This window comes from Plantibacter sp. CFBP 13570, assembly GCF_014841395.1.
GTDB classification, from domain to species: domain Bacteria; phylum Actinomycetota; class Actinomycetes; order Actinomycetales; family Microbacteriaceae; genus Plantibacter; species Plantibacter auratus.
The window spans coordinates 1-49,430 of the sequence record NZ_JACYTW010000026.1 but is presented as its reverse complement, the minus strand read 5'-3'; the positions used below and the strand labels follow the sequence as shown (position 1 = coordinate 49,430).

Genomic DNA, 49,430 nt, shown 5'->3' with positions numbered 1-49,430 from the left:
TGGCACGCGTTCGCGCTCCTCCTGGACGGCGCCACGCAGCCGGGCGTCGTCGCCCCGGCGATGGCGGGCGTCGCCGGGTCCACCGCCCGCACCATCACCTGGCCGGACGGCGCGACGACGTCGCTCGACCTGCCCGCGTCGCACTGACGCGCACCGACCTCTCCACCCCGCAGCATCCCCGTCCCACCAGCACCGCCACCAGCACCGCCATCACCACCGACAGCACCACTACTCACCGAGGAGCATCCGCAATGAAGCGACCCATCCTGACCATCTCCGCGATCGCCGCAGCAGCCGGCCTCGCCCTCACCGGCTGCTCAGGTGCCGGCTCCGCCCAGCAGGACGAGGACGGCCCCGTCACGCTCAGCGTCTCGGTCTGGAACTACGACCAGACGCCCGAGTTCAAGGCGCTCTTCGACGCCTTCGAGGCCGAGCACCCCGACATCACGATCGAGCCCGTCGACATCCTCGCCGACGACTACTCCGACAAGGTCACGACGATGCTCGCGGGCGGCGACAAGACCGACGTCCTCACCATGAAGAACGTGACCGATTACGCGCGCTACGCGAACCGTGGCCAGCTCGTCGACGTGGGCGACGTCGTCGACGACATCGGCGCGGACAAGCTCGCCGGGATCGAGCCGTTCGCCCTCGACGACACCTACTACGCGGCGCCGTACCGCCAGGACTTCTGGCTGCTGTACTACAACAAGGCCATCTTCGACGCGGCCGGCATCGAGCACCCCGACAACCTCACCTGGGACGAGTACGCGGACATCGCGGCGAAGCTCACCTCGGGCGACGGCGACTCCAAGGTCTACGGCACGTACAACCACTATTGGCGCTCCGTCGTCCAGTCGATCGCCGCAGCACAGACCGGCGGCGACCTGATCAGCGGCGACTACGGCTTCATGCAAGACCAGTACGACCTCACCCTCGACCTGCAGGACAAGGGCTACGCGCTCGACTACGGCACGGCCAAGACCCAGCAGATCAGCTACCGAACCATGTTCGAGACCGGCAAGGCCGCGATGATGCCGATGGGCACCTGGTACATCGCGGGCATCGCGCAGTCGATCGAGAGCGGCGCGACCGACGTCGACTGGGGTGTCGCGCAGATGCCGCAGCTCAAGGCCGGTGAGGAGACGGTGACGTTCGGTTCGCCGACCGCGTTCGCCGTCAACAAGAACTCCACGCACCAGGCCGCCGCGAAGACCTTCCTCGAGTTCGCCGCGAGTGAGGCCGGCGCGAAGGCCATCGCCGCGATCGGTGTCGTCCCCGCGTACCAGTCCGACGACGTCACCGCGGCGTTCACGGCCCTCCCGACCGACGACCTCTCGGCCAAGGCGTTCCAGGAGCCGAAGGACGTCGTCCTCGAGATGCCCGTGAGCGAGTACTCCTCCGACGTCAGCTCGATCCTCGACGAGGAGCACGACCTCATCATGGTCGGCGAGTCGGACGTCGACGACGCCATCACGAAGATGCAGGACCGCGTCAAGAACGACGTCCTCGTCGACTAGTCGCGATCGCGGGGCCGGCACGCTCGGCCCCGCGATCCCCGCGTCCGCCCGGCGCGTCCCCACCGACCCCGCACCACCGTCCTCGAAAGGCTCGTCATGGCGATCGCAGCCCCACCGCAACGCACCCGCTCCAGCAGTCGCGTCCGCAGGAATGCGCTCGTCGGCTGGAGCTTCATCCTGCCGAACTTCATCGGCTTCGCCCTCCTGACCCTCATCCCGATGTGCGCGGCGTTCGTCATCGCCTTCATGAAGTGGGACTCGTACTCACCGCCCGAGTGGGTCGGGTTCGCGAACTTCGCCCGCATGATGCGTGACGAGTCCTTCTGGATCGCACTCGGCAACACCGCCTATTACGCGGCCGGCCACATCCCGCTCACGATCCTCGCGTCGCTCGGCCTGGCACTGCTCCTCAACCGCAAGCTGCGCGGCCTCGGCTTCTTCCGCACCGCGATGTTCTTCCCGTACATCACCTCGCTCGTCGCCGTCGCCGTCGTGTGGAACATGCTCTTCAACCCCACCGCCGGCCCGATCAACCAGTTCCTCGAGCTCATCGGTGTCGCGGACCCGCCCGGCTGGACGACGAGCTCCGCGTGGGCGATGCCGGCCGTGATCATCACGAGCGTGTGGCGCGACATGGGCTACTACATGGTGCTCTACCTCGCGGGGCTCCAGGCGATCCCGCAGGAGTACTACGAGGCCGCCGAGGTCGACGGTGCGAACGCCTGGCAGCGGTTCTGGAACATCACGATCCCGTCGCTGCGTCCGACGACGTTCTTCGTCCTCATCATGGTGACGATCGCGAGCTTCAAGGTGTTCGACCTCATCGTCGTCATGACGGGAGGCGGCCCAGGCCGGTCCACGCTCGTCCTCTCGCAGCTCATCTACCGCGAGGGCATCACCGAGAACCGCTTCGGATACTCCTCGGCGATCTCGCTCGTGCTGTTCGTCATCGTGCTCGTCTTCACCGTCGTCCAGTTCAAGCTGCAGCAGAGGAAGGAACGCTGATGTCGACCAGTGCCACCACGCGTGCCTCGTCCACGGTCCCGTCGTCGGCGGAGGTCGCGATCGCCGAGGTCACCGACGCCATCACCCCGCCCGTGCTGCCCGGTGCTGGAGGCAAGCGCACCCGGGTGCGCCGCCACGGTCCGATCTCGCCGCTGCGCCGCGTGCTCATCTACATCATGCTTGCGGCACTGACGGCGATCATCTTCGTCCCGTTCTTCTGGATGGTCTCGTCGTCGCTCAAGCAGAACAACGAGGTGTTCTCGATCCCCGTCCAGTGGATCCCCACCGAGTTCGTCTGGCAGAACTACGTCGACATCTGGACCCGCATCCCGATGCTGACCTACCTCAAGAACTCGCTGTTCCTATCGGTCACCATCACGATCCTGCAGGTGCTCACCGGGAGCTTCGCCGCCTACGGCTTCTCGAAGATGCACTTCAAGGGACGTGACGTCCTGTTCGTGGCCTACATCGCGACGATCGCGGTGCCGTGGCAGGCCTACATGATCCCGCAGTACATCATGATGCAGAACGCCGGCCTCGTGAACACGCACCTCTCGATCATCCTGCTGCAGGCGTTCGGCGCCTTCGGGGTGTTCCTCATGCGGCAGTACTACCTGACCATCCCCGACGAACTGAGCGAGGCCGCCCGCATCGACGGCCTCAACGAGTACGCGATCTGGTGGCGGATCATCCTGCCGCTCACCAAGCCGGCGCTCGCGAGTCTCGCGCTGCTGACCTTCGTCTCCACCTGGAACGACTACATGGGTCCGTTCATCTATCTGACGAGCAACGACCTCTGGACCGTGCAGCTCGGTCTGCGCTCCTTCGTCGGGCAGTACGACGCCGAGTACGCGCTCATCATGGCCGGGTCCGTCGTCTCCGTCATCCCTATCGTGCTGATCTTCCTCCTCGGCCAGCGCTACTTCATCCAGGGCATCGCGACGAGCGGGATGAAGGGATGACCGCGGTGACCGAGCGGCGGGCGGACAGCCGTGCCGGCGGCGTGCGCGGACTGCTGCAGCCGCGCCGGGAGACCTTCGAGTCGGTGTTCGGCGTCGTGTACCGATCCCTCATGGTGGGCGTCGGCGTCGGGGTCGGCGCGCTCCCGCTGGCGGCCGCGATCGTCCTCGTCGCCGAGCCGCTCGCGAGCTGGCCGTTCCTGCTGCTGTGCTCGCTCCCGCTCGGCCCCGCCTTCGCCGCCGGTTGCTGGTCGTTCCAGCGGTCGCGCGACGCCGCCGATGCGGGGCCACTGCGGGAGGTCGGGATCGGCCTGCTGCGGACGTGGCGACCGGCGCTCGCCGTGTGGTCGCTCGTGTGCGCGCTCACCTTCGTCGTCGTGATCGACATCGTCGCCGTGTGGGGGACGCCGTTCGCGATGCTGCTCGGGCCGCTGCTCGTCGTCGTGCTGCTGCTCGCGGTCGTCGCAACCTTCGGCGTGTTCGCCGGGCTGGCGGCCGCTCCGGGCCTGCGGTTCCGGGCACAGCTGCTCGGCGGGCTCGTCCGGACCGTCCGTCGGCCAGGCACCTCGCTGCTCTCGCTTGTCCTCCTGGCCGCCTGGGCGGTCATCGTCCTCGCTCAACCGGTGCTCGGGCTCCTCGCCCTCGGCGGTTTCGTCCTCTACGCGGTCTGGAGCAACGCCGCGGCGGCGCTCGCCGACTGACCTCCCGGATTGTCCGACGCTCGGGCCCGTTGAGTGGTTGGATCGACGCATGGGCGAGCACAGAGGTCACGGGCACAGAGGTCAGCGGACACTCACCACCAACGGATGGCACGACTTCTGGGCGAAGGGCGGTATCGGCCGGGCATTCCTGCTGGCCATCGTCTACCTCGCCCTCTACCTCGGGGCCGGCTGGGTCGTCGGGCAGCTCTTCAAATCGCAGATCGGCGAGGACCTCTTCGCGACCCCGCAGAGCGTGTTCTTCGGGCTCATGCTGCCGCTCATCATCGGCTCCGTCCTTCTGGCCGGCTTCGTGCTCTCGGTCGGCTGGTTCCGGGAGCTCTTCGCGAAGCAGCCGATCCGGGGACGCTGGTGGATGTGGGCTGCTCCGATCGTGATCCTCGCCGCGGTCGTCCTGCGGTTGCTCGGCATCGACTACGGGAGCTACGAGGGTTCCGTGGTCGTGGTCGCGATGCTGTCCGGCGTGTTCATCGGGTTCGCCGAGGAGATCCTGACCCGCGGTCTGGTCGTGAAGATGCTGCGCGACGCCGGAAGTTCGGAGTGGATCGTGATGGTGATCTCCTCGCTGGTCTTCGCGCTGCTGCACGCGTCCAACCTCCTGTCGGGTCAACCGGTCACGACCGTGCTCGTGACCGTCGTCTACACCTTCGGATTCGGCGTGTGCATGTACCTGACGCTCCGGGTGACCGGCAACCTCATCTGGCCGATCCTGATCCACGGACTCTACGACCCGACGCTCTTCCTCTCGACCGGTGGGATCGACCACGCGGGAGCGGCCGCCGGTCAGAGCGTGTTCCTGGCGATCGCCGGTCCGGCCAACCTGCTCATCATGCTCGTGGCCGTGATCGGCTTGATCTTCGTCCGTGGGCACGTGCAGGCCCACCCGGCCGACGACGTGCTGCGTCCGTAGCCGGCCGGCCCCTCCAGCGCAGTGGCCGAGTACGCTCGGACGGATGACCACCGCGCGGCAGTACCCGGCGACGATCGCTGCGCCGGTCGAGCACGAACTCGTGATCAAGAAGTCGCGCTTCCTCGGCCTCGCTCACCCGGTCGCGTCGCCGGAGGACGCCGAAGCGGTCATCGCGCGGGTGAAGAAGCAGGCGTGGGACGCACGACACCACTGCGTCGCGATGGTCACCGGGCTGCTCGGCGACCAGGCCCGCTCGTCCGACGACGGTGAACCGTCCGGCACGGCGGGGATGCCGATCCTCGAGGTCATCCGGCGGCGCGAGCTGACCGACGTGGTCGTCGTCGTCACGCGGTATTTCGGCGGCGTCAAGCTCGGGGCGGGCGGGCTCGTCCGTGCGTACTCGTCCGCGGCCTCCGAGACGCTCGACCTCGCCGCGCTCGTGCGCCGTGAGACGCTGACCCGCGCGACCCTCGTCGTCCCGCACGCCGACGCCGGGCGGTACGACAACCTGCTGCGCGATTGGGCCGGTAGCCACGGCGCGACGCTCGGCGATCAGACCTACGGGGCGCAGGCGGAGCTGGAACTGTGGGTCCCGCCGGCGGAGCTGGAGCGGCTCCAGGCGGACGTCGCGTCGGCCTCCAACGGTTCGCTCGCCGTAGCCGTCGGGGAGGAACGCGTCGTCGACGTCCCGGCGCCTCGCTGAGCTGCCCGGATCTGCACGGAGTCGGCCGGATGCCGAGCAGATCCGGGCGACTCAGGGGAACGTGCGGTCCCGATAGGGTCGGACCATGCACACCGACGTGACCCGCATCGACGGGCTTCCCGACCTAGCCTGGACCTCGACCCCCGGAATCGCATCGTTCGACGCCGATGCCGGAGCGCTCACCCTCACCTCCGCCGCCGGCGTCGACTGGAGCAACAGCTCGCTCGGTGGGCCGCGTGAGTTGCGTGCCACGGCGCTCGCCTTCGACGCACCCGACCACTTCACGCTCTCGGCACGGGTCGCGGTCGTGGGCGAGCGCAGTACTTTCGACGCCGGTGCCCTCGCACTCTGGATCGACGACGAGCACTGGGCCAAGCTCTGCTTCGAGCAGTCGCCGCAGGGGCAGGCGATGGTGGTGAGCGTCGTGACGAACACCTGGTCGGACGACGTGAACTCGACGCACGTCACGGCCGACCACGTGTGGATGCGTGTCAGCCGTCTCGGTGAGGCCTGGGCGTTCCACAGCTCGACCGACGGTGTCACGTGGGACTTCGTCCGGGTCTTCCGTCTGCACAGCGACGCCCCGGTGCGCGTCGGGTTCCTCTCGCAGGCGCCGCTCGGTCCGCCCTGCGAGGCGCGGTTCGACGAGATCGCGTTCGGTGCAACACCCCCGACGGACCTCCGCGACGGGAGCTGACCCCCGCTGAGTCGCCTGGAATTGCACGGAAACCGGCGGTACGTGTGCAGTTTTGGGCAATTCAGCGCGAGGGCAGCTTGACGTATCGGAACCTATCTTCCTATAGTGGCTCCATGGCACGCAGACGACCCGGCACGCTCTTCCCGCTCGAGCTCGACATCCTCGACGTCGGCACCGTCTTGCAGTCGACCGAGGGGAGCTTCTACGGGTTCGCCCTCGCCAAGCAGCTCGCCGAAGCCGGGGACGCCGCCCTCACCGCCCACGGCACGCTCTACAAGGCCTTGTCGCGGATGGCCGACGCCGGCCTGATCGAGGCGACCTGGGAGGACCCGGAGGTCGCGGAGGCGGAGGGTCGCCCCCGTCGGCGGCTGTACCGGATCACCGGTGAAGGCGCGACGGCCCGGGATCGGGAGCACGCGAGGATCGCCGGAGAGCAGGCCGCCGCGGCGAGGCCGGCGGGTGCGGCATGGACGCAGGGGGCGATCGCGTGACCGCCATCCGGACGCCGGAGTACCGCACAGCCGCCCACCGGGTCCTGAACTGGTGCGGGTGGTACACCCGCGACCTCTCGCCCGATGTCGCCGGGGAGCGCCGCGACGAGATCGCGTCCGACCTGCACGAGCACGCCGTCTGGGCCCAGGAGGCGGGCGTCACGCCGCAACGGCTCCGGCGTGACATCATGCTGCGGGCCATCCGTGGGATCCCGCACGACCTCTCGTGGCGCTCCGGGCAGTTGCGCGCGGGCCACGGCGTCGATCCGATGCCGCTCGGCATGCGGCGGGCCGGCGACGTCCTCGCAGCCCTCGTGGTCACGGGCGGCGCCCTGGTCACCGGAGCGGCACTGTTCCTCCTCGTCCGCATCCTCCGTGCGCTCGTCATCGGCGACGTCGTCGAGGTGCCGGCGGGCGCGCTCGGTGTGGCGGTCGCCGCGGTCCTGGGCGTCGTGGGGCTCGTGCTGTCGCTGCGGCGACGCAGTCGATGGCTCGGCGCGGGGCTCCTTGCGCCCGCAGCGGTCCTCATCGGCGTGCTCGCGGGCGACATCATGTACCGCGTCAGCGCGACCGGCGTGCTCATCGTGTCCCGTCTGAGTTCGCACGGAGCCGGTGTCGAACCGTGGTGGGTGATGAGTGTGGCGATCGGAGTGGGTGCTGCACTCGGGTTCATCGGAGCCGCCGTGTGGTGGTGGCCGGGGGGCCGTCGAACGGCGGAACGGGACGCAGCGGCGTCGATGCAGGGGGAGACGGTATGAGCGGGAACGAGATCCACGACGGGCCAGAGGCGGCGCAGGAGGTGGCACCCGTCCGCCGGAGTCCCGGAACGCTCCGTCGACGGATCGGGCTCGGCATCGCGATGAGCGGGGTGCTCGCGGTGGCGGCCGGCGGGGTGTTCATCGGGGTGTCGAACGCCCAGGCGGCCGCTGACGACGCGCGATCCCTCGAAGCGGTCGCCGAGGCCGCAGCGTCGCTCGACGAACTCCCGCCCGTCGAACCCGTGGTGCCCGCGGATCCCACTGCCACGCCGGACGCTGGCGAACCCGTCTCGCCGGCGTCCGGCGTCGACTACTCGCAGACGCCGGAGGGTTGGTACGACGCGACCACCGACCCGGCTTCGATCGTGCCCAGCACCGACTCGTACCTCAGTGACGGGATCTGGGAGGCACAGCAGCAGATCATCGCGAAGTGCATGGCTGATCAGGGGTTCTGGTACGCGTGGACGAACGACCGATCGAAGATCCTGGATGCACTCTTCGGCATGGTCATGAGCGAGACGACCGACGCCGCCTTCCTGGCCCGGTGGGGGACGAACCCCGACGATCAACCGTACGACTGGAAGCTCGCCGGCTGCCACGGCTACGCCGTCCACGTCACCGGGATGGACGACGCCCACTGACGCCGTCGATCGACGATGCCGCCGTCGGGAGCCGGTGCTAGCGTCGCCCGCATGAGAATGCTGTTGATCGGTGCGAGTGGACATGTCGGACGAGCGGCGCAGGACGCCCTCGCAGAGCGTCACGAGGTGATCGCGGTGTCGCGCTCGACGACGCCTGCCGTCGACACCACCGACGAGGCGTCGATCGAGGCGCTGTTCGCCGAGGTGGGCGAGGTCGACGCGGTCATCGTCGCCGTCGGATCGGTCCCGTTCAAGCCCGTCGAGGAGTTGACGCGCGACGACTACCGTGCGGCCTTCCTCGGCAAGGTGCTCAGCCAGCTCGACGTCGTGCGCATCGGGACCCCGTTCGTCCGCGACGGTGGCTCCTTCACGCTCACGACGGGCATCCTCGCCCGCGAGCCGATCGCGACGGGTGCTGCGGCCTCGATGGCCAACGGGGCGGTCGAGTCCTTCGTGATCGGTGCCGCCCCGGAACTCCCGCGCGGCATCCGCATCAACGCCGTCAGCCCCACGGTGCTGGCCGAGGCCACCGGCTACCACGACGCGTTCCCGGGCTTCCCTCCGGTCGCGTCCGACGTGGTCGGCCTGGCGTTCGTCCGTGCCGTCGAGGGGGTCGGCACCGGGCGGGTGCTCGCCCTCGACTGAGCCGTCCCGGCACTCCTGAGGGGAGGCATGTCGTCGTCCGGCCGTTCGCCAGGCGACGATCCGCCTCCGCTCAGTCGCGCGTACTCGACAAATTTGCCATATACACAATTGGCGTTGTGTAAATAGAAACTCGAACCATAGAGTTCCGGATGTCTGAACCGGCGCATGACGCACCGGATCCCCTCAACGATGAGTACGGAGGCATCTCGGTGACCACATTCGATCTCGATGGCCTGCTCCGCTTCTGGAGCAGACGCTGGGACGACATCCTCGAGCTCGTCGCCCAGCACCTCGCGGTCGTCGCCCTCTCGCTCATCATCGCGATGCTCGTCGGCATCGGCATCGGGCTCCTCGTCTGGAACAAGCCCGTCCCCCGCTCGGTGACGATCGCTGCGGCCGGCGTCGCCCTCACCATCCCGTCGCTCGCCCTGCTCGCGCTCATCACGCCGATCTTCGGCCTCGGCTGGACCCCCACCGTGATCTCGCTGGTCTTCTACTCGCTCCTCCCGATCGTGCGGAACACCGTCGTCGGTCTGCGCGAGGTGTCCCCGGCGATCATGGAGTCGGCGCGAGGAATGGGGATGAGCCCGACTCGGGTCCTCTTCACGATCCAGTTGCCGATCGCGTGGCCGATCATCCTCACCGGGGTCCGCGTGGCCGCGCAACTCACCATCGGCATCGCCGCGATCGCCGCCTATGTCGCGGGTCCCGGGCTCGGCCAGCTCATCTTCCAGGGATTGTCGTCGCTCGGCTCGAAGAACGCTCTGAACTTCGCGCTCACCGGGACCGTCGGCGTCATCATCCTCGCGCTCGTCGTCGACGGGCTCTTCGTCCTCATCACCCGCTACTCGACCTCGAGGGGGCTTCGTGTCTGAATCAACGGATACCGCCATCACCGCCATCGCCCGCAAGACCGACGGTGCGAGCATCGTGCTCGACCACGTCACGAAGGTCTACGCGGGCCAGGACGCTCCGGCCGTCGAGGAGTTCTCGATGACCGTGGATCCGGGCGAGCTCATCATGTTCGTCGGACCGTCCGGTTGTGGCAAGACCACCACGATGAAGATGGTGAACCGCATCATCGAGCCGACCTCCGGTTCGATCTCGATCGACGGCCGCGATGTGCTCTCGCTCGACCCGAACGAGCTCCGCCGGCACATCGGCTACGTCATCCAGCAGATCGGGCTGTTCCCGCACATGACGATCGCGGAGAACATCGGCGTCGTGCCGAAGCTGCTCGGGTGGACGAAACAGCGGACCGCCGAACGCATCGACGAACTCCTGCAGACCGTCCAACTCGACCCCGGTGTCTTCGCGAACCGCTACCCGAAACAGCTCTCCGGCGGTCAACAGCAGCGGGTCGGCGTCGCCCGGGCGCTCGCCGCAGACCCGCCGGTGATGCTGATGGACGAGCCGTTCGGTGCGACCGACCCGATCACGCGGGAGAAGCTGCAGGCCGAGTTCCTCCGACTCCAGGCGAGCATCGGCAAGTCGATCATCTTCGTGACGCACGACTTCGACGAGGCCATCAAGCTCGGCGACCGCATCGCGGTGCTGAGCGAACGAAGCCACATCGAACAGTTCGACACCCCGGCGAACATCCTCGCGGAGCCGGCCAACGCCTACGTCTCCTCCTTCATCGGCAAGGGCGCCGCGCTCAAGCGGCTCGCGCTCCTGCCCGTGGCGGATGCCGGACTGGGCGCTGCGAGCGGAGCCGGCCCGTTGACCGTGGACATCGGCGACAGCCTCCGCGATGCGCTCGACGCCCTCGTCCTGAACGGCTCGCCCGCGATCGATGTCGTCTCCGACGGCCGGGTCGTCGGCTCGCTCGACATGGAGCGCATCTCGCAAGCCCTCGGGGCCGAGCTGCCCTCGACGAGCGCCGGGGCGTGAGATGAGCATCGAATCCGCCACCATGGCGATCGCGACCGCTCGGCAACAGCCGGTCCGGGAACGCTTCTGGACGCTCAAGCGCTTCACCGTGCCGATCATCGTCGTGGTCGCGCTCGCCGCGCTCCTGATCTGGTTGTCCTCCATCCAGCTCGACTCCATCGAGGAGCGAACGCTCAACTGGACCTACATCACGCTCCGCGTCGGTGAGCACCTCAGCCTCACCGTCGTGGCCTCGGCTCTCGTCGCAGTGCTCGCGATCCCGACGGGCATCCTGCTCAGCCGGACACGCTCACGGGCACTGCGCGGCACCATTCTCGGCATCGCGAACGTGGGGCAGGCGACTCCCGCGGTCGGTGTCGTCATCCTCTTGGCCATCGTCTGGCAGACGGGCTACACCACGGCGCTCGTCGCCCTCGTGATCTATGCATTCCTCCCCGTGCTCCGCAACACCATGATCGGCCTGCAACAGGTCGACGCGAACGTGCGTGAGTCCGCGCGAGGCATGGGGATGACGCCGAACCAGGTCCTGTTGCGCATCGAGCTCCCGCTCGCACAGCCGGTGATCCTCGCGGGTCTCCGCACCTCGCTCGTGTTCTGCGTCGGCGTCGCCACCATCGCGACCTTCATCAACGCCGGCGGGCTCGGCGACATGATCGTCAACGGCCTGAAACTCCAGCGCTTCCCCGTTCTGATCGTCGGCGCCGTCCTCGTCGCCTGCATCGCCCTCCTCATCGACTGGATCGCCGGTCTCGCGGAGGACCTCCTCAAACCCAAGGGCATCTGATCCCGACCAACGCAGCACCCGACACCACAGCACATCCACCCACCAAGGAGCACGCAATGAAGCAACGCACCACCTTCTCGCTGATCGGTCTCGCGGCCATCGGGGCGCTCGCCCTGTCCGCCTGTTCCGGCGGCGGAGCGGCATCGGCCAGCAAGGGCGACGAACTCGACGGTCTGTCCGGCGACATCGGCGCCAAGGACTTCTCCGAGCAGTTCATCCTGGCCCATCTCACGAGCCAGCTGCTCAACGCCCACGGTGCCGACACCGAAGCGAACACCAAGCTCGTCGGTTCGGCGAACGTCCGGTCAGCCCTCGAGAACGACGAGTTCCTCGGGTACTGGGAGTACACCGGCACCTCGTGGATCACGTACAACGGCAACACCGCTCCGGTGCAGGGTGCCGAGGCGCAGTTCGACGCGACCAAGAAGGTCGACGCGGAGAAGGGCATCGCGTGGCTCGACCCCGCGCCGCTCAACAACACGTACGCCTTCGCGATCCGCTCCGACAAGGCCGAAGAGCTCGGCGTGAAGACGCTCAGCGACATCGCGAAGCTGCCGGTCGCCGAGCAGACGTTCTGCATCGAGAGCGAGTTCTCCACGCGCGACGACGGGTGGCCGGGTCTCAAGGCCGCCTACGGTCTCGACGTGCCGGACTCGAACGTCGCACTCCTCGACACCGGCGTCATCTACACGGCCACGCAGAAGGGCGACGACTGCAACTTCGGCGAGGTCTTCCAGACCGACGGCCGGATCAAGGCCCTCGACCTCACGGTGATGGAGGACGACAAGGAGTTCTTCCCCGTCTACCAGGGCGCGTTCACGCTCAAGCAGAAGACGCTCGACGAGTACCCGGAGATCGCCGAGGTCCTCGCGCCGCTGTCCGAGCTCCTCACGACCGAGGAGATGCAGAAGCTCAACGCGCTCGCCGACGTCGACGGTGAGGACCCCGAGGACATCGCCACGGACTGGCTCGAAGAGCAGGGACTCATCTGATGGGCGATGCGGGTCTCCAGATCGGAGAGAGCTTCATCGGCGAGGGTGCGAACGCCGCGCACATCAACACGGTGCTCGGCCACCGCGACGGTCCGGCCGGGACGGCGTGGGCCTCGGCGCTCGCCTCGCCGAGCCAGGGCCACGTCCCCTTCGTGGCGGTGCTGCGGCCGTCGCTCCCGGTGAAGCCGCTCACCCTGTTCGTCACGAAGGCCGCTCCGGCGTCCGACGAGCACGGTCTGCTGATCTGGGGGCCCGCGCAGGCGGGGGTCGCCGCCGGCGTCGCTGACGCGCTGGCCGACGGGGTCATCACCGCCGAGCAGGCCGACAGCCACGTCGTGATCGCGGCCGTGTGGGTGAACCCCTCGGCCGACGACGCCGATGCGGTCTACGAGCACAACCGGACGGCGACCCGCACGGCGCTCGGGAACGGTGTCGACCGCCTCCCCGCCACCGAGGACGTGCTCGCCGCGCGCGACGCACCGACCAACCCGTTCTACACCCCGACGCCGAGAGGCTGAACCGTCCATGCAGATCACCGCCATCCGTCTCACGCGCATGAACCTGCCGCTGGATCCGCCGTTCCGCGCGGCGTGGGACCCGGTCCCGCGGACCGACTTCCCCGCCACGCTCGTGACGGTGGAGACGGACGCCGGGGTGGTCGGCTACGGCTCCGGCGACACGATGGACGGTTTCGAAGCATTCGAGCACCTGTTCATCGGCACCGACCCGCTGCAGATCCTGAACCAGGTGCGGCGGATCGAGACGATCAACTTCCACGGCGGGCGGTACTGGCCGCTCGAGGCGGCGCTCTGGGACATCATCGGCCAGGTGGCGGGCCTGCCGGTGAGCGTCCTGTTCGGGGGTGCTCGGGACCGCCTGCCGACGTACGCGTCGAGTGGCGAGTTGCAGTCGCCGTCCGAGCGTGCCGAGTCCGTCCTCGCCGCGCGGGAGGCGGGGTTCCGGGCCGTCAAGATCCGGATCGCCCGCGATCGACTCGTCGAAGGCGTCGCCACCGTCCGTGCAGCGCGCGAGGCGGTCGGCGACGGGTTCGACCTCATGGTCGACCTCAACCAGATGTGGCGGATGTCCGGCGACATCGAGGCTGCGCTCCCACTCGCGAGGGTGCAGCGCCTTGCCGCCGAACTCGGTGAGTTGGGAGTGCTCTGGCTCGAGGAACCGCTCCCGCAGGCCGATGTCACCGGGGCGCAGCAGGTCAGGGCGCAGACCGGCATGCAGGTGTCGGGTGGCGAGATGGTCCGAAGCCTCGGCGAGATGATGGCCCTCATCGAGGCGGACGCCTACGACATCTACCAGCCGGACGTCGCGCTCGCCGTCGGCATGTACCGCGCACGCCAGGTCGCCGAGTCCGCGAACCTCCGTCACCGCGGCTTCACTCCGCACACCTGGAGCAACGGTCTCGGCCTGCTCGCCAACCTGCACGTGGCCACGGGTGTCGATGCGGGGCCGTACCTCGAGTTCCCCTTCGATCCGCCAGGGTGGACGCCTGAGCGGCGGGACTTCTTCATGAAGCCGCTCATGATCGATCCCGACGGCACCCTCGCCGTTCCCGAGGCCCCGGGGCTCGGCGTCGAGATCGACTGGGACGCCGTCGCCCGATACTCCGTCTGACCACCACACCGTCCGACTCGATCACCTCCTTCCAGAAACGAGAACCATCATGACCTCGCCGTCGCACACCATCGACGTCCCTCCGCCCGACGCGCACCAGCTCACCATCGGGTTCATCGGACTCGGCAACATGGGCTCAGGAATGACCCGCAACCTCCAGGCCGCCGGATTCCCGTTGGTCGTCAACGACATCCGCCGTGAGTCCGCGGACGCGCTCCTCGCCGGCGGCGCGCAGTGGGCGGACACCCCGGCCGCGGTCGCAGCGGCGAGCGACGTCGTCATCACGATGCTGCCGACCCCGCGTCATGTCGACGCCGTCGTGAACGGATCCACGGGCATCCTCGCCGGGATCGCGGACGGCGGGACGTGGATCGACATGTCCACCTCGGTACCCGAGGTCGCGAACCAGGTCCGCGCGACGACGGCACATCGAGCGCTCCACATCCTCGACGCACCGGTCAGTGGCATGTCGGTCGGTGCGGCCAACGGCATGCTGCAGATCTTCGTGGGTGGCGACGCCGCCGACGTCGCCCGGCTCCGCCCGGTGCTGGAGGCGATGGGCGATGCCGAGCGGATCCTCCACGTCGGTGGACACGGTGCCGGGTACGCCGTGAAGCTCATGATCAACCAGCTCTGGTTCTCGCACCTCGTCGCGACGGCCGAGGTCCTGAGCATCGGTGTCAAGGCGGGCGTCGACCTCGGTGTGCTGCGCGAATCACTCATCGCGAGCCCGGCGAACAGCAACTTCATCCAGAGCGACGTCCTGTCCATCCTGGAGCACGGCGACTACGACGAGGGATTCGCGATCGCGCTCGCGTGCAAGGACCTCGGGTTGTCGATCGACCTGGCCCGCTCGGTCGGCGTCCCGGCCGAGGTCTCCGGTCTCGTCGAGCAGATCTACCGCCGCGCTCGGGCGCAGTACGGTGACCTGGCCGGTGAGATGACGCCCGTGAAGCTGTACGAGGACCTGATCGGTGTGGAGCTCCGGCTCGCCGACCGCGGGGAGGCCGTGGCATGAGCGACTCCATGCGTGTGTCGATCGGCGACCTCGCCGATTCCAGTCGGGTCGACGACGAGCGAGCCCTCCTCGCGAGCCTGCCGACCGGCGTGTTCGTCGGCGGCGAGTGGCGGGCGTCATCCGACGGCGCGACGTTCGCGGTCACCGACCCGTCGACGGGCGAGACCCTACTCGACATCGCGGATGCGACCCCGGACGACGGCGAGGCCGCACTCGCCGCAGCGCACGGAGCGCAACGCGAGTGGGCGCGCACGGCACCTCGCGAGCGCGCGGAGATCCTCCGGCGGGCGTTCGATCTCGTCACCGCCCGCGCCGACGACTTCGCCCTGCTCATGACACTCGAGATGGGCAAGCCGCTCGCCGAGGCACGCGGCGAGGTCGCCTACGGTGCCGAGTTCCTCAGGTGGTTCTCCGAGGAGGCTTCGCGCATCTCGGGCCGATACGCCACGGCTCCCGACGGTCGTTCGCGGCTCCTGGTCACGAAACGTCCGGTCGGCCCTAGTCTCTTCATCACCCCGTGGAACTTCCCGCTCGCGATGGCGACGCGCAAGATCGCCCCGGCGATCGCGGCCGGCTGCACGATGGTGTTGAAGCCCGCAGCGCTCACCCCGCTGACCTCGCTGTTGTTCGCGACCGTGCTGGAGGAGGCCGGGCTTCCGGCCGGTGTCCTCAACATCGTCCAGACGACGCGGGCGGGCGCCGTGACCGGGCCACTCATCCGCGACCCTCGACTCAAGAAGCTGTCGTTCACGGGCTCGACCGGGGTCGGGACACGACTCATCGCGGACGCCGCCGAGCAGGTCCTCCGAGTCTCGATGGAACTCGGCGGCAACGCACCGCTCCTCGTCTTCGACGACGCCGACCTCGACCAGGCCGTCGACGGAGCCATGCTCGCGAAGCTCCGCAACGGCGGCGAGGCGTGCACGGCGGCGAACCGCCTGATCGTCCACGAAGCCGTCCTCGACGAGTTCACCGATCGACTGGTGGCGCGCATGCGCACCCACACGATCGCGCGGGGCACCGCCCCGGACTCGAAGATCGGACCGCTCGTGGACGAGGGCACGCGCACGAAGGTGCACGAGCTGGTGGAGGACGCTGTCGCCTCCGGCGCGACGATCGCTCTCGGCGGCCGCGCCGTTCCGGGTTCCGGCTGGTTCTACGAGCCGACCGTGCTGACCGGACTCGCGCCCGATGCACGTATCCTGCACGAGGAGATCTTCGGCCCGGTCGCCCCGATCGTGTCCTTCGCCACCGAGGAGGAGGCGGTCGAGCTCGCCAACGACACCGAGTTCGGCCTGGTCGCCTACGCGTTCACGAAGGATCTCGCGCGGGGTCTCCGGCTCTCAGAGGAACTCGATGTCGGCATGTTCGGACTGAACACGGGGATCGTCTCGAACCCCGCTGCGCCGTTCGGCGGCGTCAAGCAGTCGGGCCTCGGCCGGGAGGGCGGTTTCGAGGGCATCGAAGAGTACCTCGAGACCCGATACGTCGGGATCGCGGATCCGTTCGGTGTCTGAATGCGGTTCCGATCCCGGGTCCCGAACGACGTCCGTTCGATGTCCGCGTCATAGGCTGGCCGGATGACTGACGGTGAGCGGGCACCTCGACGCAATTCCTCCGGCCTCGCCCGGGACGTGGAGATCCTCGAGGTGCTCGGTGGCGTCGAGGCCGACCGTGGGAACGGTCTCGGTGTCATGCGCATCGCCCAGCTGACCGGACGCGACAAGGCGATCATCTCCCGGAGTCTGGCGACCCTGTGCGATGCCGGACTGGTCGACCGCGACGCCGAGACGCGCACGTATCGGCTTGGCAGCCGGGTGTACTCGCTCGCCGCGCGCACCCTTGAGGCGACCCTCGCTGCTGAGGCGCGGATGCACCTCCGTCGGATCGCACGGGCGACTCGGGAGACCACGCACCTCTGCGTCCTGCGCGGCGGCAACGTGCTCACGCTCCAGAGTGAGCTCAGTCCGCACGAGGTCCGCAGCACGGGCTGGGAGGGGATCCTCACCGCTGCGTGGCGCACCCCCTCGGGACGTGTCCTCATCAGCGACTGGGACCGCGGCTCGCTCGCCGCCTGGTACGCCGAGCACGGCCAGGACCAACCGGTGGTCGGCCCACTCGACCCGGCGATGGCCGCCGCCGGATTCCACGTCCTCGAAGCGCCGCCGCTGGAGAAGGCGATGGTGCGTGACTTCGACTCGCTGCTGGAGGAGCTGCAGCGGATCCGGGAGCGCGGGTACGCCACCCTCGACGAGGAGCTCGAACGCGGTGTCGTGGGCGCATCTGCGCCGATCGTCGACTTCTCCGGCCGCATCATCGCGGCGATCAACGTCAGTGCGCCCAAGGAGCGGATCGGCGGACAGCTGGACAAGCTCGGCACGTACGTGGCGCATGCGGCTCAAGAGCTGTCGCAGCATCTCGGAGCGGTGGGTGCGCCGGTGCGACGGCTGCCCTAGCCGCGACGCGGAGCCGGTTCCCGGACATCCGTAGCGGAGTGGACGGCCCTTCGGCGCTCTGCTATCGTTCCAGCTACATCCGAACATCGGCCGGCCCCTCGGGGTCGGCAGTCACTCAGAACTCAGAGAACAGTGGCCCACCGACGCTATCGCGTCAGGGCTCGCTGTTCTCTTTTTTTGTGTCCATGTGCAACCAGAGGCGCCCAGCGTCCCCCACGAAGGAGTGGTCATGAGCAAGGCCCGTCGCCTGACGTCGTTCCTCATCCTGTCGATGACGGGTGGCGTCATCTTCCAGGTGGCGTACATCCGATTCGTCTTCCTGGCCGACACCGCGCACGCGCTCGATCTCACGATCCAGCAGTACGGTGAGATCACCTCGGTCTTCGGTGCCGTCGCCGTCGTCGGGTACTTCTGCGGTGGCTGGTTCGCGGACCGCTTCTCGCCGAAGGTCCTGATCGTCATCGCGCTCGCGGGGACGGGTGTCGTCGACCTCTACCTCGCGACCGTGCCCGGAGCGATCGGCATCCTCGTCGGGCACATCCTCTTCGCGGTGTTCGGGACGGGACTCTACTGGGCCGCGCTGGTGAAGTCGATCAGCCTGCTCGGTTCACCCGCCGAACAGGGGCGGCTCTTCGGGTTCCTGGAAGGTGCGCGTGGACTGACCTCGACGATCATCGGCTTCATCGGCTCGGCGATCGTCGCCTCCGCCATCGTCGCGAGTGACGGTGTCCTCACGATGATCCGCATCTACGGCGTCCTGTGTCTCGTCTTCGCCGTCCTCGTCCTCGTCGCGGTCCGACAGGATCAGCGGGAGCTCGCCGCGGCCGAGCGCCAAGCCGTCTCCTTGCGCGAGCTCGCCGCTGCCGCGCGGAACAAGTACACCTGGCTCATCGGCGGCACCATCATGATGATGTACTGCTTCTACACGCTGCTCGGCTACCTCAGCCCGCTCCTGCAGAACGGCTACGGTGTCGCCGCCGCCTTCATCGGCGTGATCGGGGTCGTCCGCACCTACGTCTTCCAGTTCGTCGCGGGCCCCGTCGGTGGCATCGTCGTCGACCGGGTGACCCACAGTGCTCCGCGGTTCCTCCGTTGGACCTTCATCGTGGCCGGCGCATGTGCGCTCGGGTATCTCGTCCTCCCGCAGAGCCCGGCGCTCGTCTGGGTCGCGGTCGCCCTGATGCTCGTGCTGAGTCTCGCCGTCTTCACCGCTCGTGGCGTCTACTGGGCGACGGTCGGCGAGGTCGAGATCCCCGTCGCTCAGCGCGGTGGTGTCATCGGCTTGGCGTCGGGCATCGCGTACCTGCCGGACGCGTTCCTGCCGGCGGTCGCCGCGTGGTGGATCGGAGACCCGGCGAACGACATCCCCCAGCAGGGCGGCGGCTACTCGGCGATGTTCGTCTTCCTCGCCGTCGCCGCCGCGGCCGGCGCCGTCCTCACCACGCTGACCATGCGGACCCGCGCCCGCGACGTCGAGAACACCCGGCTCGACGAGCCGTCCCTCACCGCTCCCCACCCGACCATCCCCAGCCCCTCACGAAAGGCCTGATCCCATGCAGATCACCGACTTCTCACTCGAGATGTTCTCACTCGCCGGCAAGGTGGCGATCGTCACCGGCGGCAACTCCGGGCTCGGGCAGGCGTTCTCGCTCGCCCTCGCCAAGGCCGGCGCCGACGTCTTCGTGCCCAGCTTCGTCGACGATGACGGGACGACCCGCCGCCTGATCGAGGCCGAAGGTCGCCGGTACGAGTTCCTCGAGATCGACATCACCGCGGACGGCGCACCGCAGCGCATCATCGACACCACCATCGAGCGCCTCGGCGGTCTCGACATCCTCGTGAACTCGGCGGGCATCTGCAAGCTCGCGACGGTCGAGGAGTTCGGCCGTGAGCAGTGGGACCCGATGATCGCCGTCAACCTCACCGCCCCCTTCGAACTCGGCCATGCGGCGTCGAGGCACTTCATCGCACAGCGCTCGGGCAAGATCATCAACATCGCCTCGCTGTTCGCGTTCCTCGGCGGTCAGTGGTCGCCCGCCTACGCGGCGACGAAGCACGGGATCGTCGGTTTCACCAAGGCCTACTGCGACGAGCTCGCGCAGTACAACGTGCAGGTCAACGCGATCGCACCCGGCTACTTCGCCACCGCCATCACCGAGCAGACCCGGGCCGACGCCACGACGAACCAGCGTGTGCTCGACCACATCCCGGCCGGACGCTGGGGTGACGTCGCCGACCTCATGGGTGCGACGGTCTTCCTCGCCTCGCGGGCCTCGGACTACGTCAACGGGCACACCCTCACCGTCGACGGCGGCTACCTCGTCCGGTAATCGGGTCCGTCGCCCAGAACCGCACACCTTCGGAAAGGAACACCCTTCATGATCAATTCACTCGCAACCCTCGACCGCGCCGACATCCTCGCCGGACTCACCGACCTCGTCGGCACCGCCAAGATCAGCACCGACGAGACCGAGCTGCGCGAAGCCAGCGTCGACCGGTTCAAGAAGTACCAGGCCGTCCACGGCATCTACGACGCCCCGACGCCCGTCGCCATCGTCTTCGCCGAGTCGACGGAGGACGTCGCGGCCGTCCTACGATTCGCGAACGACAACCTCGTCAACGTCGTGCCGCGCACCGGCCGTACCGGTACCGAGGGTGGCCTCGAGACGAGCGTCGTCGACACCATCGTGCTCGACGGCTCGCGGATGAACCGCATCCTCTCCGTGGACGAGGAGAACATGCAGGTCACGGTCCAGGCGGGTGTGCAGCTGCAGGTGGTCGAGGACCACCTGCGGGAACGCGGGCTCACCACCGGGCACTCGCCACAGTCGAAGCCGCTCGCACAGTACGGCGGACTCGTCGCGACGCGCTCCATCGGCCAGTTCTCGACGCTGTACGGTGCCATCGAGGACATGGTCCAGGGTGTCGAAGCGGTCTTCCCGGGCGGTGAGGTCCGCCGGATCAAGAGCGTCCCGCGTCGTGCCGCGGGGCCCGACATCCGGCACGTCGTCATCGGCAACGAGGGAGCGCTCTGCTTCATCACCGAGGTCACGGTGAAGGTGTTCAAGTACCAGCCCGAGAACAACGAGTTCCACGGTGCGCTCGTCGACGACATGCGGACCGGTATCGCGATCCTGCGCGAGGTCATCACGAACGGCTTCCACCCCTCCGTGGTCCGTCTCTATTCCCCTGAGGATGCGAACCAGCACTTCGCGCACTTCTCGAAGGGCAAGTGCGTCGTCGTCTTCGTGGCCGAGGGCCCCGCGGGTATCGTCGCGGCGACCAGCGAGGAGATCCGTCGGGTGATCGCGAAGCACGAGCATGAGGCCGTGGCACCGGAGTTGATCGAGGCCTGGTTCGACAACCTGAACTGGGGGCAGGACAAGATCGACGCTGAGAAGCGCGTCATGCTCGAGTCGCAGCACCTCGGTTACACGACCGAGGTGTCGGCGGACTGGTCCGCGGTCGGGGACGTGTACGACGCGGTCATGCGTCGCATCCGGGAGGAGTACCCGCACGCCGGCGACCTCACCATGCTCGGCGGTCACTCCTCGCACAGCTACCAGACCGGTACGAACATGTACTTCGTGTACGACTACCGCATCGACTGCAGTCCTGAGGAGGAGATCGAGAAGTACCACATCCCGCTCAACGCGATCATCGTCGAGGAAGCGCTCCGTCACGGTGGTTCGATGGTGCACCACCATGGCATCGGGAAGTACCGGACCCCGTGGACGGAGCAGGAGCACGGCAGCGCCTACCCGATCCTCGCGGCCTTGAAGACGGCGTTCGACCCCAACGGGATCATGAACAAGGGCACCATCTTCCCCGTCACCGGGGCGATCCAACCGGCTGCCGAGCACGCCGGTTCCGTCGCGACCGCTCCCTGACCCTCGCCCGTCCACAGCTGCACCCACCCGACTGGAATCCACATGTCCCGCTACCTCATCGGCATCGACAACGGCTCGCAATCGTCGAAGGTCACGATCTTCGACGAGCACGGCACCGCGGTGAGCGAGGGCCGGGTGCCACTGGCGCCCAGTGACCTGCCGCGACCCGGGGTGGTCGAACACCCGGGCGACGACGTGTGGGACTCCATCGCGGAGGCCTGCCGGATCGCCATGCGGGGGTTTCCCGGAGACCTGGACGACATCGTCGGGGTGGGGCTGTGCACCATCCGGTTCTGTCGGGCGATGCTGCGGGCCGACGGCAGTCTGGCGCAGCCGATGTTGAGCTGGATGGATGCCCGGGTCGGGCAGCCGTTCGTCGCGGAACACGATGACATCCGGTGGGTGACGACGTCCTCGGGGTATGTCACCCACCGGCTCACGGACAGGTTCCGTGACACCGCGGCCAACTACCAAGGGGTCTGGCCGATCGACACCGCGACCTGGTCGTGGTCGGAGGACGACCGGCGGTACGAGGAGACGGGGATGGCCCGGGAGCTCCTGTTCGAGCTGGTGCAACCCGGCGACGTGCTCGGTACCGTCTCCGCTGCGGCGGCGGAACTGACCGGGCTCCCCGAGGGACTCCCGGTCATCGCCACCGCGAACGACAAAGCGGTCGAGGCCCTCGGCTGCGGATTGTTGGACTCCGGGACGCTCCTGGTCTCGCTCGGCACGTACATCGCCGGCATGTCGGTCGGTGAGCGCGACCTCCCCGCGGGCGACGCGTTCTGGACCAACTTCGGTTCGGCTCCCGGACGCTATCTCTACGAGAGCGGCGGCATCCGGCGGGGGATGTGGACGGTCAGCTGGTTCCGGGACCTGCTCGGACCGGCGACGGCGGCCGCCGCGGCGGCGGCGGGCGACCGGGTCGAGGACGTCCTCAACCGCGAGGCGACCGAGGTGCCGGCGGGTTCGGACGGCCTCCTGACCGTGCTCGACTGGCTCGCCCCCGCGGACGCGAGCTTCCGGAAAGGGTCGATGCTCGGCTTCGACGGGCGGCACGGACGGGCGCACCTCTACCGCTCGATCCTCGAGGGCATCGCGATGACCATGGGCGACCGCGCCCGGGCGATGTCGGAGGAGCTCGGCGTCGCCTTCGACCGGGTGGTGGTCTCCGGCGGTGGGTCGTCGTCGGACCTCATGATGCAGATCATCGCCGACGTCTTCCGACTGCCGACGGTGCGGATGGTCGGGGACAGCGCAGCCGGGCGGGGAGCGGCCGTCTGCGCGGCCGTCGGAACCGGGGTCCACCCGTCGTTCGCCGACGCGGTCGCGGTGATGGTCCGTGAGCGGGACCGCTTCGAGCCACGCGACGACGACGCTGCCGTCTACGAGGCGCTCGGGCCGATCCACCGTTCGATCACCATGCACACCGACGACGTCTACCGGCAGACCGCGGCGATCGTCGGCTGAGCGGCGTCGACGTCGGGTCGTCCGGCGCCGCTCGTCGCGTCACATCGCCCAGACGTCGCGGTTCGACGAGGCGACGGCCACGGCGCCCGCACCGAGCGCGGCCATCACGTCGGCCTTGTCGCACACGAGGCCGCCCGCGATCAGCGGCACCTGGACGTCGTCGCGGAGCCAGGTGATGACTCGAGGCATGCATCCTGGCAGGATCTCGATGGCGTCCGGTCGCGACTGTCCGACGACGCGGGGGAGCTGATGGTAGGAGAACGAGTCGACCAGGAAGAAGCGGTGCACGGCGAGCAGCCCGGCGGCCTTCGCTGCCTTGATGAGGTTGGTCTTCGCCGACAGGACGCCGTCGACCTGTGTCCGTGTCGCGAGCCAGGTGACCACGACGTCGCGAGTGGCGAAGCCGTCCAGGAGGTCGATGTCGACGAGCACGATCTTGCCGGCGGCTTTGCACCGAGCGATGATGACGTCGACGTCGACGACTGAGCCGAACAGCAGGAAGACGACGCGTCGATCCGAGGCGAGGATGGCGTCGAGTGAGGCCGCGTCCTTCGCACTGGCGATCACCGGATCCTCGTGGAGCAGGTCGACCAGTCGGTCGGAGGTCGTCCGAGTCGTCACATCCGTCATACCCCCATTGTCCTCCTCCGTGCTGTGGTGGTGGTGTGCGGGACGGGCCCAGCGCTAGGGTCGGCACATGACCCGCTTCCTGCTGAGCATCGCCGTCAGTCTGCTGTCCTCGGCGATCGGGCTGCTCGTCGCCGACTGGGTCGTGCCCGGCGTCCGTCTGTCGCTCGGCGGCTTCATCATCGCCGTCGTCGTCTTCACGATCGCGCAGGGCGTCCTCGGGCCGTTCATCCTCCGCCTCGCGCGGCGCTACGCCTCGGCGATCCTCGGCGGCATCGGACTCGTGACGACGCTCGTGTCGCTCTTCGTCGCGTCGATCCTCCCCGGCGGCCTCCACATCCGCGGTGTCCTGGCCTGGGTGCTCGCGCCGCTGGTGGTGTGGCTGGTCACGGCGCTCGGGAGCTGGATCCTCGGCTGGGCGCTCATCACGCGACGGTTCGGCGACCGGGACCGCGACCGGGGTCGTACGAACTCGAAGCGGTAGGCGGCGACGGAGCCCGGAGGGGATCAGCGGCTGTCGGCCAACGCGGCTGCCAGCTCGACGCGGCTCCCGACACCGAGCTTCCGCAGGACATTCGCGATGTGGAACTTGACGGTGTTCTCGCTGATGGTGAGCGTCTCGGCGATCGCCCGGTTCCGTGCTCCACCGGCGGCCAGCTCGGCCACGCTCCACTCGCGCTCGGTCAACGCGGCGGCCGAGCCGGAGCGGGTCTGCGTCGCGGGCGGCGGGTCGAGCGGCAGCGTCACGTGCAGCTCCGAGCCCCACCCGGGCGTCGCCTGGACATCGAGACGGCCGCGGAGTGCCGCGACGCGAGCGCCGAGCTGCTGCACGCTCGGGGTGTCGACGGTCAACTCGCCGGGGCCGTCGTCGCGGATGCCGATGAGCAGGTTGCTGCCGTCGCAGTCCCACTGCACCCGGACCCGCCCGACCGAGGACTGCTCGACGAGCGCGAGGACCGTGCCGCGGACGATCGCCCGTCCCGCATGCGCCACCTCGCCGGGCAGGGCCCGACCGTCGACGGGCGGCTCGATGAACTGGACCTCGGGGCCGCCGAAGCGGGCCAGCGGGCGGAGGTCCTCGCGGAGTCTGGCGAAGGCGCGCGCGACCGGTTCCTCGGCCAGCTGGCGGTCACGGTCGGACACCGCCCGCAGCTCGACCATCGCGGATGAGGCGATCTCGGTCACCGCCGCTCGGGCGTCCTCGGCCGACGTCTGACGCGACCGGGTGACCGCGAGGATCGACTCCAGCGTCGTCGCATGGGCGTCGGTGAGCTCCGCGATCGCGCCGGCCCGCTCGCTCGACGCCGCCCGCGAGTCACGGAGGTAGTCGGGGGCTGCCGTCGCGACCTGCTGTCGGATACCGGCCGCGACGACCTCCCAGAGGGCGCCGACGAGGCGGTCGTCGATCGGTCCCTGCGGGTCGGTCAGGACGAGGAGGGCGCCGGTGTCGGCCAGCCAGGCCGCGATCGGACGTTCCGCTCCTGCGATCACCGCTGACGTCGGCCGGTCGGCGTGTGGTCCGGCATCAGCGGTCACCGTGGTGACCGGGCCGCGCGGGGTGCGCTGCCGGACGGCGTCGAGCTCGGCGATCGTGACGCCCTCGACGATCGCGGGGTCGCCGGCCTTCTTCCGGGGGCGGCCGGTGCAGTCCTCGGTGAAGATCACGAGAGCGGAATGGGCGACGACGGGCTCGAGGACCTCTCGGAACGCACCGGCGATGCGCAACAGCGAGCTGGATGCGACGGAGGCCAGGCCGTCGAGCAGCTCGACCGGGTAGGTGACAGTGCGTTCGGTCATGTCCGCACCCTATCCCATCGGTCCGCACCCACCCGTTCGGGTAGGTGAAACCGTTCGGGCGAGCAGCGGTGCACCTACCCGATCACGCCCAGGATGGAGGGATGTCGAACCCCACGGCCTCCGTCCCTCCATCCACGTCGACGACGCCTGCGACCTCGACGGTCCAGGGGGCGCTCACCGCGATCGACGCCGAGCTGCATCGCACCGTGTCGAGCCTGCTGGAGGCCGATCCGGCTCCCTTCGCCGGCGCACTCGACCACCTGCGAACGGCGGACCGCGTGTTCGTGTCCGGTGCCGGTCGTTCCGGTCTCGCGCTCCGGATGACCGCGATGCGACTCATGCACCTCGGGCTCACCGTGCACGTCGTCGGCGAGACGACGACGCCCGCCATCACCTCGGGTGACGTCCTGCTCGTCGCCAGCGGCTCCGGTACGACGACGGGTGTGGTGCGTGCCGCGGATACGGCCGTCTCCGTCGGGGCCCAGGTGATCGCCATCACGACCGACCCCGGATCCCCGCTCGCCGAGCTGGCCGCCGAGACGATCGTCGTCCCCGCCGCGCAGAAGACCGACCACGGCGGCACGCGTTCCGTGCAGTACTCGGGGAGTCTCTTCGAGCAGGCGATCATGCTGCTCGGCGATGCGTTCTTCCACGCGCTCTGGCAGTCCGCCGATGTCAGCGCGGAGGAGCTGTGGCCGCGCCACGCGAACCTCGAGTAGTCACCCCGATCCCCTCCTACGCGCCCGGCAGACGTCGGACGCATCCCATCACGACAGAAAGCAGCACCACATGAAGCTCCAGGTAGCCATGGACGTCCTCACCACCGAGGCAGCCCTCGAACTCGCCGGGAAGGTCGCGCCCTACGTCGACATCCTCGAGCTCGGCACGCCCCTCATCAAGAGCGAGGGCCTGCGTGCCGTCACCGCGATCAAGGACGCCCACCCCGACAAGATCGTGTTCGCCGACCTCAAGACGATGGACGCCGGCGAGCTCGAAGCCGACATCGCCTTCTCCGCCGGTGCGGACATCGTCACCGTCCTCGGGACCGCCGGTGACAGCACGATCGTCGGCGCAGTGAAGGCCGCGAAGGCGCACGGCAAGTCCGTCGTCGTCGACCTCATCGGGGTCGCCGACAAGGTGCAGCGTGCCAAGGAGGTCACCGCTCTCGGTGCCGCATTCGTCGAGATGCACGCCGGTCTCGATGAGCAGGCGGAGGAGGGCTTCACCTTCCAGACGCTCCTGTCCGACGGTGAAGCGGCCGCCGTGCCGTTCTCGGTCGCCGGTGGCGTGAACGTGTCGACGATCGCGTCGGTGCAGCAGGCGGGCGCGCAGGTCGCCGTCGCCGGCGGTGCGATCTACTCGGCCGACGACCCGGCAGCCTCCGCGGCAGCCCTCCGCGCGGCAATCGTCGCGTAACCCCGCTCGCCAACCCCGCACCCGTCGGGTTGGCCAGCGCGGTGCGCTGACGTGAGCGCGGTGCATCGGACGTGAGCGCGGGTCTCCAGAGACCCGCGCTCACGTGTCCGGGGCGCGCTCGGGTCAGCGCACCGCGCTGGCGCATCGGGTCGGTCGGCTGGGTGAAGCCCGAACATTGGACGGGATTCGGGGGTGACGCGGCATACTGGGCGGATCACCACGCGACGTTCGTCGGATGAGCGCGCAGCCGAGTACCCGGAGGATCCGCCGATGACGACCGATTCCAGCCCCGAGCAGCCCACCGCACAGACGACCTCGGGAGCGGTCCGCGGCACGCGCCGCGCCGACGGATCGGTCGCCTTCCTCGGCATCCCGTTCGCCGAGCCGCCGACCGGAGCGAGACGATTCCAGGCCCCCGAGCCCAAGGCCCCCTGGGACGGCCTCCTCGACGCGACCGCCTACGGCGCGACACCGCAGCGGAAGGCCATGGCCGAGATCACGACGATCCCGGAACCGTCGATCCCCGGCGACTCGACGCTCAACGTCAACGTCTTCACGCCCGACCCGACACCCGCCGCAGACAGTGCCGATCTACCCGTCCTCGTCTGGATCCACGGCGGCGGCTTCATCGCCGGGTCGCCGGCGAGCCCCTGGTACGACGGCAGGGCATTCAACCGCGACGGCGTCGTCACGGTCTCGGTGTCCTACCGCCTCGGCTTCGACGGGTTCGGCTGGCTGCCCGACGCCCCCGCCAACCGCGGCGTGCTCGACTGGATCCTCGCGCTCGAGTGGGTCCGCGACAACATCGCGGCGTTCGGCGGCGACCCGCAGCGCGTCACGATCGCCGGCCAGTCCGCGGGCGGTGGGTCCGTCATGACCCTGCTCACGGTCCCGTCGGCGCAACACCTGTTCCAGCGGGCGATCTCGGTGTCCGGAGTCCCCGGCGACGTCCCGCTCCTCGAGGCTCAGACCCTGACCGGGCGACTCGCCGAGCACCTCGGGGTGCCCGCGACCCTGGCCGGTTTCGCGAGCGTCCCGGAGGCGACGCTGATCGAGGCCCAGGGCTTCGAGGTCGTCCCCGGCGGTGCGACCGATCCCGAGTCCGTGCTGCGCGGGATGACGACGATGAACGGCCGCCTCGGCCTCGGGCCGGTCGTCGACGGCGAGTTGGTCGTCGACACCGTCGAAGCCGGCATGGCCGCGGGACGAGGCGCGGATAAGCCCTTGCTCGTCAGTGCGACCCGAGAGGAGTTCGCCGGGTTCTTCACCGGTCGGCTCGACGACTTCGACGCCGTGACGCCGACGTGTGCCCTCGAGCTCATGGGCGTGCCGGAACCACTCGCCGAGGCGTACGTCGCGACCCAGCCCGGCGAACGCACGGGACTCGTCGCGGGGCGCTTCGTGAGCGACGTCATGTTCCGGGAACGCGTCATCCGCTGGCTGACGCTGCGGGACGACGCCGAGACCTGGGTCTCCGACTTCGTGTGGCGCTCGGCGGTGAGTGGGATCGCGGAGCACTGCCTCGACGTCCCGTTCATCTTCGATGTGCTCGACGACCCGGACGTCACCCGGGTGGCGGGCCCGCATGCGCCGCAAGAGCTCGCTGATCGGATCCACGGCGCGGTCGTGGCGTTCGTCAGGGACGGGTCGCCGGGCTGGTCGCGGTCCGACCGCGACGCCTCCGGGATCGCGGTCTTCGACGCGGTCGAGGCGCCGACGGTCGAGCCGTTCGCGAGTGCACGTGTGCTCGCAGCGGCGAAGCGACTCGCGGAAGCGGCGGCGTCGACGACGTCATCGACACCAGTCTGACGGACCAGGGCACTCGGCTCGTAGGACGAACCGGGCCGTTCTGCCAGGGGGTGTGGCTGTGAGGCGTCCCGCGTTACCGTCGGGACACGAGGAAAGGAAATCAGCATGAGCGACCCACGAGACGAGATGGACGACCCGATCGGCGACGCGCAGGAGGCGATCTCCCGAGCGCTGCCCGACAACGCGCCGGAGAGCGACGACCCGATGGCGGCGCCGACGGTCGACGACCCGGGCTCCGAGCCCGGTGACGGCGACCCCGCGGACCAGCCGGGCCTCCTCTAGCGCAGCTCGCCGGGGCGACCCTCAGCTCGGGAATCCCTGGTCAGCGCGGTGCTGCCGCCCGAGAGGTCACCAACCGGCGCCAGCGCGGTGCGCTGGTCCGAACCCCTGGGATCAGGCCTCAGCGCGGCCCATACGCGTGAGCGCGACCCTCCGGAGACTCGCGCTCACGCGTGCGGCCCGCGCTCGCGTCAGCGCACCGCGCTGGCGGAAGCCGAAACGCAGGACGGCGGAGGTGTGCAACGCGGGGGCGCTCCGCGCGCGTAGCGGAACGACTTCCGGCGATGTCAACCCCCGCGACGGAATGGTCAGGCCCCCATACGGTGGACGGAGTTCTGCGAAAGGAGCTTCACCATGAACATCCTGCTCATCATCGTCATCGTCGTTGCCATCGTTCTCGCCATCACCGGTGGGTTCGTCCAGTCCCTCAACTTCCTGCTGTGGGTCGGCCTCGTGCTGCTCGCGATCGCGATCATCGCGTTCTTGATCAGGACGATCACGGGTCGCAAGGCCCTCTAACTCGAACTCGAGTTCACGAAGCGGTCGGTCCCTCCGGGGGCCGGCCGCTTCGCTGTGTCCGGGGTGCTGTGTCCGGGCGCGGTCCGAGTCCTACCGCAGGGACGGGTCGACGCTCGTCCGCCGGAGCACCGCGTCGGCGAAGGCCCCGAACAACCGCTCGCCGGCCTCGCGCATCGGCCCCGCCACCGCGGCGACCTCGGACCGCAGCCGGTCGGCCGCCTCCTCCGCGGTCCCGGCGATGAACGGCAGATCGCGGAGCATGAGCGGTTCCGCGAGCCACCGGTCGAGCATCGGCGGGTCGACCTCGAGGTGGAACTGCGTCGCGAAGACCCGGTCCTCGATCCGGAACGCCTGGTTCGGCGTCGACGGCGACGATGCGAGGACCGTCGCTCCATACGGAGCCTCGACGACGTCGCCATGCCAGTGCAGCACCGGCAGTCGCTCGCCACGCATGCCGAGTTCGCTCTCGGTCAGGAGCTCGACGTCGCCGACACCCACTTCATGCGCGGCCGCCGAGTGAAGCGTGGCTCCGAGGGCCGTCGCGATGAGCTGATGCCCGAGACAGACCCCGAACACCGGGATGCCGAGCACCGCCGCATCGCGCACGAGCTGCGCTTCGAGCCCGAGACCCGGGTGCTCCTCCACGTCGAGCGCGCCCATCGGGCCGCCAAGGAGGACGAGCCCGTCGAACCCGGTGATCTCGCGCGCCGGCGGCAGCTCACGACGCTCGACGATGGTGTCGAGCGTCCAATCGATCCCCGACGCCGTCAGCACCTCCCCGAGCACCGCCGGTCGCTCCCAGGGGACGTGCTGCAGGATGAGGACGTGCGGTCTGGTCATCGGAGGCCTCCAGGTCGCTGGGGCGGCGCGACCCGTCTCCGCCGGGTCGCGGAGGTCGTCACCGTGCGAGCATCGTAGCGAATCCGGGCGTCGTCACCGGCCCGAGGCTTCGGGCTCCCGGCCGATACACTGTCACCGTGCTGCTCTCGGACCGTGACATCAAAGCCGAACTCGACGCCTCCCGCATCGCGCTCGACCCCTACTCGCCGGAGATGATCCAGCCGTCGTCAATCGACGTCCGCCTCGATCGTTTCTTCCGCCTCTTCGACAACCACAAGTACCCCTTCATCGATCCCGCGGAGGATCAGCCGGAGCTGACGCGCCTCATCGAGACGCTCCCGAACGAGCCGTTCATCCTGCACCCCGGCGAGTTCGTCCTGGGGTCCACGTACGAGCGGGTCTCCCTCCCGGACGACGTCGCCGCGCGCCTCGAGGGCAAGAGCTCGCTCGGTCGTCTCGGGCTGCTCACGCACTCCACCGCCGGCTTCATCGACCCGGGCTTCACGGGCCACGTCACCCTCGAGCTCAGCAACGTCGCGACGCTGCCGATCAAGCTCTGGCCGGGGATGAAGATCGGTCAGATGTGCTTCTTCCGGCTCACGTCACCGGCCGAGCGCCCGTACGGGTCGAGCGAGTACAGTTCCAGGTATCAGGGACAGCGTGGACCCACCGCCTCCCGTTCCTTCCAGAACTTCCACCGGACCGACGTCGGCGAGACGCAGCGCTGACGCAGGACTGAGGCGGGCGTCCCGACGACGGGCGAGCAGGTGGACCAGCAGAAAGGCCCCGCCATGAGCACGTCAGAGCGACCCGACTTCGCCCGCGCGATCACCGCCGACGGGCCGACGCCGCTCTACCCGCGTCGCATGGTCCGGTTCGGGCAATTCGTCGGATCCTGGGACGTCCACTCGAAGCGCCTCGACGACGAGAGTGGCGAGTGGGTCGAGTCCGACTTCCGCTGGATCGTGTCGTACATCCTCGAGGGGCGGGCCGTGCAGGACGTCCAGCTCGTCGCGAACGACGCGGAACCGTCGGGCTGGGAGACGGTCAGTACGGCTCTCCGTGTCTACGACCGGTTGATGGGCGCCTGGCGGGTGAACTACGTCGAGCCACGGCGCGGCGAGTTCTGCCAGCTCGTCGCGACGCCGCACCGCTCAGACGGCATCCGCCAGGACGGCACGCGGAACGACGACAAGCTCATCCGGTGGAACTTCAGCGGCATCACCGAGGACTCGTACACCTGGGAGAGCTGGGTGTCCGACGACGAGGGCGTGACCTGGTGGCTGCAGGAGCACAACGAGGGTCGCCGCATCGCCTGAGCGGATCCGTCTCCACCCTCCACCGCGACACTCAGGGGTCGGTGCGCGCCAGGCGCTCCAGGAACGACGCCAGCTGCTCGCGCTCGGCCGTGGAGAAGCCGTCGAGGACACGCTCCTCGGCGGCGAGATGATCGGGCAGGGCCGCTTCGACGAGGCGCTTGCCGGCCGGGGTGAGGGCGACGACCGTCCCGCGACCGTCCTGCTCGCTCGGGCGGCGCGTCACGAGACCGCGCTCGACGAGCTTGTTCACGCGCTGGGCGATCGCACTCGACGTCACCATCGACCAATGGGCGAGGTCCTTCGGCGCGAGCTCGTGCGGTGAGCCGGCGCGGAGCAGGGTGGCGAGCACATCGAACGAGGCGCTGTCGAGACCGTGCTCGGCGAAGGTCGAGGAGAGACGTGCGTCGACCGCCGTCGCCGCTCGCGACAGTCGTCCGATGACGGCCATGGGTGAGACGTCGAGGTCGGGTCGCTCGGTCCGCCACTGGCTCAGGATGTCGTCGACGCGCGTGCTCATGCAGTCAGCGTAGCAATTCGCTTAGTGCTGAGCTATTATTGCTCAGTGCTTAGCAATCAACTCCGCATCGCCGCCGTCACCGCCATCGCCCCGATCAGCTGGGGGACGACCTACCTCGTCACGAGCGAACTGCTCCCGCCGGGACGACCGCTGCTGGCAGCCGTGCTCCGGGCGCTGCCTGCCGGACTCCTGCTCCTCGCGATCACGCGGACCCTGCCGGTCGGTGGCTGGTGGTGGCGGTCGCTCGTGCTCGGCACGCTCAACATCGGTGCCTTCTTCGCGTTCCTCTTCCTCGCCGCCTACCGACTGCCCGGCGGGGTCGCCGCGACCATGGGGGCGATCGGGCCCGTGCTCGTCGCCGTGCTCGCGAGCCTGCTGGTGGGGGAGGCGTTGACCGTGCGCCGCGTCGTCGCCGGGTTCGCCGGAGTGGCTGGCGTCGCGCTGATCGTGCTGCAGGCCGACGCGCGTCTCGATGTGATCGGCGTCGTCGCCGCGCTCGCCGGTGCGGTCTCGATGTCGCTCGGATCGGTGCTGAGCAAGCGGTGGGGGAGACCGGAGGTCGGCCGCCGGATCGGCGCGCGCCGGCGCACGAGCCTGGACCTCGACCCGAACGCCGGCAGCGGCGCACCGGTCTCCGGCCTCGCGCTGACCGCCTGGCAGCTCGTCGCCGGCGGTCTCGTCCTCGTGCCGGTGCTGCTCCTCGTCGAGGGACTTCCGTCGGACGCGCCGGACGCAGCGGCGATCGGCGGGTACGGCTACCTCTCCCTCGTCGGCACGGCCCTCGCGTACGCCCTGTGGTTCCGTGGCATCGCAGCGCTGCCCGTCGGGTCCGTGTCGTTCCTCGGCCTCCTGAGTCCCGTCGTCGCCGTGCTGGCAGGCCTCGTGGTCCTCGGCGAGGCGCTGAGCCTCGGACAAGTGCTCGGGATCGCGGTCGTCGCCGGCTCCCTCATCCTGGTCTTCACCGCGAGGCGACCCCGGGCCATACTGAGCGCATGAGATTCAGCACCGTCATCGAACTCCAGGGCAACAACACCGGCATCCTCGTCCCCGACGCCGTCGTCGAGGGCCTGGATCGTGGCAAGCGCGTGCCCGTCGTCGTCACCGTCGGTGCGACCACGTACCGCAGCACCATCACCCCGATGGGCGGCCGGTACCTGATCGCGTTGAGCGCCGCCAACCGCGCCGCCGCCGGGGTCGCGGGAGGCGACGAGGTCGACGTGGACCTCGAGGTCGACGACGCACCGCGCGTGTTCCCGTTGCCGCCCGAGCTCGAGACGGCGCTCGCGGGAGACGAGCCGGCGCTCGCCGCCTACGGAGCCCTGTCGTTCAGCCGACAGCGCGCGCTGGCCGAGCCGCTTCGCGGAGCCTGACCTCGCTCAGTCGCCTGAATCTGTTCGAAAACCGGCTCGATCCGCGCAGATCCGGGCGACTCAGCGAGCGGTGGTCTCCGCGAGGAGCGGCACGACGAGCGGCAGCTGGAGCGTGAGCCACGGGCTGAACGCGAAGGGCGCCTGTTCGACGGACTCGAGGAGCGATCCGGGTTCGGCCCAGGCCCACTCCATGACCTCGTCGGGGTTCGGCTCGGGCGTCGCGTCCGTGTAGGCGACGTAGACCGGGCAGATCTCGTACTCGACCACACCCGAGGCGTCGACGGCGCGATACCGGAAGTCGGGCAGCACCAGTTGCGGCGCGGAGATCGGCAGGCCGAGCTCGGCACTCGCCCGACGCAGCACGGCGTCCACGCTGTCCTCGTCCGGGCCGGGGTGTCCGCAGAACGAGTTCGTCCAGACGCCCGGCCACGTGAGCTTCGAGAGCGCGCGCCGGGTCACGAGGATGCGACCGTCGGGCCCGATGACGTGGCAGGAGAACGCGAGGTGGAGCGGCGTCTCCAGCGTGTGGACGGTCGCCTTCGGCGTGGTGCCGATGCGGGTGCCGTCCTCGGCGAGCAGGACGACGAGTTCTTCGGGTACCGACATGCGTCCATTCTCCCCGACGATCGGGGTGAACGCGAATGGACAGCTAGCGTACTAATCTCGCCGCTCCGTGAAGTAGCCTCGTGATATGGAGACCCACCACGTCGTCGACGTGCCCTATCGACAACAGCATCAGGTCGAGGATGCCCTCGAGCGTTTCCTCGAACTGGCGAAGACGCAGGCGGTGTCGTTCGGCGGCGCCGACTACCTGCGGCTCTGGGAGACCATCGAGCGCAGCATGGCCGGCGGCAAGCGGTTCCGTCCCCGGATGGTCATGACGGCCTACGAGGCGCTGGGTGGCGAGGACATCGTCGCGGCCGCCCACGTCGCTGCCGCCTACGAACTCCTGCACACCGCGCTGATCGTCCACGACGACGTGATCGACCGCGACTTCGTCCGGCGCGGCAGCCCCAACGTCTCCGGCAGCTACCGCGACATCGCGCAGACCGCGGGCATCCCGCTGCCGCTCGCCGAGCACCGCGGCATGTCCGTCGCCGTCATCGCGGGCGACCTCGCCCTGTCCGCGTCCTACCGCCTGATCGACCGCGCGGGGAGTGCCGACTCGGTCCGCACCCGCCTGCGCGAGATCCTCGACGACGCGATCTCCGCCTCGGCGGCCGGCGAGCTCGCCGACGTCGACTTCACGGTCGGCGGCGTCGTCCCGACGGTCGACGACATCATCCGCATGGAGCGTCTGAAGACCGCCTACTACTCGTTCGAGGCGCCCCTGCAGTCGGGCGGCGTCCTGGCTGGCGCTCCGGAGGCGACGATCGACGCGCTCGGAGCGTTCGGGCAGCAGATCGGCATCGCCTACCAGATCATCGACGACGTCCTCGGCGTCTTCGGCGACTCGAAGACGACCGGCAAGACGACGATCGGCGACCTCCGCGAGGGCAAGTTGACGGTCATGGTGGCGTTCGCAGCGGAGCAGCCCGAGTGGCACGCCGTCGAGCACCTCTTCGGCGACCCGGACCTCGACGAGGAGGGTGCCGCCGTCCTGCGCGACGTCCTCACGACGACGGGCGCCCGCCAGCACGCGACCCTGCTCGCCGGTGACTACGCCAACCGCGCCTGGGAGCAGCTGGCCTCGCCGAGCATCCCGGCGCAGCTCCGCGACGAGCTCCGCCCCATCGTCGCCACCGTGCTCGAGCGGTCGCGATGACCGCAGCAGGGGACGGGACCGGGCGACCGGCCGACGACGCCTCGGCAGTCGGCGACGCACGACAGCTCTACGACCGGGTCGCGCAGGAGACCGCCAGCATCGTCATCCGTCGGTACTCCACGTCCTTCGGTCTGGCGGCCAGACTGCTGGGTGGCGACATCCGCCAGGACGTCGAGAACGTGTACGCGCTCGTGCGCATCGCCGACGAGATCGTCGACGGCGTGGCCGCGGCAGCCGGGCTCGACCCCGAGCGGGTCCTCCGCATGCTCGACGCCCTCGAGCAGGACACCGAGGACGCGATGGAGACGGGGTACAGCAGCAACCTCGTCGTCCACGCCTTCGCCATCTCGGCGCGGTCCGCGGGCATCGAGGCCGACCTCACCCGTCCGTTCTTCGCGTCCATGCGCGCGGACCTCTCGCGCACCGTCCACACGCCGGAGACGTTCCGCGACTACGTGTACGGCTCCGCCGAGGTCGTCGGGCTCATGTGCCTGCGGATCTTCCTGCGCGGCCACGACGTCGACGACGCCCAGCGCGCCGCGTTCGTCGTCGGCGCCAGGAGTCTCGGTGCCGCCTTCCAGAAGGTCAACTTCCTCCGCGACCTCTCGGCCGACCACGACGAGCTCGGGCGCAGCTACTTCCCCGGGGTCGCCGTCGACGAGCTCACCGAGGCGCAGAAGCACAGCCTGCTCGACGACATCGAAGCCGATCTCGACCGCTCGGCAGCGGTCCTCGGGCAGCTTCCGAAGTCGAGCCGTCGCGCGGTCGCCCTCGCCCAGGAGCTCTTCTCGGAACTCGCCCGACGCATCCGGACGACGCCGGCCTCGGCGCTCGTCCGCACGCGTGTCCGGGTGCCCGACCCGGTCAAGCTCCGCATCGCCGCCGGCGCGCTCGCCGGTCGCACACCAGCCACGACCGGCACCACCGCCTCCATCCCGACGATCGACGAGAGTTCGCAGTCATGACCACCTCCCACAACCGGACCGTCGTCATCGGCGGCGGCATCAGCGGTCTCGCCACCGCAGCCCTCCTCGCCCGCGACGGCCAGCGGGTCACGCTGCTCGAACGACGTGAGGTGCTCGGCGGCCGCGCCGGCACCTGGGAGCAGGACGGCTTCACCTTCGACACCGGCCCGAGCTGGTACCTCATGCCGGAGGTCTTCGACCACTTCTACCGCCTCCTCGGCACCTCCGCCGCCGAGCAGCTCGACCTCGGGCGACTCGACCCCGCCTACCGCGTCTACTCGGAGGGCCGCGACGGGCACCTCGACCTCGCCGCCGACCGGGCCGGCAACCTCGCGCTGTTCGAGTCGGTCGAGCCCGGTGCCGGCGCGAAGATGGACGAGTACCTCCGCAGCGCGAAGGAGACGTACGAGATCGCCATCCGGAGCTTCCTGTACACGACGTTCGAGTCGTACCGGACGCTCGCGAGCCGTGAGGTCCTCGCCCGGATGCCGAAGCTCGCGACGCTCCTCACGGAGGACCTCGACACCCTGGCCGCGCGCACCGTCTCCGACGTCCGGTTGCAGCAGATCCTCGGCTACCCGGCCGTGTTCCTCGGCTCCTCGCCCTTCGAAGCGCCGAGCATGTACCACCTCATGAGCTACCTCGACCTCGAGGACGGCGTGCTCTACCCGCAGGGCGGCTTCTCGCGGATCATCGACACGATCGCCGAGCTCGCCCGCGCCGAGGGTGTGGAGATCATCACGGGCGCCGAGGTCACCGGCATCACCACGATGCCCGCCGGCCGCCGTGCCAGGGTCGACGGCGTCAACTACCTCGACGCCGACGGTCGTCGGCAGCTGCTCCGCGCCGACCGGGTCGTGTCCGCCGCCGACCTGCACCACACCGAGACGACGCTGCTGCCCCGCGAACTCCAGACCTACCCGGCCGAGTACTGGGAGAAGCGCACCGCCGGTCCCGGAGCCGTCCTCGTGATGCTCGGCGTCCGCGGCGAGCTCCCGGAACTCCTGCACCACAGCCTGTTCTTCACGGCCGACTGGCGCGACAACTTCGGTCGCATCTTCGGTGAGGAGACGAGCGTGCCCGACCCCGCGTCGCTGTACGTCTGCCGCCCGAGCGCGACCGATGCCGGCGTCGCACCCGACGGCCATGAGAACCTGTTCATCCTGGTGCCGGTCCCGGCCGATCCGTCCATCGGTGGCGGTGGAGACGCCCGGGTCGCGGAGATCGGCGACGCCGCCATCGCGCAGATCGCCGAGTGGGCCGGCGTCCCCGACCTCGCCGAGCGCATCGTGGTGCGTCGCGACGTCGGACCAGCCGACTTCGCGACCGACCTCAACGTCTGGAAGGGCACCGCCCTTGGGCCGGCGCACATCCTCTCGCAGAGCGCGATGTTCCGGAGCGGCAACGTCAGCAAGAAGGTCGACGGCCTGTTCTACACCGGTGGCTCCACCATCCCGGGCATCGGCCTGCCGATGTGCCTCATCAGCGCGGAGCTCGTCGTGAAGCGCATGCGCGGCGACCTCACCACCGGCCCGATGGCGGAGCCGTTGCGCGCGCGCGCCGAGGCGACCGGCTGATGGGTCTGCTGTACCTGCTGGCGCTGCTCGTCTCGATCACCGGGATGGTCATGCTCGACCGGCGGTTCCGGCTGTTCTTCTGGGCCGACCGACGGCGGGCCGCGATCATCCTGCCGATCGGCGTCGTGTTCTTCCTCGTGTGGGACCTGCTCGGTATCGGCACCGGCATCTTCTTCCGCGGTGAGACCTCGTTCATGACCGGGCTGCAGGTCGCGCCCGAGCTGCCGATCGAGGAGGTCTTCTTCCTGACGCTGCTCTGCTACCTCACGATGAACCTGTTCGGCGCGGCGCGACACACGCTCGGCCGGGTGTCGCGCCGGACGACCGGCGCCGCCGAGGTGAGCGGACGATGACCTACTGGGCCCTCAACGCATGGTTCCTCGCCGTCGTGGCGGTCGTCGCCCTGCTCGCGGTCGTGCGGCTCGATCGACGCCGTGCAGGCGGATCGCGATCCACCGGTCTGACGGCGGGCACGTGGCTGCTCGCGGTGGGCGGTGGGCTCGTCGTCCTCCTGCTCATGACCGCGCTGTTCGACAACATCATGATCGGCATCGGGCTCGTCGGCTACGACCCTGCACTCATCTCCGGCGCCTTCATCGGCATCGCGCCGCTCGAGGACTTCGCCTACGCCATCGCCGCGGCCGTCCTGCTGCCGTCCCTCTGGGTGCTCCTCGAGCGCCGAACCCCTGCTCCCGTCTCCCCATCCCCGTCCCAGGAGGACCCGGCATGAACCGACTCGGCCAGCTCGTGCTGTCCTCCCGACCGCTGTCGTGGATCAACACCGCGTACCCGTTCGCAGCGGCGTACCTGCTGACCACGCGCGAGCTCGACCTCACCTTCTGGCTCGGGACGCTGTACTTCCTCATCCCGTACAACCTCGCGATGTACGGCATCAACGACGTCTTCGACTACGAGTCCGACCTGCGGAACCCGCGCAAGGGCGGCGTCGAGGGCGCGGTCCTGGACCGCCGGATGCACCGGTTGACGATCTTCGCGGCGATCGTGACCAACGTCCCGTTCCTCGTCTACCTCGTCGTCATCGGGTCGCCGCTGTCGTGGCTCGTCCTCGCCATCAGCGTGTTCGCGCTCATCGCGTACAGCGCACCCGGCCTGCGGTTCAAGGAGCGGCCGTTCATCGACTCGCTCACCTCGAGCACGCACTTCGTGAGCCCGGCGGTCTACGGCCTCGTCCTCGCCGGCGCGGTCTTCACTCCGGCGCTCTGGGCGCTGCTCGTCGGCTACTTCCTCTGGGGGATCGCCAGCCACGCCTTCGGTGCGGTGCAGGACATCATCGCGGACCGGGAGGGCGGGATCGGCTCGATCGCGACGGTCATCGGTGCGGCGGCCACCGTCCGGTTCGCCTTCGTCGCCTACCTGGCCGGCGGTGCGCTCATGCTCGTGACCCCGTGGCCGATCCCGTTGGCCGGCCTGCTCGCGCTGCCCTATGCCGCGAGTGTGCTGCCGTTCTGGAACCTCCGCGAGGAGGACGCCGAGCGGGCCAACGCGGGCTGGAAGCGGTTCCTCCGCCTCAACTTCCTGACGGGCTTCCTCATCACGATGCTCATCATCTGGTACTGGTTCCTGACGTCCTGACCGGAACCCGCGGCGACCCTGTCTCAGGAGTCCCCGGGCGCGCCGCCGAGGTCACTCGGCGCCACGCCCGGATCCTCCTGAGAACGGGTCGTCAGTCGAGGCTCAGAGCTCGAAGGAGAAGCCGAGGTCCTCGGGGTACTCGCCGAGCTCGGTGAGGCCGGTCGCCGCGCGCTGGAGGGCGGCGAGGGTCAGACCGAGCGTGCCGGGGCCGAAGCTGACGCGTGAGACGCCGAGTTCGGCGAGGCGCTTGAGCGGGACCGCGCCGGGGTAGCCGATGACGGAGATGCGTCCGTGCACCTGCTCGATCGCCTTGGCGACGAGCTCCTCCGTGCCGAGTCCGAGGAAGAAGACGACGTCCGCACCGGCCTCGAGGTAGGCGTTGGCGCGCGCGACGGCCTCGTCCCACGCCTCGGGGTCGCCGGCGAGGGTGTCGACCCGGGCGTTGATGACGAGCGGGATGCCCGCGTCCTCGGCTCCGGCGCGAGCGGCGGCGACGCGGGCTGCGGCCTCCTCGATCGGGAACTGCGGGGCCTTCGCGGCACCGACGGAGTCCTCGAGGTTGATGCCGACGGCACCCGATTCGACGATGAGGCGGCGGACGTTCTCGCGAACGCCGGCCGCGTCGGGCGCGTACCCCTTCTCGAAGTCGATCGTCACCGGCAGGTCGACGGCGCCCACGATGATCTTCGCGGCGGCGATCGCCTCGTCGACGTCGAGGCCGCCGCCGTCTTCGAGCCCGCGGACGTTCGACACCGAGTGGCTCGCCGAGGCGAGGGCGACGACGCCGGGGGCTTCGGAGACGACCTTCGCGGTGATGGCGTCCCAGACGTTGGTGACGATGAGCGGGGAACCCGGCTCGTGGAGGGAGTTGAGGAGGACGGCTTTGGCATGCTGATCAGTCATGTCCGCAGTCTGCCAGCGGACGTCGGCCGCCCAGCCGACAAGCGTCGAGAATTCAGGGAACGTTCGGGTTGGCTGCGGTTCCCGGCTCGTGTGGGCCGCTCCCGTGACGCAAGACGAGGGCGCTCCGCGCGGCATCCCATGTCGCCGGTGGACCGGGCGGGCAGGATGCCGTGCGTATCATTGGTGGCCGAAGGAAGGCGTTCCCATGACGAAACCGCCGACGGTCTACGACGTCGCGCACCACGCCGGCGTCTCCATCGCCACGGTCTCGCGGGTGCTCAGCCGCCCTGACGACGTGAAACCGGCCACCCGAGACCGCGTGCTCGCCTCGGTCGGCGAACTCGGGTACGTCCCGAGTGGTGCCGCCCGAGGACTCGCCGCGCGCCGCACCGGCGTCATCGGTCTGTTCTTCCAGGGGCTCGACGCGATGGACGACCTCGGGGACATCGCCCTCGAGGGTGACGAGGCGGCGGCCGGGGGAGCGCGCATCGTCCGCGACATCCCGGAGCGGACCGACACGCGGACGCTCAACCTCTACTTCGACGAGGTGCTGCGCGGCTGCGAGCTGGAGTCCTGGAGGAGCGGGTTCGCGCTGCTCGTCGGTGTCGGACGCGGATCCACGGCGACGCAGACCGTGCGCGACATGGCGGGTCGGGTGGACGGCCTCATGGTGCTGGCCGGGAGCGCGAGCGAGGAGGAGCTCGCGCGCTTGTCGCGGCACGTCCCGATCGTCGTGATGGCGGGGCCCCGGCGCGGCGATGACCTCGACCACGTCTCCGTGAGCAACGCCGAGGGGATGCGCACGCTCACGGCGCACCTCATCGACGACCTCGGTGCCCGAGAGCTCGAGTACGTGGCGGGAAGCCTCGGCTCGCCCGATGACGCGGAGCGCTGGAGCGGGTTCCGCGCGGCCCTCGCGGACCGCTCGCTCGAGGCCCCGGAGGAGCCGACCCTCCGCGGCGACTTCACCCGGGAGGGCGGGCGACGGGTCGGTCGGGAGCTGTTCCGACGCGACGGGCTGCCGCGGGCCGTCGTGTGCGCCAACGACCAGATGGCGCTCGGCGTGATCGACGCCGCCAGGATCGCGGGGGTCGCGGTCCCGGACGAGCTCATCGTCACCGGATTCGACGGCATCGACGCCGGCCGCCTGTCCGCTCCGCGGCTCACGACGGTCCGGCAGCCGATGGAGACGCTCGGCCGGGTCTCCGTGCAGGCGCTCGCCCGTCGCCTCGCCGAGCCGAAGCTGCCCGCGATGTCCGTCCGACTCCCCGTCGAGGTCGTCCTCCGCGAGAGCTCCGAGTCGATCACGTCCTGATCATCGCCTCCCCTCGCGTTCACCATTCAGGAAGCCCGCGGCGTGCCGCGACGCGTCCGTCCGCCGCGAGGCCGCCGCGCCGAGGCTCTCCTGAATTGCGAACAGGATCGGATGTCCGACACGGGTTGCGTCGGGCAATGTATGCGCTTACACTCAACCGGTACAGACTTCAGCAAGGACGGTGGCGATGACGCACACGACGCACGAGCGGACCAAGGTCCGCAGGCGCAGACGACTCGGAGCAGCGGCGATGATCGCCGCGGCGGCCTTGCTCGTCTCCGGCTGCAGCATCCAGATCAAGAGCGAGCCGGATCCCTCGATCCCGGCCGACACGATGCTGCTGGCCTCCGACAAGGGCACCCCCATGCTCGAGCGGAACTTCAACCCCTACCTCGTGAACAAGCGCTCGGCCTCGAGCTACATCTACGAGCCGCTCGTGATCATCAACGTGCTCGACGGCAAGGAGACGCCGTGGCTCGCCGAGAAGGTCGACCTCCCGGACGCCCGCACGATCGACTACACGATCCGCGACGGCGCCACCTGGTCCGACGGCGAGGCCTTCACCCCTGAGGACGTCAAGTTCACCTTCGACCTCATCAAGCAGTACCCGACGCTCGATCAGAAGGGCGCCTGGCAGCACATCGACACGATCGAGGTCAAGGGCCAGCACGTCATCATGCACCTGCTCGACGACGACGCCCCCGCGGCCGACATCGTCTCGCAGACGCTCATCGTCCCGGAGCACATCTGGAAGGACGTCAAGAGCCCCGACACCTGGCGGAACCCGAACCCGGTCGGTACCGGTCCGTACGTCCTCGGCAACTACACCTCGCAGCAGTACACGATGGACAAGAACGAGACCTACTGGCAGGCCGACAAGATCGAGGTCAACCACCTCGTGATCCCCGCGGCCACCGGCGAACTCGACATCGTCACGAAGGGCTTCGACTGGGCGTACTCGTTCCTGTCGAACGTCGAAGGCACCTGGGGTGCGGCCAACGACCACAACAAGTTCTGGTTCCCGCCGGGAGGCGTGATCGGGCTCGTGCCCAACATGGACGTCGCCCCGTTCGACAACGTCGACGTCCGTCGCGGCATCGCCCTGGCGCTCGACCGCGACAAGATCGCCGACGCGGCGACCGAGGGCTACCTCGGTGCAGCCGGCCAGTCGAGCCTCATGCTCCCCAACCAGGAGGACGAACTCGACCCGACCCTGCCGAACCAGGGCATGATCACGCAGGACACCGCCGGCGCCCTCGAGGCCTTCGCGGCCGCCGGGTACACCCAGCAGGGTGGCAAGCTCGTCGACGCGTCGGGCAAGCAGTTCAGCTTCTCGATCACGACCGCCAACGGCTACGCGGACTGGCTCCGCGCGGTCCAGGAGGTCCGCAAGGAGCTCGGTGCCCTCGGCATCGACGTGCAGATCAAGCAGCCGCAGCCGCCGGGCTACCAGCAGGCCATCCAGAGCGGTGCCTTCGAGGTCGCCATGGGCGGCATGGGCAACGGCATCATGTTCCAGGGCTTCAACAACAGCTTCAACAGCGAGTTCGCGAAGCCGATCGGTGAGACGACGTCCAGCAACTTCGGCCGGTACCGCAACCCGCAGATGGACGCGCTGCTCGCCCAGTACAAGGCGACCACCGACGAAACGACCCGTCTGGGGCTGAGCCACCAGATGCAGCAGATCGTCTACAGCGACTTCCCGGTCATCGGCATGTACTACGGCGGACTCTGGGGCCTCTACAACGACAAGAAGTTCACCGGCTGGCCCGATGCGGACAACCCGTATGCGCCGCTGCAGACCTACGACCAGACCCCGCTCCTGGTGTTCACGCACCTGAAGCTCCGAACTTCGACAAGCTCAGCGACCGAGGGGGAATAGCGCATGTACGTTCTCCGCAAACTCGGCCTCTTCGTCCTCACCCTGTGGGCGGCCGTCACGCTGAACTTCCTCCTGCCGCGGCTCATGCCAGGCTCGCCGACCGACGCCGCGATCGCGAAGCTCGCGCAGAACGGTCCGGTCTCCGCGGCCACACGCGCGGCGATCGAGGCCCAGCTCGGCGTCCCCGGCGGCAACCTCTGGGAGCAGTACGTCACGTACCTCCACCAGGTGGTGACGCTCGACTTCGGGGTCTCGTACACCTTCTTCCCGCAGTCCGTCGGCGAGCTCATCTGGCAGGCGTTCCCGTACACGATCATCCTGCTCGGGATCGTGACGATCGTCGCCTTCATCCTCGGCACGCTCATCGGTGTGCTCGCGGCCTGGCGTCGGAACACGTGGCTCGACGCCCTGCCGACCCTGACCGGCACCTTCGCCAGCACCTTCCCGTACTTCTGGACGGCGCTCCTCCTGCTGTTCTTCGCCGGCTACGTCCTCCACTGGTTCCCGACCTCGGGCGCGTTCGGCCCGACGGCGTCGCCGGCCTTCACCTGGGACTTCATCGTCGACGTCGCGTACCACGCGGTGCTGCCGGCGCTGACGATCCTCGTGACGAGCCTCGGTGGCTGGATCATCGGCATGCGCAACGCGATGATCAACACCCTCGGTGACGACTACGTGACCTTCGCCGAGGCGAACGGGCTCCGCGGTCGCACCGTCGCCGTCAAGTACGCGGCCCGCAACGCGATCCTCCCGAACCTCACCGGCTTCGGGCTGGCGCTCGGCGGTGTGGTCGGCGGCTCGATCCTCGTGGAGCAGGTCTTCGGGTACCCGGGCATCGGCTTCCTCCTGTTCAATGCGGTGATCGGACAGGACTACCCGCTCATGCAGGCGCTGTTCCTGCTCATCACCGTGAGCGTGCTCGTCGCCAACTTCCTCGTCGACATCCTGTACGGCGTACTCGACCCAAGGACCCGCCGATGACCACCACACAGCACGTCAAGACACTGCAGTCCGACGCACCCGTCCGTCCGCCGCGGAGGTTCGCCTTCATCGGTCGCTCGGCGGCGACGCTCTGGGCCAACTGGAAGTCACGCCTCGGCCTGATCATCCTCGGGTTCTTCATCCTCGTCGCGATCTTCGCGCCGCTGCTCGCCCCGTACGGCGCGAGCCAGGACGGGTTCCCGCGCAACGCCGACTCGAGCCCCGAGCACTGGTTCGGGACGACGGCGGCGGGCGAGGACGTCCTCAGTCAGCTCATCTACGGTTCGCAGATCAGCGTCACGGTCGGGTTCATCGCCGGCATCCTGTCGACGATCGTCGCGGTCCTGATCGGCCTCAGCTGGGGCTACATCAGGGGCTTCGGCGCCGAGGTCGTGAACTTCATCGTCAACCTGTTCCTCGTGGTGCCCGGCCTGCCGCTCATGATCGTCATCGCCGCGTACCTCCAGAACGGTGGGCTCGTGATGATCGTCGCGGTCATCGTGATCACCGGGTGGGCGTGGGGTGCCCGTGTGCTCCGCAGCCAGACGCAGTCGCTGCGTTCGCGCGACTTCGTGACCGCGGCCCGCTTCTCCGGCGACCGACCGTTCCGCATCGTGTTCAACGAGATCCTGCCGAACATGACCTCGCTCATCGCCGGTGGCTTCTTCGGTGCCGCGACGAGTGCGATCCTCGCGGAGGCCGGCCTCGAGTTCCTCGGCCTCGGCGACTCGTCGATCGTCAGCTGGGGCACCATCCTCTACTGGGCGCAGAACTCCAACGCCCTGCTCACCGGTCAGTGGATCCTCCTCTTCGCCCCCGGTCTCTGCATCGCGCTCCTCGCGATGAGCCTCACCCTCATCAACTTCGGTGTCGACGCGATCAGCAACCCGCGCCTCCGTGAAGGGAAGTCACGATGAACGCCGTCAACCTCCAGGCCGAGAGCGCATCCGCGCCGGCAGCCGGGACCGGAGCGCTCCTCGAGGTCCGCGACCTGTCCGTCGTCTACGAGTCCGTCGGTGCCGCGCCGGTCCAGGCGGTCGACCACGTGTCGTTCTCCGTCGGCGCCGGCGAGTTCATCGGGCTCGTCGGCGAGTCCGGCTCCGGGAAGTCGACGCTCGGCTTCGCGGCCACCCGCTTGCAGAAGCCGCCGGCCCGCATCAACGGCGGGCAGATCCTCTTCGGTGGCAAGGACATCCGCGAGCTCGGTGACGAGGCGCTCCGCGAGCAGCGTCAGGGTGGGTTCGCCATGGTGCTGCAGTCGGGCATGAACGCGCTCAACCCGGTCCGCACGATCCGCAACCACTTCGTCGACATCTTCAAGGCGCACGGGCACGTCTCCCGCGACCGCTGGGACGCCCGGATGGCCGAGCTGGTCGGCAAGGTCGGGCTGACGCCGCAGGTGCTCGCCCGTTTCCCCGGTGAGCTGTCCGGCGGCATGCGTCAGCGCGTGTCCATCGCGCTGGCCCTGTCGCTCGAGCCTCGCCTCATGGTGTTCGACGAGCCGACCACCGCGCTCGACGTCCTCGTGCAGCACGCGATCATGGACACGATCACCGAGCTGCAGCAGGCCGAGGGGTTCACCGCCATCCTCATCAGCCACGACCTCGGTGTCGTGCTCGAGGCGACCCAGCGGGTGCTCGTCATGCACGAGGGCCGCATCGTCGAGGACGCCCCGAGCCGTGACATCCTCGAGCGGCCCCAGGACCCGTACACGCGGATGCTGCTCAGTCACTACGCCGACCCGCGCGCCGCGGTCGTCGAGCTGCCCGGCTTCCCCTCGCGTGCGAACCGGGGCACTACTCCGGTGTCCGGCACCACGACGAGCGTCCCGACCGCGACGAGCGCGAGCTCGGAGTCAGGCAAGGCCTCGTCGCGCGCCGGTCGCTCGGCCGAGTCGGCGGTCATCGTCGACGCCGTCTCGAAGGTCTACCCGCCGCCGCGCCGCGGTGAGTCCGCGGTGACGGCCGTCGACGACGTGTCGTTCACGCTCGAACCCGGCCAGTCGCTCGCGCTCGTCGGGGCCTCGGGCTCCGGCAAGTCGACCATCGCGAAGCTCATCACGGGCATCGAGAAGCCGACGTCCGGTGCGGTCCGCTTCGGCGACCTCGACGTCGCCCAGCTGAACCGCAAGGGCATCCGGAACCTGCACAAGAACGTGCAGATGATCTTCCAGGACCCGTATGCGGCGCTCAACCCGCTGCACACGGTCGAGTACACGCTCACCCGGCCGGTGGTGAACTTCACCGGGCTGAAGGGTGACGCGGTGCGCAAGCGCGTGCTCGAACTCCTCGAGACGGTGGGCCTCTCGCCCGTCGAGCAGTTCGCGGCGAAGCTGCCCCACCAGCTCTCCGGTGGACAGCGGCAGCGCGTCGTGATCGCCCGGGCGCTCGCGAGCGACCCGCAGGTGCTCATCGCCGACGAGCCCGTCTCGATGCTCGACGTGTCGCTGCGTGCCGGTGTGCTCGCACTGCTCGAGGACCTGCGCGAGCAGTGGGGCGTCTCGATGCTCTACATCACGCACGACCTGCTGTCGGCGCGACTCGTGACCGACAACATCATGGTCCTCAACCAGGGTCGCGTCGTCGAACGAGGCGAGACCGCGCACGTCCTGCAGCACCCGCAGGATCCGTACACGATCCAGCTGCTCGACGCCGTCCCCAACCCGGCCCGCGCCAAGCGCTGACGCCCGTCCCGTCCCTGCGCCCACCCCTCCCGGTCCCTGAGCCCACCCCTCCCGGTCCCTGCGCCCACCCCTCCCGGTCCCTGAGCTTGTCGAAGGGCCACACCCCAACATGAAACAGGAGCAACACCCGTGCTGACCTTCCCCGACGGCTTCCTCTGGGGCGCCGCCACCGCTGCACACCAGATCGAGGGCAACAACATCAACAGCAACTGGTGGGTGCACGAGCACGAAGCCGGGACGAACATCGTCGAGCCCTCGGGCGACGCGATGGACAGCTACCACCGCTACCGCGAGGACATGCAGCTGCTCGCCGACGCCGGGCTCAACACCTACCGGTTCAGCATCGAGTGGGCGCGGATCGAGCCCGAGCGCGGCATCGTCTCGCGTGCCGAGGTCGACCACTACCGTCGCATGGTCGACACCGCGCACGAGCTGGGACTCAACCCGGTCGTCACGCTCATGCACTTCACGGTGCCGCGCTGGTTCGAGCGCGACGGGTTCTGGCGGGCGAAGGACGCCGCCGACCTCTTCGCGCGGTACACCGAGCTGACCCTGCCGATCGTCGGCGAGGGTGTCGATCACGTCTGCACCATCAACGAGCCGAACATCGCCGCGATGCTCGCCGGTGGTGAGGACGCGGCGAACCTCGTCGCGTACGGCCTGCCGAACCCTGATCTGTTCGTGGCGGACGCGCTTCTCGAGTCGCACAAGCGTTCGCGCGAGGTGCTCTCGCAGGTGTCCGGCCTGAAGTCCGGCTGGACCATCGCGACGCAGGCGTTCCGGTCGAACGGCGAGCCGGGTTCCGACGAGATGCTGCGCGAGTACGGCTACCCGCGAGACGACTGGTACCTCGAGCAGTCCGCCGGTGACGACTTCCTCGGCGTCCAGGCGTACACGCGCACGTTCATCGGGCCGAAGGGTCCGCTGCCCGTCGAGGACGGCGTCGAGACGACGCTCACCGGCTGGGAGTTCTACCCGCCGGCCGCAGCCGAGGGTGTGCGGAGCGCCTGGGAGCTGTCGGGTGGGGTGCCGATCATGATCACCGAGAACGGTATCGCGACCTCGAACGACACGCGTCGGATCGACTACACGGACGGCGCCCTGCGCGAGCTGCACGCCTGCATCCAGGACGGGATCCAGCTCGAGGGGTACCTCCACTGGAGCGCGCTCGACAACTACGAGTGGGCGAGCGGCTTCCGGCCGACCTTCGGCCTCATCGCCGTCGACCGTGAGACCTTCGTCCGGACGCCCAAGCCGAGCCTCGCGTGGCTCGGGGACGTCGCGAAGGCGAACGGCCTCACGGAGTAGCTGACGTTCGCAATTCAGGACCTCTCCGGCGTGTCCGTCCCCGGAACCCGCTGACGTGCCGCGACGCGCCCCGGGTCTCCTGAGTTGTGAACGGAGGGACCGCAGATGGTGTGTGTCCGCAATTCAGGACGCCTCCGGCGCGGCGCCCCCGATTGCGGTCCGGTTGGCTGCGACGCGCGGTACTGGTCCTGAGTTGTGAACGGAGAAAGCCCCGGGCAGCGATTGCTGCCCGGGGCTCTGTGCATGGTGGTCGGCTGGGGTCCGCATGGGCGGAAGACGCCGGCGGCCGGTCAGCGCTCGCTGCGCGCGCCGCGACCGAAGCGACCACGCGGGCCGTGTTCGTGCGCCGTGTGCTCGTCCCGGCCGAAGGCTCGGGCGATGCTCTCGAGGCTGGCGAGCGTCGTCGCGAGGTCCTCGGGCGAGACGGCGTCGGCGACGGTCTGGCGGACCGCGTCGACCTTGGTGCGGAGCGCGTCGTGCGCCTCGCGACCGGCGTCCGTCAGGGTGATGCCGTCGGCGTCGACGATGACCCAGCCGCGGGCGGCGAAGTCCATGACGATGTCCGCGGTCGAGCGACGAGGACCGCGGTGGTGGCCGTGGCCAGGACCGAACGGTGCGCCGCCGGAACGGTGATCACGACCGAAGCCGCGACCGGACTCGCGGCCGCGCCCGAAGGCCCGATCGTGAGCGGGGTGGCCGTGCTCGTGGCCGCTCGGACGCTCGGCGGATGCGGTGTCCGCCGTCGTCTCGGCGGTGCGCTCCGGGCGACCGAAGCCGCGACCGGG

At 69.2% G+C, this 49,430-nt stretch carries 52 protein-coding genes and 1 pseudogene; 46 read left to right on the top strand and 7 right to left on the bottom strand.

Features of this window, described 5'->3' with window-relative positions:
- Nucleotides 1–251 precede the first annotated feature (251 nt).
- The 24 genes from IFT89_RS10715 (at nt 252) to IFT89_RS10600 (ending at nt 23,180) form a co-directional block, all read left to right on the top strand.
- Nucleotides 252–1,520 carry an ABC transporter substrate-binding protein gene (locus tag IFT89_RS10715; RefSeq protein ID WP_202938921.1) on the top strand — a complete coding sequence of 423 codons (1,269 nt, stop codon included), beginning with the start codon at nt 252–254 and terminating at the stop codon, nt 1,518–1,520.
- A gap of 96 nt (nt 1,521–1,616) precedes the next feature.
- Nucleotides 1,617–2,525 (top strand): carbohydrate ABC transporter permease, encoded by a 909-nt coding sequence (locus IFT89_RS10710; protein WP_124768540.1) that lies wholly within the window; start codon nt 1,617–1,619, stop codon nt 2,523–2,525.
- Nucleotides 2,525–3,487 carry a carbohydrate ABC transporter permease gene (locus IFT89_RS10705; RefSeq protein ID WP_202938920.1) on the top strand — a complete coding sequence of 321 codons (963 nt, stop codon included), beginning with the start codon at nt 2,525–2,527 and terminating at the stop codon, nt 3,485–3,487. Before IFT89_RS10710 ends, IFT89_RS10705 begins: the two co-directional genes overlap by 1 nt.
- Nucleotides 3,484–4,185 (top strand): hypothetical protein, encoded by a 702-nt coding sequence (locus tag IFT89_RS10700; RefSeq protein WP_137242438.1) that lies wholly within the window; start codon nt 3,484–3,486, stop codon nt 4,183–4,185. Before IFT89_RS10705 ends, IFT89_RS10700 begins: the two co-directional genes overlap by 4 nt.
- A gap of 49 nt (nt 4,186–4,234) precedes the next feature.
- Nucleotides 4,235–5,113: a CPBP family intramembrane glutamic endopeptidase gene (locus IFT89_RS10695; protein WP_202938919.1), complete on the top strand. Its 879-nt coding sequence runs from the start codon at nt 4,235–4,237 to the stop codon at nt 5,111–5,113.
- A 43-nt stretch (nt 5,114–5,156) separates the two neighbouring features.
- On the top strand, nt 5,157–5,816 hold the full coding sequence (locus IFT89_RS10690) for an IMPACT family protein (protein WP_202938918.1): 660 nt from the start codon (nt 5,157–5,159) through the stop codon (nt 5,814–5,816).
- Between the two features lie 85 nt (nt 5,817–5,901).
- Nucleotides 5,902–6,513, top strand: coding sequence for a DUF1349 domain-containing protein (locus IFT89_RS10685; protein WP_192004425.1), 612 nt, complete (start codon nt 5,902–5,904; stop codon nt 6,511–6,513).
- Nucleotides 6,514–6,626: 113 nt separating this feature from the next.
- Nucleotides 6,627–7,004 carry a PadR family transcriptional regulator gene (locus IFT89_RS10680; RefSeq protein WP_159877445.1) on the top strand — a complete coding sequence of 126 codons (378 nt, stop codon included), beginning with the start codon at nt 6,627–6,629 and terminating at the stop codon, nt 7,002–7,004.
- Nucleotides 7,001–7,762, top strand: coding sequence for a hypothetical protein (locus IFT89_RS10675; protein ID WP_202938917.1), 762 nt, complete (start codon nt 7,001–7,003; stop codon nt 7,760–7,762). Before IFT89_RS10680 ends, IFT89_RS10675 begins: the two co-directional genes overlap by 4 nt.
- Complete coding sequence (locus tag IFT89_RS10670; protein WP_202938916.1) at nt 7,759–8,403, top strand: hypothetical protein; 645 nt, start codon at nt 7,759–7,761, stop codon at nt 8,401–8,403. Before IFT89_RS10675 ends, IFT89_RS10670 begins: the two co-directional genes overlap by 4 nt.
- A 51-nt stretch (nt 8,404–8,454) precedes the next feature.
- Nucleotides 8,455–9,048, top strand: coding sequence for a short chain dehydrogenase (locus IFT89_RS10665; RefSeq protein WP_202938915.1), 594 nt, complete (start codon nt 8,455–8,457; stop codon nt 9,046–9,048).
- 209 nt (nt 9,049–9,257) lie between these two features.
- A complete protein-coding gene (locus IFT89_RS10660) occupies nt 9,258–9,923 on the top strand; it encodes an ABC transporter permease (protein ID WP_307783495.1) in 666 nt (221 codons plus the stop codon).
- Entirely contained in the window at nt 9,916–10,941 is a 1,026-nt protein-coding gene (locus IFT89_RS10655; protein WP_307783494.1) for an ABC transporter ATP-binding protein, read from the top strand. Before IFT89_RS10660 ends, IFT89_RS10655 begins: the two co-directional genes overlap by 8 nt.
- A gap of 1 nt (nt 10,942) precedes the next feature.
- Nucleotides 10,943–11,725 (top strand): ABC transporter permease, encoded by a 783-nt coding sequence (locus IFT89_RS10650; RefSeq protein ID WP_202938913.1) that lies wholly within the window; start codon nt 10,943–10,945, stop codon nt 11,723–11,725.
- A 56-nt stretch (nt 11,726–11,781) separates the two neighbouring features.
- Nucleotides 11,782–12,717, top strand: a complete 936-nt coding sequence (locus IFT89_RS10645; protein WP_202938912.1) for a glycine betaine ABC transporter substrate-binding protein — start codon at nt 11,782–11,784, stop codon at nt 12,715–12,717.
- Nucleotides 12,717–13,235, top strand: a complete 519-nt coding sequence (gene fae, locus IFT89_RS10640; RefSeq protein ID WP_202938911.1) for a formaldehyde-activating enzyme — start codon at nt 12,717–12,719, stop codon at nt 13,233–13,235. The genes IFT89_RS10645 and fae overlap by 1 nt, the downstream gene beginning before the upstream one ends.
- Before the next feature lie 7 nt (nt 13,236–13,242).
- Nucleotides 13,243–14,346, top strand: a complete 1,104-nt coding sequence (locus tag IFT89_RS10635; protein WP_202938910.1) for a mandelate racemase/muconate lactonizing enzyme family protein — start codon at nt 13,243–13,245, stop codon at nt 14,344–14,346.
- 49 nt (nt 14,347–14,395) lie between these two features.
- A complete protein-coding gene (locus IFT89_RS10630; protein WP_202938909.1) occupies nt 14,396–15,364 on the top strand; it encodes an NAD(P)-dependent oxidoreductase in 969 nt (322 codons plus the stop codon).
- On the top strand, nt 15,361–16,881 hold the full coding sequence (locus IFT89_RS10625; RefSeq protein WP_374190798.1) for an NAD-dependent succinate-semialdehyde dehydrogenase: 1,521 nt from the start codon (nt 15,361–15,363) through the stop codon (nt 16,879–16,881). Before IFT89_RS10630 ends, IFT89_RS10625 begins: the two co-directional genes overlap by 4 nt.
- A gap of 63 nt (nt 16,882–16,944) precedes the next feature.
- A complete protein-coding gene (locus IFT89_RS10620) occupies nt 16,945–17,820 on the top strand; it encodes an IclR family transcriptional regulator (RefSeq protein WP_202938908.1) in 876 nt (291 codons plus the stop codon).
- A gap of 229 nt (nt 17,821–18,049) precedes the next feature.
- On the top strand, nt 18,050–19,369 hold the full coding sequence (locus IFT89_RS10615; RefSeq protein ID WP_202938907.1) for an MFS transporter: 1,320 nt from the start codon (nt 18,050–18,052) through the stop codon (nt 19,367–19,369).
- 4 nt (nt 19,370–19,373) lie between these two features.
- Nucleotides 19,374–20,150 carry an SDR family NAD(P)-dependent oxidoreductase gene (locus IFT89_RS10610; RefSeq protein ID WP_202938906.1) on the top strand — a complete coding sequence of 259 codons (777 nt, stop codon included), beginning with the start codon at nt 19,374–19,376 and terminating at the stop codon, nt 20,148–20,150.
- A gap of 48 nt (nt 20,151–20,198) precedes the next feature.
- Entirely contained in the window at nt 20,199–21,710 is a 1,512-nt protein-coding gene (locus IFT89_RS10605) for an FAD-binding oxidoreductase (RefSeq protein ID WP_202938905.1), read from the top strand.
- A gap of 42 nt (nt 21,711–21,752) precedes the next feature.
- Nucleotides 21,753–23,180 (top strand): FGGY-family carbohydrate kinase, encoded by a 1,428-nt coding sequence (locus tag IFT89_RS10600; protein WP_202938904.1) that lies wholly within the window; start codon nt 21,753–21,755, stop codon nt 23,178–23,180.
- A 39-nt stretch (nt 23,181–23,219) separates the two neighbouring features.
- On the opposite strand, the gene IFT89_RS10595 is transcribed toward IFT89_RS10600, so the two are convergent.
- Nucleotides 23,220–23,810: a glycerol-3-phosphate responsive antiterminator gene (locus IFT89_RS10595; protein WP_202938903.1), complete on the bottom strand. Its 591-nt coding sequence runs from the start codon at nt 23,808–23,810 to the stop codon at nt 23,220–23,222.
- Nucleotides 23,811–23,877: 67 nt separating this feature from the next.
- Here IFT89_RS10595 and IFT89_RS10590 point away from each other — a divergent pair, with 67 nt between their 5' ends.
- Nucleotides 23,878–24,291: a phage holin family protein gene (locus IFT89_RS10590; RefSeq protein ID WP_202938902.1), complete on the top strand. Its 414-nt coding sequence runs from the start codon at nt 23,878–23,880 to the stop codon at nt 24,289–24,291.
- A gap of 23 nt (nt 24,292–24,314) precedes the next feature.
- On the opposite strand, the gene IFT89_RS10585 is transcribed toward IFT89_RS10590, so the two are convergent.
- On the bottom strand, nt 24,315–25,604 hold the full coding sequence (locus IFT89_RS10585; RefSeq protein WP_202938901.1) for a LuxR C-terminal-related transcriptional regulator: 1,290 nt from the start codon (nt 25,602–25,604) through the stop codon (nt 24,315–24,317).
- A gap of 101 nt (nt 25,605–25,705) precedes the next feature.
- Here IFT89_RS10585 and hxlB point away from each other — a divergent pair, with 101 nt between their 5' ends.
- The 5 genes from hxlB (at nt 25,706) to IFT89_RS10560 (ending at nt 29,627) form a co-directional block, all read left to right on the top strand.
- Nucleotides 25,706–26,323: a 6-phospho-3-hexuloisomerase gene (gene hxlB / locus IFT89_RS10580; protein ID WP_202938900.1), complete on the top strand. Its 618-nt coding sequence runs from the start codon at nt 25,706–25,708 to the stop codon at nt 26,321–26,323.
- A 70-nt stretch (nt 26,324–26,393) separates the two neighbouring features.
- Nucleotides 26,394–27,020 carry a 3-hexulose-6-phosphate synthase gene (gene hxlA, locus IFT89_RS10575; RefSeq protein ID WP_085511986.1) on the top strand — a complete coding sequence of 209 codons (627 nt, stop codon included), beginning with the start codon at nt 26,394–26,396 and terminating at the stop codon, nt 27,018–27,020.
- A 270-nt stretch (nt 27,021–27,290) separates the two neighbouring features.
- Nucleotides 27,291–28,829, top strand: coding sequence for a carboxylesterase/lipase family protein (locus IFT89_RS10570; protein ID WP_202938899.1), 1,539 nt, complete (start codon nt 27,291–27,293; stop codon nt 28,827–28,829).
- 105 nt (nt 28,830–28,934) lie between these two features.
- Entirely contained in the window at nt 28,935–29,111 is a 177-nt protein-coding gene (locus IFT89_RS10565) for a hypothetical protein (RefSeq protein ID WP_159453388.1), read from the top strand.
- A 351-nt stretch (nt 29,112–29,462) separates the two neighbouring features.
- Nucleotides 29,463–29,627, top strand: a complete 165-nt coding sequence (locus IFT89_RS10560; protein WP_162852292.1) for a hypothetical protein — start codon at nt 29,463–29,465, stop codon at nt 29,625–29,627.
- 90 nt (nt 29,628–29,717) lie between these two features.
- Here IFT89_RS10560 and IFT89_RS10555 read toward each other — a convergent pair whose 3' ends face one another.
- Nucleotides 29,718–30,467, bottom strand: coding sequence for a type 1 glutamine amidotransferase (locus IFT89_RS10555; RefSeq protein ID WP_191940382.1), 750 nt, complete (start codon nt 30,465–30,467; stop codon nt 29,718–29,720).
- A gap of 137 nt (nt 30,468–30,604) precedes the next feature.
- On the opposite strand from IFT89_RS10555, the gene dcd reads away from it, so the two are divergent.
- Both dcd and IFT89_RS10545 read left to right on the top strand, forming a co-directional pair.
- On the top strand, nt 30,605–31,195 hold the full coding sequence (gene dcd / locus IFT89_RS10550; protein ID WP_056009122.1) for a dCTP deaminase: 591 nt from the start codon (nt 30,605–30,607) through the stop codon (nt 31,193–31,195).
- A gap of 63 nt (nt 31,196–31,258) precedes the next feature.
- Nucleotides 31,259–31,786 (top strand): hypothetical protein, encoded by a 528-nt coding sequence (locus tag IFT89_RS10545; protein WP_071261813.1) that lies wholly within the window; start codon nt 31,259–31,261, stop codon nt 31,784–31,786.
- A gap of 31 nt (nt 31,787–31,817) precedes the next feature.
- Here the strand turns inward: IFT89_RS10545 and IFT89_RS10540 are convergent, their stop codons facing one another.
- Complete coding sequence (locus IFT89_RS10540; protein ID WP_124768553.1) at nt 31,818–32,303, bottom strand: MarR family winged helix-turn-helix transcriptional regulator; 486 nt, start codon at nt 32,301–32,303, stop codon at nt 31,818–31,820.
- Nucleotides 32,304–32,348: 45 nt separating this feature from the next.
- Here IFT89_RS10540 and IFT89_RS10535 point away from each other — a divergent pair, with 45 nt between their 5' ends.
- Both IFT89_RS10535 and IFT89_RS10530 read left to right on the top strand, forming a co-directional pair.
- Nucleotides 32,349–33,299, top strand: a complete 951-nt coding sequence (locus tag IFT89_RS10535) for an EamA family transporter (RefSeq protein ID WP_202938898.1) — start codon at nt 32,349–32,351, stop codon at nt 33,297–33,299.
- A complete protein-coding gene (locus IFT89_RS10530) occupies nt 33,296–33,673 on the top strand; it encodes a DUF1905 domain-containing protein (RefSeq protein ID WP_202938897.1) in 378 nt (125 codons plus the stop codon). Before IFT89_RS10535 ends, IFT89_RS10530 begins: the two co-directional genes overlap by 4 nt.
- A gap of 60 nt (nt 33,674–33,733) precedes the next feature.
- Here the strand turns inward: IFT89_RS10530 and idi are convergent, their stop codons facing one another.
- Nucleotides 33,734–34,279, bottom strand: a complete 546-nt coding sequence (gene idi / locus IFT89_RS10525) for an isopentenyl-diphosphate Delta-isomerase (RefSeq protein ID WP_159877469.1) — start codon at nt 34,277–34,279, stop codon at nt 33,734–33,736.
- Between the two features lie 85 nt (nt 34,280–34,364).
- On the opposite strand from idi, the gene IFT89_RS10520 reads away from it, so the two are divergent.
- The 6 genes from IFT89_RS10520 to IFT89_RS10495 are packed head-to-tail and all read left to right on the top strand — an operon-like array spanning nt 34,365 to nt 39,573.
- Nucleotides 34,365–35,438, top strand: a complete 1,074-nt coding sequence (locus tag IFT89_RS10520) for a polyprenyl synthetase family protein (protein WP_202938896.1) — start codon at nt 34,365–34,367, stop codon at nt 35,436–35,438.
- The gene (locus IFT89_RS10515) at nt 35,435–36,403 is read left to right on the top strand and encodes a phytoene/squalene synthase family protein (protein WP_202938895.1); all 969 of its coding nucleotides are present in this window, start codon (nt 35,435–35,437) and stop codon (nt 36,401–36,403) included. The genes IFT89_RS10520 and IFT89_RS10515 overlap by 4 nt, the downstream gene beginning before the upstream one ends.
- The gene (gene crtI, locus IFT89_RS10510; RefSeq protein ID WP_202938894.1) at nt 36,400–37,980 is read left to right on the top strand and encodes a phytoene desaturase family protein; all 1,581 of its coding nucleotides are present in this window, start codon (nt 36,400–36,402) and stop codon (nt 37,978–37,980) included. Before IFT89_RS10515 ends, crtI begins: the two co-directional genes overlap by 4 nt.
- Complete coding sequence (locus IFT89_RS10505) at nt 37,980–38,333, top strand: lycopene cyclase domain-containing protein (RefSeq protein ID WP_159877475.1); 354 nt, start codon at nt 37,980–37,982, stop codon at nt 38,331–38,333. The genes crtI and IFT89_RS10505 overlap by 1 nt, the downstream gene beginning before the upstream one ends.
- Complete coding sequence (locus IFT89_RS10500; protein ID WP_202938893.1) at nt 38,330–38,710, top strand: lycopene cyclase; 381 nt, start codon at nt 38,330–38,332, stop codon at nt 38,708–38,710. Before IFT89_RS10505 ends, IFT89_RS10500 begins: the two co-directional genes overlap by 4 nt.
- Nucleotides 38,707–39,573 (top strand): prenyltransferase, encoded by an 867-nt coding sequence (locus IFT89_RS10495; protein ID WP_064297137.1) that lies wholly within the window; start codon nt 38,707–38,709, stop codon nt 39,571–39,573. The genes IFT89_RS10500 and IFT89_RS10495 overlap by 4 nt, the downstream gene beginning before the upstream one ends.
- Before the next feature lie 102 nt (nt 39,574–39,675).
- On the opposite strand, the gene IFT89_RS10490 is transcribed toward IFT89_RS10495, so the two are convergent.
- A complete protein-coding gene (locus IFT89_RS10490; RefSeq protein ID WP_202938892.1) occupies nt 39,676–40,476 on the bottom strand; it encodes an isocitrate lyase/PEP mutase family protein in 801 nt (266 codons plus the stop codon).
- 205 nt (nt 40,477–40,681) lie between these two features.
- Between IFT89_RS10490 and IFT89_RS10485 the strand changes: the two genes are divergently transcribed.
- The 6 genes from IFT89_RS10485 (at nt 40,682) to IFT89_RS10460 (ending at nt 48,645) form a co-directional block, all read left to right on the top strand.
- Nucleotides 40,682–41,791, top strand: coding sequence for a LacI family DNA-binding transcriptional regulator (locus IFT89_RS10485; protein ID WP_079001239.1), 1,110 nt, complete (start codon nt 40,682–40,684; stop codon nt 41,789–41,791).
- 187 nt (nt 41,792–41,978) lie between these two features.
- Nucleotides 41,979–43,673 carry an ABC transporter substrate-binding protein gene (locus IFT89_RS10480; protein WP_202938891.1) on the top strand — a complete coding sequence of 565 codons (1,695 nt, stop codon included), beginning with the start codon at nt 41,979–41,981 and terminating at the stop codon, nt 43,671–43,673.
- A gap of 3 nt (nt 43,674–43,676) precedes the next feature.
- Nucleotides 43,677–44,654 carry an ABC transporter permease gene (locus tag IFT89_RS10475; protein ID WP_202938890.1) on the top strand — a complete coding sequence of 326 codons (978 nt, stop codon included), beginning with the start codon at nt 43,677–43,679 and terminating at the stop codon, nt 44,652–44,654.
- On the top strand, nt 44,651–45,571 hold the full coding sequence (locus IFT89_RS10470; RefSeq protein ID WP_202938889.1) for an ABC transporter permease: 921 nt from the start codon (nt 44,651–44,653) through the stop codon (nt 45,569–45,571). Before IFT89_RS10475 ends, IFT89_RS10470 begins: the two co-directional genes overlap by 4 nt.
- Nucleotides 45,568–47,337 (top strand): ABC transporter ATP-binding protein, encoded by a 1,770-nt coding sequence (locus IFT89_RS10465; RefSeq protein ID WP_202938888.1) that lies wholly within the window; start codon nt 45,568–45,570, stop codon nt 47,335–47,337. Before IFT89_RS10470 ends, IFT89_RS10465 begins: the two co-directional genes overlap by 4 nt.
- 129 nt (nt 47,338–47,466) lie before the next feature.
- A complete protein-coding gene (locus IFT89_RS10460) occupies nt 47,467–48,645 on the top strand; it encodes a glycoside hydrolase family 1 protein (RefSeq protein ID WP_202938887.1) in 1,179 nt (392 codons plus the stop codon).
- 290 nt (nt 48,646–48,935) lie between these two features.
- Here the strand turns inward: IFT89_RS10460 and IFT89_RS10455 are convergent.
- Nucleotides 48,936–49,430, bottom strand: a pseudogene (locus IFT89_RS10455) (hypothetical protein); the annotation flags it as partial.

Excerpts from the sequence above, each read along its gene's own strand:
- IFT89_RS10715 (WP_202938921.1), top strand. The coding sequence starts at position 252 with ATGAAGCGACCCATCCTGACCATCTCCGCGATCGCCGCAGCAGCCGGC.
- IFT89_RS10710 (WP_124768540.1), top strand. The coding sequence starts at position 1,617 with ATGGCGATCGCAGCCCCACCGCAACGCACCCGCTCCAGCAGTCGCGTC.
- IFT89_RS10705 (WP_202938920.1), top strand. The coding sequence starts at position 2,525 with ATGTCGACCAGTGCCACCACGCGTGCCTCGTCCACGGTCCCGTCGTCG.
- IFT89_RS10700 (WP_137242438.1), top strand. The coding sequence starts at position 3,484 with ATGACCGCGGTGACCGAGCGGCGGGCGGACAGCCGTGCCGGCGGCGTG.
- IFT89_RS10695 (WP_202938919.1), top strand. The coding sequence starts at position 4,235 with ATGGGCGAGCACAGAGGTCACGGGCACAGAGGTCAGCGGACACTCACC.
- IFT89_RS10690 (WP_202938918.1), top strand. The coding sequence starts at position 5,157 with ATGACCACCGCGCGGCAGTACCCGGCGACGATCGCTGCGCCGGTCGAG.
- IFT89_RS10685 (WP_192004425.1), top strand. The coding sequence starts at position 5,902 with ATGCACACCGACGTGACCCGCATCGACGGGCTTCCCGACCTAGCCTGG.
- IFT89_RS10680 (WP_159877445.1), top strand. The coding sequence starts at position 6,627 with ATGGCACGCAGACGACCCGGCACGCTCTTCCCGCTCGAGCTCGACATC.
- IFT89_RS10670 (WP_202938916.1), top strand. The coding sequence starts at position 7,759 with ATGAGCGGGAACGAGATCCACGACGGGCCAGAGGCGGCGCAGGAGGTG.
- IFT89_RS10665 (WP_202938915.1), top strand. The coding sequence starts at position 8,455 with ATGAGAATGCTGTTGATCGGTGCGAGTGGACATGTCGGACGAGCGGCG.
- IFT89_RS10650 (WP_202938913.1), top strand. The coding sequence starts at position 10,943 with ATGAGCATCGAATCCGCCACCATGGCGATCGCGACCGCTCGGCAACAG.
- IFT89_RS10645 (WP_202938912.1), top strand. The coding sequence starts at position 11,782 with ATGAAGCAACGCACCACCTTCTCGCTGATCGGTCTCGCGGCCATCGGG.
- fae (WP_202938911.1), top strand. The coding sequence starts at position 12,717 with ATGGGCGATGCGGGTCTCCAGATCGGAGAGAGCTTCATCGGCGAGGGT.
- IFT89_RS10635 (WP_202938910.1), top strand. The coding sequence starts at position 13,243 with ATGCAGATCACCGCCATCCGTCTCACGCGCATGAACCTGCCGCTGGAT.
- IFT89_RS10630 (WP_202938909.1), top strand. The coding sequence starts at position 14,396 with ATGACCTCGCCGTCGCACACCATCGACGTCCCTCCGCCCGACGCGCAC.
- IFT89_RS10625 (WP_374190798.1), top strand. The coding sequence starts at position 15,361 with ATGAGCGACTCCATGCGTGTGTCGATCGGCGACCTCGCCGATTCCAGT.
- IFT89_RS10620 (WP_202938908.1), top strand. The coding sequence starts at position 16,945 with ATGACTGACGGTGAGCGGGCACCTCGACGCAATTCCTCCGGCCTCGCC.
- IFT89_RS10615 (WP_202938907.1), top strand. The coding sequence starts at position 18,050 with ATGAGCAAGGCCCGTCGCCTGACGTCGTTCCTCATCCTGTCGATGACG.
- IFT89_RS10610 (WP_202938906.1), top strand. The coding sequence starts at position 19,374 with ATGCAGATCACCGACTTCTCACTCGAGATGTTCTCACTCGCCGGCAAG.
- IFT89_RS10605 (WP_202938905.1), top strand. The coding sequence starts at position 20,199 with ATGATCAATTCACTCGCAACCCTCGACCGCGCCGACATCCTCGCCGGA.
- IFT89_RS10600 (WP_202938904.1), top strand. The coding sequence starts at position 21,753 with ATGTCCCGCTACCTCATCGGCATCGACAACGGCTCGCAATCGTCGAAG.
- IFT89_RS10595 (WP_202938903.1), bottom strand. The coding sequence starts at position 23,810 with ATGACGGATGTGACGACTCGGACGACCTCCGACCGACTGGTCGACCTG.
- IFT89_RS10590 (WP_202938902.1), top strand. The coding sequence starts at position 23,878 with ATGACCCGCTTCCTGCTGAGCATCGCCGTCAGTCTGCTGTCCTCGGCG.
- IFT89_RS10585 (WP_202938901.1), bottom strand. The coding sequence starts at position 25,604 with ATGACCGAACGCACTGTCACCTACCCGGTCGAGCTGCTCGACGGCCTG.
- hxlB (WP_202938900.1), top strand. The coding sequence starts at position 25,706 with ATGTCGAACCCCACGGCCTCCGTCCCTCCATCCACGTCGACGACGCCT.
- hxlA (WP_085511986.1), top strand. The coding sequence starts at position 26,394 with ATGAAGCTCCAGGTAGCCATGGACGTCCTCACCACCGAGGCAGCCCTC.
- IFT89_RS10570 (WP_202938899.1), top strand. The coding sequence starts at position 27,291 with ATGACGACCGATTCCAGCCCCGAGCAGCCCACCGCACAGACGACCTCG.
- IFT89_RS10565 (WP_159453388.1), top strand. The coding sequence starts at position 28,935 with ATGAGCGACCCACGAGACGAGATGGACGACCCGATCGGCGACGCGCAG.
- IFT89_RS10560 (WP_162852292.1), top strand. The coding sequence starts at position 29,463 with ATGAACATCCTGCTCATCATCGTCATCGTCGTTGCCATCGTTCTCGCC.
- IFT89_RS10555 (WP_191940382.1), bottom strand. The coding sequence starts at position 30,467 with ATGACCAGACCGCACGTCCTCATCCTGCAGCACGTCCCCTGGGAGCGA.
- IFT89_RS10545 (WP_071261813.1), top strand. The coding sequence starts at position 31,259 with ATGAGCACGTCAGAGCGACCCGACTTCGCCCGCGCGATCACCGCCGAC.
- IFT89_RS10540 (WP_124768553.1), bottom strand. The coding sequence starts at position 32,303 with ATGAGCACGCGCGTCGACGACATCCTGAGCCAGTGGCGGACCGAGCGA.
- IFT89_RS10530 (WP_202938897.1), top strand. The coding sequence starts at position 33,296 with ATGAGATTCAGCACCGTCATCGAACTCCAGGGCAACAACACCGGCATC.
- idi (WP_159877469.1), bottom strand. The coding sequence starts at position 34,279 with ATGTCGGTACCCGAAGAACTCGTCGTCCTGCTCGCCGAGGACGGCACC.
- IFT89_RS10520 (WP_202938896.1), top strand. The coding sequence starts at position 34,365 with ATGGAGACCCACCACGTCGTCGACGTGCCCTATCGACAACAGCATCAG.
- IFT89_RS10515 (WP_202938895.1), top strand. The coding sequence starts at position 35,435 with ATGACCGCAGCAGGGGACGGGACCGGGCGACCGGCCGACGACGCCTCG.
- crtI (WP_202938894.1), top strand. The coding sequence starts at position 36,400 with ATGACCACCTCCCACAACCGGACCGTCGTCATCGGCGGCGGCATCAGC.
- IFT89_RS10505 (WP_159877475.1), top strand. The coding sequence starts at position 37,980 with ATGGGTCTGCTGTACCTGCTGGCGCTGCTCGTCTCGATCACCGGGATG.
- IFT89_RS10500 (WP_202938893.1), top strand. The coding sequence starts at position 38,330 with ATGACCTACTGGGCCCTCAACGCATGGTTCCTCGCCGTCGTGGCGGTC.
- IFT89_RS10495 (WP_064297137.1), top strand. The coding sequence starts at position 38,707 with ATGAACCGACTCGGCCAGCTCGTGCTGTCCTCCCGACCGCTGTCGTGG.
- IFT89_RS10490 (WP_202938892.1), bottom strand. The coding sequence starts at position 40,476 with ATGACTGATCAGCATGCCAAAGCCGTCCTCCTCAACTCCCTCCACGAG.
- IFT89_RS10485 (WP_079001239.1), top strand. The coding sequence starts at position 40,682 with ATGACGAAACCGCCGACGGTCTACGACGTCGCGCACCACGCCGGCGTC.
- IFT89_RS10480 (WP_202938891.1), top strand. The coding sequence starts at position 41,979 with ATGACGCACACGACGCACGAGCGGACCAAGGTCCGCAGGCGCAGACGA.
- IFT89_RS10475 (WP_202938890.1), top strand. The coding sequence starts at position 43,677 with ATGTACGTTCTCCGCAAACTCGGCCTCTTCGTCCTCACCCTGTGGGCG.
- IFT89_RS10470 (WP_202938889.1), top strand. The coding sequence starts at position 44,651 with ATGACCACCACACAGCACGTCAAGACACTGCAGTCCGACGCACCCGTC.
- IFT89_RS10465 (WP_202938888.1), top strand. The coding sequence starts at position 45,568 with ATGAACGCCGTCAACCTCCAGGCCGAGAGCGCATCCGCGCCGGCAGCC.